This is a genomic window from Ruegeria atlantica (assembly GCF_013033965.1).
In the GTDB taxonomy this organism is placed as follows: Bacteria; Pseudomonadota; Alphaproteobacteria; order Rhodobacterales; family Rhodobacteraceae; genus Ruegeria; species Ruegeria atlantica_D.
On the sequence record NZ_WQFE01000001.1, the window covers coordinates 626,622 to 683,344 of the forward strand.

General features: G+C 56.3%; 54 protein-coding genes and 2 pseudogenes (2 of these 56 cut by a window edge). 19 read left to right on the forward strand and 37 right to left on the reverse strand.

The window, feature by feature from the left end; translation table 11 throughout:
• The 4 genes and pseudogenes from GOW16_RS03075 to GOW16_RS03090 form a co-directional block, all read left to right on the forward strand.
• Positions 1–81 carry the 3' portion of a heavy metal translocating P-type ATPase gene (locus GOW16_RS03075; RefSeq protein WP_170410076.1) on the forward strand. Its footprint begins 2,400 nt before the window's first position, so 81 of the gene's 2,481 nt are visible here — the last part of the coding sequence; its start codon lies beyond the left edge, outside the window; it ends in the stop codon at positions 79–81.
• Positions 78–467, forward strand: a complete 390-nt coding sequence (gene cueR, locus GOW16_RS03080) for a Cu(I)-responsive transcriptional regulator (RefSeq protein ID WP_170410078.1) — start codon at positions 78–80, stop codon at positions 465–467. Before GOW16_RS03075 ends, cueR begins: the two co-directional genes overlap by 4 nt.
• A 95-nt stretch (positions 468–562) precedes the next feature.
• Positions 563–1,438, forward strand: a pseudogene (locus tag GOW16_RS03085) (NAD(P)-dependent oxidoreductase); the annotation flags it as partial.
• Between the two features lie 15 nt (positions 1,439–1,453).
• On the forward strand, positions 1,454–4,519 hold the full coding sequence (locus tag GOW16_RS03090) for an aminotransferase class III-fold pyridoxal phosphate-dependent enzyme (RefSeq protein ID WP_170410082.1): 3,066 nt from the start codon (positions 1,454–1,456) through the stop codon (positions 4,517–4,519).
• Positions 4,520–4,568: 49 nt separating this feature from the next.
• On the opposite strand, the gene GOW16_RS03095 is transcribed toward GOW16_RS03090, so the two are convergent.
• Positions 4,569–5,045: a hypothetical protein gene (locus GOW16_RS03095; RefSeq protein ID WP_170410084.1), complete on the reverse strand. Its 477-nt coding sequence runs from the start codon at positions 5,043–5,045 to the stop codon at positions 4,569–4,571.
• Positions 5,042–5,209, reverse strand: a complete 168-nt coding sequence (gene hemP / locus GOW16_RS03100) for a hemin uptake protein HemP (protein ID WP_082637147.1) — start codon at positions 5,207–5,209, stop codon at positions 5,042–5,044. Before hemP ends, GOW16_RS03095 begins: the two co-directional genes overlap by 4 nt.
• Before the next feature lie 226 nt (positions 5,210–5,435).
• Here hemP and gph point away from each other — a divergent pair, with 226 nt between their 5' ends.
• Entirely contained in the window at positions 5,436–6,110 is a 675-nt protein-coding gene (gph, locus tag GOW16_RS03105) for a phosphoglycolate phosphatase (RefSeq protein ID WP_170410086.1), read from the forward strand.
• A 341-nt stretch (positions 6,111–6,451) separates the two neighbouring features.
• Here the strand turns inward: gph and GOW16_RS03110 are convergent, their stop codons facing one another.
• The 3 genes from GOW16_RS03110 to GOW16_RS03120 all read right to left on the reverse strand — a co-directional run bounded on the left by GOW16_RS03110 (position 6,452) and on the right by GOW16_RS03120 (position 7,748).
• Positions 6,452–6,598 carry a hypothetical protein gene (locus tag GOW16_RS03110; RefSeq protein WP_170410088.1) on the reverse strand — a complete coding sequence of 49 codons (147 nt, stop codon included), beginning with the start codon at positions 6,596–6,598 and terminating at the stop codon, positions 6,452–6,454.
• A gap of 140 nt (positions 6,599–6,738) precedes the next feature.
• Entirely contained in the window at positions 6,739–7,503 is a 765-nt protein-coding gene (locus GOW16_RS03115; RefSeq protein ID WP_170410090.1) for a DUF3299 domain-containing protein, read from the reverse strand.
• Between the two features lie 86 nt (positions 7,504–7,589).
• On the reverse strand, positions 7,590–7,748 hold the full coding sequence (locus GOW16_RS03120; RefSeq protein ID WP_217354470.1) for a hypothetical protein: 159 nt from the start codon (positions 7,746–7,748) through the stop codon (positions 7,590–7,592).
• Positions 7,749–7,932: 184 nt separating this feature from the next.
• On the opposite strand from GOW16_RS03120, the gene GOW16_RS03125 reads away from it, so the two are divergent.
• Positions 7,933–9,960, forward strand: a complete 2,028-nt coding sequence (locus GOW16_RS03125; protein ID WP_368039862.1) for an FAD-dependent oxidoreductase — start codon at positions 7,933–7,935, stop codon at positions 9,958–9,960.
• A 65-nt stretch (positions 9,961–10,025) separates the two neighbouring features.
• Here the strand turns inward: GOW16_RS03125 and GOW16_RS03130 are convergent, their stop codons facing one another.
• Complete coding sequence (locus GOW16_RS03130; protein WP_170410094.1) at positions 10,026–10,556, reverse strand: NUDIX domain-containing protein; 531 nt, start codon at positions 10,554–10,556, stop codon at positions 10,026–10,028.
• 150 nt (positions 10,557–10,706) lie between these two features.
• Complete coding sequence (locus GOW16_RS03135; protein WP_368039863.1) at positions 10,707–11,735, reverse strand: LacI family DNA-binding transcriptional regulator; 1,029 nt, start codon at positions 11,733–11,735, stop codon at positions 10,707–10,709.
• A 210-nt stretch (positions 11,736–11,945) separates the two neighbouring features.
• On the opposite strand from GOW16_RS03135, the gene GOW16_RS03140 reads away from it, so the two are divergent.
• The 4 genes from GOW16_RS03140 (at position 11,946) to GOW16_RS03155 (ending at position 17,818) form a co-directional block, all read left to right on the forward strand.
• Positions 11,946–14,165 carry a DUF1989 domain-containing protein gene (locus GOW16_RS03140; RefSeq protein WP_254429661.1) on the forward strand — a complete coding sequence of 740 codons (2,220 nt, stop codon included), beginning with the start codon at positions 11,946–11,948 and terminating at the stop codon, positions 14,163–14,165.
• 35 nt (positions 14,166–14,200) lie between these two features.
• Positions 14,201–15,172, forward strand: coding sequence for an ABC transporter substrate-binding protein (locus GOW16_RS03145; RefSeq protein ID WP_170410098.1), 972 nt, complete (start codon positions 14,201–14,203; stop codon positions 15,170–15,172).
• 68 nt (positions 15,173–15,240) lie between these two features.
• Positions 15,241–16,290: a quaternary amine ABC transporter ATP-binding protein gene (locus tag GOW16_RS03150; protein ID WP_170410100.1), complete on the forward strand. Its 1,050-nt coding sequence runs from the start codon at positions 15,241–15,243 to the stop codon at positions 16,288–16,290.
• 10 nt (positions 16,291–16,300) lie between these two features.
• Positions 16,301–17,818: an ABC transporter permease gene (locus GOW16_RS03155; RefSeq protein WP_170410102.1), complete on the forward strand. Its 1,518-nt coding sequence runs from the start codon at positions 16,301–16,303 to the stop codon at positions 17,816–17,818.
• Between the two features lie 100 nt (positions 17,819–17,918).
• On the opposite strand, the gene GOW16_RS03160 is transcribed toward GOW16_RS03155, so the two are convergent.
• Entirely contained in the window at positions 17,919–18,431 is a 513-nt protein-coding gene (locus GOW16_RS03160) for an Lrp/AsnC family transcriptional regulator (RefSeq protein WP_254429662.1), read from the reverse strand.
• 33 nt (positions 18,432–18,464) lie between these two features.
• Here GOW16_RS03160 and GOW16_RS03165 point away from each other — a divergent pair, with 33 nt between their 5' ends.
• Both GOW16_RS03165 and GOW16_RS03170 read left to right on the forward strand, forming a co-directional pair.
• Entirely contained in the window at positions 18,465–19,475 is a 1,011-nt protein-coding gene (locus GOW16_RS03165) for a pyridoxal-phosphate dependent enzyme (RefSeq protein ID WP_170410104.1), read from the forward strand.
• Positions 19,468–20,592 (forward strand): amidohydrolase, encoded by a 1,125-nt coding sequence (locus GOW16_RS03170; protein WP_170410106.1) that lies wholly within the window; start codon positions 19,468–19,470, stop codon positions 20,590–20,592. Before GOW16_RS03165 ends, GOW16_RS03170 begins: the two co-directional genes overlap by 8 nt.
• Positions 20,593–20,640: 48 nt before the next feature.
• Here the strand turns inward: GOW16_RS03170 and GOW16_RS03175 are convergent, their stop codons facing one another.
• The 7 genes from GOW16_RS03175 to GOW16_RS03205 all read right to left on the reverse strand — a co-directional run bounded on the left by GOW16_RS03175 (position 20,641) and on the right by GOW16_RS03205 (position 28,180).
• Positions 20,641–22,152 (reverse strand): mannitol dehydrogenase family protein, encoded by a 1,512-nt coding sequence (locus tag GOW16_RS03175; RefSeq protein ID WP_170410108.1) that lies wholly within the window; start codon positions 22,150–22,152, stop codon positions 20,641–20,643.
• Entirely contained in the window at positions 22,152–22,925 is a 774-nt protein-coding gene (locus GOW16_RS03180; RefSeq protein ID WP_170410110.1) for an L-iditol 2-dehydrogenase, read from the reverse strand. The genes GOW16_RS03175 and GOW16_RS03180 overlap by 1 nt, the downstream gene beginning before the upstream one ends.
• The gene (locus GOW16_RS03185; protein ID WP_170410112.1) at positions 22,922–23,926 is read right to left on the reverse strand and encodes an ABC transporter ATP-binding protein; all 1,005 of its coding nucleotides are present in this window, start codon (positions 23,924–23,926) and stop codon (positions 22,922–22,924) included. The genes GOW16_RS03180 and GOW16_RS03185 overlap by 4 nt, the downstream gene beginning before the upstream one ends.
• A 12-nt stretch (positions 23,927–23,938) precedes the next feature.
• The gene (locus GOW16_RS03190; RefSeq protein ID WP_170410114.1) at positions 23,939–24,769 is read right to left on the reverse strand and encodes a carbohydrate ABC transporter permease; all 831 of its coding nucleotides are present in this window, start codon (positions 24,767–24,769) and stop codon (positions 23,939–23,941) included.
• A 12-nt stretch (positions 24,770–24,781) separates the two neighbouring features.
• Complete coding sequence (locus GOW16_RS03195) at positions 24,782–25,648, reverse strand: carbohydrate ABC transporter permease (protein WP_170410116.1); 867 nt, start codon at positions 25,646–25,648, stop codon at positions 24,782–24,784.
• A 106-nt stretch (positions 25,649–25,754) separates the two neighbouring features.
• Positions 25,755–27,059, reverse strand: coding sequence for an ABC transporter substrate-binding protein (locus GOW16_RS03200; protein ID WP_170410118.1), 1,305 nt, complete (start codon positions 27,057–27,059; stop codon positions 25,755–25,757).
• A 95-nt stretch (positions 27,060–27,154) separates the two neighbouring features.
• The gene (locus GOW16_RS03205; RefSeq protein WP_170410120.1) at positions 27,155–28,180 is read right to left on the reverse strand and encodes a LacI family DNA-binding transcriptional regulator; all 1,026 of its coding nucleotides are present in this window, start codon (positions 28,178–28,180) and stop codon (positions 27,155–27,157) included.
• 122 nt (positions 28,181–28,302) lie between these two features.
• On the opposite strand from GOW16_RS03205, the gene xylB reads away from it, so the two are divergent.
• A complete protein-coding gene (gene xylB, locus GOW16_RS03210) occupies positions 28,303–29,739 on the forward strand; it encodes a xylulokinase (RefSeq protein ID WP_170410122.1) in 1,437 nt (478 codons plus the stop codon).
• A gap of 64 nt (positions 29,740–29,803) precedes the next feature.
• Here xylB and GOW16_RS03215 read toward each other — a convergent pair whose 3' ends face one another.
• From GOW16_RS03215 to GOW16_RS23040, 16 genes are all read right to left on the reverse strand, one after another.
• A complete protein-coding gene (locus GOW16_RS03215; protein WP_170410123.1) occupies positions 29,804–30,499 on the reverse strand; it encodes an RraA family protein in 696 nt (231 codons plus the stop codon).
• Positions 30,496–31,191 carry an alpha/beta fold hydrolase gene (locus GOW16_RS03220; protein WP_170410125.1) on the reverse strand — a complete coding sequence of 232 codons (696 nt, stop codon included), beginning with the start codon at positions 31,189–31,191 and terminating at the stop codon, positions 30,496–30,498. Before GOW16_RS03220 ends, GOW16_RS03215 begins: the two co-directional genes overlap by 4 nt.
• On the reverse strand, positions 31,188–32,312 hold the full coding sequence (locus GOW16_RS03225) for a cobalamin-independent methionine synthase II family protein (RefSeq protein WP_170410127.1): 1,125 nt from the start codon (positions 32,310–32,312) through the stop codon (positions 31,188–31,190). The genes GOW16_RS03220 and GOW16_RS03225 overlap by 4 nt, the downstream gene beginning before the upstream one ends.
• Before the next feature lie 10 nt (positions 32,313–32,322).
• Complete coding sequence (locus GOW16_RS03230) at positions 32,323–32,925, reverse strand: class I SAM-dependent DNA methyltransferase (protein WP_170410129.1); 603 nt, start codon at positions 32,923–32,925, stop codon at positions 32,323–32,325.
• On the reverse strand, positions 32,922–33,881 hold the full coding sequence (locus GOW16_RS03235; protein ID WP_170410131.1) for a cupin: 960 nt from the start codon (positions 33,879–33,881) through the stop codon (positions 32,922–32,924). Before GOW16_RS03235 ends, GOW16_RS03230 begins: the two co-directional genes overlap by 4 nt.
• 152 nt (positions 33,882–34,033) lie before the next feature.
• Positions 34,034–35,023: a nuclear transport factor 2 family protein gene (locus GOW16_RS03240; RefSeq protein ID WP_170410133.1), complete on the reverse strand. Its 990-nt coding sequence runs from the start codon at positions 35,021–35,023 to the stop codon at positions 34,034–34,036.
• Positions 35,020–36,063, reverse strand: coding sequence for a LacI family DNA-binding transcriptional regulator (locus tag GOW16_RS03245; protein ID WP_217354471.1), 1,044 nt, complete (start codon positions 36,061–36,063; stop codon positions 35,020–35,022). The genes GOW16_RS03240 and GOW16_RS03245 overlap by 4 nt, the downstream gene beginning before the upstream one ends.
• On the reverse strand, positions 36,063–36,827 hold the full coding sequence (locus GOW16_RS03250; protein ID WP_170410135.1) for an SDR family NAD(P)-dependent oxidoreductase: 765 nt from the start codon (positions 36,825–36,827) through the stop codon (positions 36,063–36,065). The genes GOW16_RS03245 and GOW16_RS03250 overlap by 1 nt, the downstream gene beginning before the upstream one ends.
• Positions 36,827–37,879 (reverse strand): ester cyclase, encoded by a 1,053-nt coding sequence (locus tag GOW16_RS03255; RefSeq protein WP_170410137.1) that lies wholly within the window; start codon positions 37,877–37,879, stop codon positions 36,827–36,829. Before GOW16_RS03255 ends, GOW16_RS03250 begins: the two co-directional genes overlap by 1 nt.
• The gene (gene hisD, locus GOW16_RS03260) at positions 37,876–39,207 is read right to left on the reverse strand and encodes a histidinol dehydrogenase (RefSeq protein WP_170410139.1); all 1,332 of its coding nucleotides are present in this window, start codon (positions 39,205–39,207) and stop codon (positions 37,876–37,878) included. The genes GOW16_RS03255 and hisD overlap by 4 nt, the downstream gene beginning before the upstream one ends.
• A gap of 10 nt (positions 39,208–39,217) precedes the next feature.
• Positions 39,218–39,748 (reverse strand): ester cyclase, encoded by a 531-nt coding sequence (locus GOW16_RS03265; RefSeq protein WP_170410141.1) that lies wholly within the window; start codon positions 39,746–39,748, stop codon positions 39,218–39,220.
• A gap of 127 nt (positions 39,749–39,875) precedes the next feature.
• Positions 39,876–41,030, reverse strand: a complete 1,155-nt coding sequence (locus GOW16_RS03270; protein ID WP_170410143.1) for a carbohydrate ABC transporter permease — start codon at positions 41,028–41,030, stop codon at positions 39,876–39,878.
• A gap of 1 nt (position 41,031) precedes the next feature.
• Complete coding sequence (locus GOW16_RS03275; protein WP_170410162.1) at positions 41,032–42,054, reverse strand: carbohydrate ABC transporter permease; 1,023 nt, start codon at positions 42,052–42,054, stop codon at positions 41,032–41,034.
• A gap of 66 nt (positions 42,055–42,120) precedes the next feature.
• Positions 42,121–43,332 carry an ABC transporter substrate-binding protein gene (locus GOW16_RS03280; RefSeq protein WP_170410173.1) on the reverse strand — a complete coding sequence of 404 codons (1,212 nt, stop codon included), beginning with the start codon at positions 43,330–43,332 and terminating at the stop codon, positions 42,121–42,123.
• Positions 43,333–43,380: 48 nt separating this feature from the next.
• A complete protein-coding gene (locus GOW16_RS03285) occupies positions 43,381–44,454 on the reverse strand; it encodes an ABC transporter ATP-binding protein (RefSeq protein WP_170410175.1) in 1,074 nt (357 codons plus the stop codon).
• 18 nt (positions 44,455–44,472) lie between these two features.
• Entirely contained in the window at positions 44,473–44,790 is a 318-nt protein-coding gene (locus tag GOW16_RS23040) for a hypothetical protein (RefSeq protein ID WP_368039869.1), read from the reverse strand.
• Between GOW16_RS23040 and GOW16_RS03290 the strand changes: the two genes are divergently transcribed.
• Together GOW16_RS03290 and GOW16_RS03295 are read left to right on the forward strand one after the other, a co-directional pair.
• On the forward strand, positions 44,728–45,621 hold the full coding sequence (locus GOW16_RS03290) for an ester cyclase (protein WP_368039868.1): 894 nt from the start codon (positions 44,728–44,730) through the stop codon (positions 45,619–45,621). The two genes, GOW16_RS23040 and GOW16_RS03290, sit on opposite strands and share 63 nt — an antisense overlap.
• The gene (locus GOW16_RS03295) at positions 45,618–46,493 is read left to right on the forward strand and encodes an amidohydrolase family protein (protein ID WP_170410179.1); all 876 of its coding nucleotides are present in this window, start codon (positions 45,618–45,620) and stop codon (positions 46,491–46,493) included. Before GOW16_RS03290 ends, GOW16_RS03295 begins: the two co-directional genes overlap by 4 nt.
• A 323-nt stretch (positions 46,494–46,816) precedes the next feature.
• Here GOW16_RS03295 and GOW16_RS03300 read toward each other — a convergent pair whose 3' ends face one another.
• Positions 46,817–47,182 carry a VOC family protein gene (locus GOW16_RS03300; RefSeq protein ID WP_170410183.1) on the reverse strand — a complete coding sequence of 122 codons (366 nt, stop codon included), beginning with the start codon at positions 47,180–47,182 and terminating at the stop codon, positions 46,817–46,819.
• A 411-nt stretch (positions 47,183–47,593) separates the two neighbouring features.
• On the opposite strand from GOW16_RS03300, the pseudogene GOW16_RS03305 reads away from it, so the two are divergent.
• The 3 genes and pseudogenes from GOW16_RS03305 to GOW16_RS03315 all read left to right on the forward strand — a co-directional run.
• Positions 47,594–48,002 (forward strand): annotated as a pseudogene (locus GOW16_RS03305) (IS5/IS1182 family transposase); the annotation flags it as partial.
• Between the two features lie 64 nt (positions 48,003–48,066).
• Positions 48,067–49,326, forward strand: coding sequence for a M20 family metallo-hydrolase (locus tag GOW16_RS03310; RefSeq protein ID WP_170410185.1), 1,260 nt, complete (start codon positions 48,067–48,069; stop codon positions 49,324–49,326).
• Between the two features lie 57 nt (positions 49,327–49,383).
• Positions 49,384–51,051, forward strand: coding sequence for an amidohydrolase (locus GOW16_RS03315; protein WP_170410187.1), 1,668 nt, complete (start codon positions 49,384–49,386; stop codon positions 51,049–51,051).
• A gap of 3 nt (positions 51,052–51,054) precedes the next feature.
• Here the strand turns inward: GOW16_RS03315 and GOW16_RS03320 are convergent, their stop codons facing one another.
• The 3 genes from GOW16_RS03320 to GOW16_RS03330 are packed head-to-tail and all read right to left on the reverse strand — an operon-like array spanning position 51,055 to position 54,061.
• The gene (locus GOW16_RS03320; protein WP_170410189.1) at positions 51,055–51,975 is read right to left on the reverse strand and encodes a helix-turn-helix transcriptional regulator; all 921 of its coding nucleotides are present in this window, start codon (positions 51,973–51,975) and stop codon (positions 51,055–51,057) included.
• Between the two features lie 23 nt (positions 51,976–51,998).
• Positions 51,999–53,048 (reverse strand): agmatine deiminase family protein, encoded by a 1,050-nt coding sequence (locus GOW16_RS03325; RefSeq protein WP_170410191.1) that lies wholly within the window; start codon positions 53,046–53,048, stop codon positions 51,999–52,001.
• The gene (locus GOW16_RS03330; RefSeq protein WP_217354472.1) at positions 53,045–54,061 is read right to left on the reverse strand and encodes an agmatine deiminase family protein; all 1,017 of its coding nucleotides are present in this window, start codon (positions 54,059–54,061) and stop codon (positions 53,045–53,047) included. Before GOW16_RS03330 ends, GOW16_RS03325 begins: the two co-directional genes overlap by 4 nt.
• A gap of 102 nt (positions 54,062–54,163) precedes the next feature.
• On the opposite strand from GOW16_RS03330, the gene GOW16_RS03335 reads away from it, so the two are divergent.
• Positions 54,164–55,081, forward strand: a complete 918-nt coding sequence (locus GOW16_RS03335; protein ID WP_170410193.1) for a LysR family transcriptional regulator — start codon at positions 54,164–54,166, stop codon at positions 55,079–55,081.
• Here GOW16_RS03335 and GOW16_RS03340 read toward each other — a convergent pair.
• Positions 55,027–56,046 (reverse strand): ABC transporter ATP-binding protein, encoded by a 1,020-nt coding sequence (locus tag GOW16_RS03340; protein WP_170410195.1) that lies wholly within the window; start codon positions 56,044–56,046, stop codon positions 55,027–55,029. The two genes, GOW16_RS03335 and GOW16_RS03340, sit on opposite strands and share 55 nt — an antisense overlap.
• Positions 56,043–56,723, reverse strand: partial view of an ABC transporter ATP-binding protein gene (locus tag GOW16_RS03345; protein ID WP_368039864.1) — the 3' portion only. It continues 327 nt past the right edge of the window; only the last 681 of its 1,008 coding nucleotides appear in the window; its start codon lies beyond the right edge, outside the window; its stop codon occupies positions 56,043–56,045. The genes GOW16_RS03340 and GOW16_RS03345 overlap by 4 nt, the downstream gene beginning before the upstream one ends.

Below are 56,723 nucleotides of genomic sequence, written 5' to 3' on the forward strand. Positions count from 1 at the left end.
AATGCGCTGCGCCTGCGACGCGTGCGGGCCGGCCTGCCTGACACCCCGCAAGACCATTCAACGCAAACGGTGACCTCATGAATATCGGCGATGTTTCAAATCAGACAGGTCTGCCTGCAAAGACAATCCGATACTACGAAGATATCGGTCTGGTGAAGCCCCTGCGTGATGACAACGGATACCGCAGATTCCGCAGTCAGGATGTGCACAAGCTGAACTTTCTGGGCCGCGCCCGCGCATTGGGTTTCACGATCGAGGATTGCCGAACCTTGATGGCGCTGTATGAGGATGAAACCCGTGCCAGTGCCGATGTCAAAAAGGTGGCCCGCGCGCATATGGCCCAAATCGAAGCTAAGATTGCCGATCTCAACGCGATGCGAGACACGCTTGGCCATCTGATCGATGCCTGTGCGGGAGATGACCGGCCCGATTGCCCGATCCTGCAGGATTTGGGCGGCAAGACGTGACGCGGGGTTGCCCTTTGGGCGCAGCTTTGCTTTGTCTCTGCTAAACACTCCGGCCTGCTGAAAAAAGACAGGCACCGGACAGCAGAGAGGATCACCAAATGGCAAAAGTCGCGTTTCTGGGTCTGGGCGTCATGGGCTATCCCATGGCCGGTCACCTGCAGGCCGCCGGGCACGATGTCACCGTATTTAATCGCACCGCAGAAAAGGCCGAAGCCTGGGTCGCCCAACACGGCGGTTCGATGGCTGCAACGCCGCGCGAAGCTGCAGAAGGTGCAGAATTCGTTATGGCCTGCGTCGGAAATGACGACGACCTGCGTATGGTTTGCATAGGTGAGAGTGGCGCATTTAGCGGCATGTCCGATGAGGCGATCTTTGTCGATCATACCACTGTATCCGCCAAGGTGACGCGCGAATTGTACGAAGCTGGGAAGGGTGCGGGCATCGCCTTTATTGACGCCCCGATCTCGGGCGGGCAAGCAGGGGCTGAAAATGCGGTCCTGTCGATCATGTGCGGCGGGGATCAGGCGGCGTATGACGCGGCTGAACCGATCATGCAGGTCTATTCCAAGATTTGCCGCCGCATCGGCGACAGCGGCGCAGGCCAGATGACAAAGATGTGCAACCAGATTGCTATTGCCGGTCTGGTCCAAGGCCTCAGTGAAGCGCTGCACTTTGCCGATAAAGCGGGCCTTGATGGTCGTTCGGTCGTTGAAGTGATCAGCCAGGGCGCTGCTGGCAGCTGGCAGATGGCGAACCGTTACGAGACGATGCTGGACGACCATTTTGACCATGGGTTTGCCGTGGACTGGATGCGCAAGGACCTTGGCATCTGTCTGGATACAGCCAATGAAACGGGGGCTTCGTTGCCTGTGACTGCTCTGGTCGATCAGTTCTACAAGGACGTTCAGAAATTGGGCGGCGGGCGATGGGACACGTCCTCGCTGTTCAAACGCCTGCGCGCGCTGGACTAAGGGGCCGTCGCACAGATGACCGATTTGACCGAATTCTGGGCCCGAGCCCTGCGCACCCATTGGGGGCTTGAGGCCAAGCTGACCCGGCTGGACGGCGAGTATGACCTCAACTTTCTGGTCAAGGCCACAAACGGTCAGGATTACGTGATGAAAGTCATGCGTGCGGGTTGCGATCCTGAGCTCATTGACCTTCAGATCAAGGCGCTGAAACACATCGCTGCCGAGGCTCCGGGCTTGCCCTTCCCCAATGTGCACCCTGACATCAGTGGTGCGCTTCTGCCGGAAATCTCAGGTCTGGATGGACAATCCCGACTAGCTTGGTTGCTCGAATGTCTGCCCGGCCAATGCTATGCCAAAGCCGCGCCGAAATCTGAAGAACTGATCCTAAAGCTAGGCCGCGTTCTGGGCGCAACCGACCGCGCGTTGGAACGATTTAGCCATGACGGGCTGCATCGCCCGGATTTCAAATGGGATCTGATGCGGGCAGGCTGGGTGGCGAATACATTGGGCGTCATTTCCGACCCCACACGACGCGCGCTGCTTTCCGAAGTATGTGCAGATTTTGACGCAGTTTCGGATCGTCTGGATAGCCTGCCGAAACAAGCCATTCACAACGATGCCAACGACTACAACATTCTTGTCGAGGGCGGTTTGGGTCAACGACAGACCATCTCTGGCCTGATCGATCTTGGTGACATGTGTGCCGCACCGCGTATCTGCGATCTGGCGATTGCCGGTGCGTATGTTGTTCTGGACCATCCAAAACCCGAACGGGCGCTGACGGCTTTGGTACGCGGTTATCATGCCGCCAATCGACTGCGCGCTGATGAGGTTGATCTGATCTGGCCACTGCTGCGCATGCGGCTGGCGGTGTCAGTTGTGAACTCGACCCTTATGGCAGCAGACAATCCGGACGATCCCTATGTGACCATTAGCCAGGCCCCAGCTTGGCGATTCCTTGAAAACGATGCGGTGAATGGCGGATTGATGCCCGCCCGGCTGCGCGCCGCTTGCGAGTTACCGGTCACCGACGGAGCTGAACGTATCCACGCCTATCTGTCCGAACATCGCGGTCAATTCGCCCAGATGTTCGAGCAGGATCTGAACGACGTTCCGATGGGATCTTTGTCTGTCGAAAACTCGACCTGGCCCCAGAACCCGTTCCATATGCCGTTGGACGAAGCCGCGCACGTCGGTGAGGAGTTCGGAAAGGGCCTCTGGCTGGGTTACTATAACGAACCCCGCCTGATCTACGCCGAGCCTGCGTTTCGTAAGGGGCCATGGAAAGCCTCGGACCGTCGGACAGTCCACCTGGCTGTGGACGTGTTCGCACCTGCAGGAACCGTGTTGCATTCCCCGATGAGCGGCCGGGTCGAAGCGGTCGAAAACCGGGACGCGCATCTGGACTATGGCGGCGTCGTGATCCTGCATCATGAGACACCCGAAGGCGATCCGTTCTATACGCTCTACGGTCATCTGGACCCCGAGGTCTGTGACCGACTGAAACCGGGCGATCCGGTGGCGCAGGGCGCGGCTTTTGCGCGATTGGGGGATGCTACGCAGAACGGCGGCTGGGCTCCGCATGTGCACTTTCAACTGGCCCTGACAACGGACGGCATGCAGAACGACTGGCCCGGTGTCGGCGATCCTGACGAAATGGAGTTGTGGCACGCCGTCTGTCCAAACCCTGCGGCCCTGCTGAACCTGCCCGGCGACAAGGTATTCTATCGTCCGACGCACAAGCAGGCGATCCTGCAAGGGCGGCACGACCATTTCGGCGGGAACCTGAGCCTGACCTATGACGATCCGGTCATGCTGGTACGCGGGTGGAAACACCATCTGTTCGACGAATGGGGCCGCCCCTATCTGGACGCCTACAACAACGTCCCCCACGTGGGCCACGCACATCCGCGCATTCAAGTCGTCGCGGCGGATCAGCTTAAGCGGATGAATTCGAACACCCGCTACCTGCACCCGGCGCAGACAGCTTTTGCCGACAAGATTCTGTCCAAGCTGCCGGACCATTTCGAAGTCTGCTTCTTCGTAAATTCAGGCACCGAAGCCAACGAGTTGGCCTTGCGAATGGCGCGCGCGCATACCGGCGCCAAGGGGATCGTGACGCCTGACCACGGCTATCACGGCAATACCAACGCGGCGGTGGCGATCTCTGCCTACAAGTTCAACAAAACCGGCGGAATTGGTCAGGCCGATTGGGTCGAGCTGGTCGAAGTCGCAGACGACTACCGTGGCTCGTTCAAACGCGACGATCCCGACCGGGCACAGAAATTCGCCGATCTAGTTGATCCGGCTATTGCAGCGTTGTTGGACAAGGGCCAAGGGCTGGCCGGGTTCATCGCTGAAACCTTCCCGTCGGTTGGCGGCCAGATCATCCCGCCCAAGGGTTATCTGCCCGCAGTCTACAACAAAATTCGTGCTGCTGGCGGTGTTTGCATTGCTGACGAGGTGCAAACGGGGCTTGGGCGATTGGGCGAACACTATTTTGGTTTTGAACACCAAGGCGCGCTGCCGGACATCGTGGTCATGGGCAAACCCATCGGCAACGGCCACCCTCTGGGCGTGCTGGTGACAACAAAAGCCATCGCCGACAGCTTCAACAACGGAATCGAGTTCTTCTCGACCTTCGGCGGCTCGACCCTGTCTTGCCGGATCGGCAAAGAGGTCCTGGACATCGTCGATGACGAAGGCCTGCAGGACAACGCCCGTGTCATGGGCGCGCGGCTGATGGACGGGCTTCGTCAAATCGAGGCTGACTTCGGCTGCGTCGGTGACGTGCGCGGCATGGGTTTGTTTCTGGGCGTGGAACTGATCAACCCGGACGGGTCCGAAGGCACCGAGATCTGCAGTTACGTCAAAAACCGGATGCGCGATCACCGCATCCTGATCGGCAGTGAAGGACCGAAAGACAATATCCTGAAAATCCGCCCGCCTTTGACGATTGAGGCTGAAGATGTCGACATGATCCTCTGGATGCTTCGGGATGTTCTGTCCGAGGTCGACGGATACACCCCTGCCCCACCTTGTGATCATGATCATCATCACGCGGGTTGCGGTTGCTGCTGAAAATCAAAGCCCAGGCTCAAGGAGCCGGGGCTTTGAACCTGCCTGCTGCCTAGTGCAGCACGGCCGAGGGGGTATGGTGTCCGGTTGTCGGCAATGGCACCGATGCAGTCATCCGGCGCAGCGCCATGCCAAGCTCTTCTGACAATGATGCCAATGCGGGGGCAAAATCTGGTCGGACAATTAATGTCGCCATCATCATCGCATCTTCACGAGCGCCTTCCGAAGCCGCGCCGATCATCTGCGCAAAGCAGTTCTCATCCGCACCCAGGCAAGAACAGCTCAGCCCGTGCCGCACTAAAGGACGGCGACCGTGATGGGCACACAAACCGCACAGACGGTCCAGTGTCATCATTGCGGCGCGCCCTTGATCCAGACCGAGGGCGATTTCGAAATCGCTGGCGGCATTCGCGCGCGCCTCGGGGCTTTCGCTCCACAGACGCAGATACATCACGGCACCGGCTTCGATCGGGCTAAGGTCGGACAGTCGCCCGACGGCGGCCCCACCGCGTGAAGAATGCGTGCTCATTTCGTCAGGATCAGCTTACCGGCGCGTGTGATACGCAGCGTATAAAGTTGGTCGCCCAATTCGATATGGGCCAGGTTGCCGCCCTTTGTCAGATCTTCGGCCTTATGTGCCGGAAGCATGGACACAGCGTAGGACTGGCTGGGATTCGGGTTCTGCACATTCATCATGACAACTCCAGTAGGTTCTCGGGCGAAGGGCCTTAATTTGTTCGCGCTTTCAACAATATGGCTGACCCGAACTGGGTTGGCTGAGGGGGTCTTATCGTTAATCTGATTAATTTAGTCAGGTATGTCAACCCAATTCCGTTGAAAGTGCGTCCGGAGTGTGATTGCGCAAGGATTCCATGCAGGTTAGGTCTGACTCACACTCAAATTAGCGGCAGGGAAACCGATGAGCGCGACAATCATGTTCGACCTTGATGGAACACTGGTGGATAGCCTTCCGGACATCGCAGCGGCGGCCAACCGGACTTTAGGGGATATTGGCGTCGCGCCCCTGCCGGAAAGCACGATCAAGCAATTCGTGGGCAATGGCTTGCAAAAACTGGTCGAACGCATGATCCGTCATCACGACCTGCCGATCGAGCGGCATGGCGAACTGACTAAGCTGACATTGGCCCATTACTCTGCCGCTTCCAGCAAGAAGACGATTCCCTACCCCGGCGTCCCGCAGGCGCTGACAGAACTGCGCGATATGGGCTGCGTTTTGGGCGTGTGTACCAATAAACCCGAATCTCCGGCGCGCCATATTCTGGAAGCACTGGATCTGGCGCATCACTTCGAAGCTGTGGTTGGCGGTGACACATTGCCCGTGCGCAAACCCGACCCGGCGCATCTGGAGGCGAGCTTCAACGCGGTCACACCCACAGGACCCCGCCTTTATGTCGGAGACAGCGAGGTGGATGCGGAAACGGCACGTCGCGCCAATGTGCCCTTCCTGTTGTTTTCTGAGGGGTATCGAAAAACACCAGTGGAAGAGATCCCTCACAGCTTTAGCTATGACGACACACATAAATTGCCTGAACTTGTTATAGAAGCATTGCAGGGTTTGGGGAAAACAGCCTGAAAATCGCCAGAGAAGGATTTGCAAAAGGCGGTTGAGGGGCCGGCCGAGGGGGTAAGTAGCCAGCCCCTCATCGGGGAAAAGTGGTATTGTCCGCAGAATCTCCTTGGATGATTCAAAGTTAACGAATCGGCCTGTTTTCAGGTATTGGGGGTTTCCCGTAGACGACGATAAACACTTGAAATTGTGTTTAATTTTTTTGCAGCATCACATGAAAAAACGGAAAATAACGTTTCACCGCGCAATTGCCCCTAAGAATCGTAAATCAAAAGCGCGGCTAGACGCTATTCCGAGCACCACCAACGCTCGAACACCGGCCGGCTTCCTCAGGAAATGCTCTGCGTTTATTGACCGATAAGTGTGACGCCGGATTGCACCGTGTTCTTACCCAAGGTCAGGTTCTGAAAGCCGTTATACGCTCCGCCATCCAGCCCCAGAATCTGCAGCGATACACACGCATAGCCGTGGCGATATTCGATTTTGGAAGTCAAAAACCTTTGGGCGCTACTGTGGAGCTGTCAAACCGTTGCCGGGTTCTAGTGCCGCCTAAACGGGTGAAGGTCCCGACAGCCCGTTCGCCACAACGCTGCTTGCGCAAACAAAAGACACAAGGGCGGCAATCAACAGCATGTCATTCGGACGCCTTAACGCCTCCGGTCTTGCGACTACCTGCTGCGCGAAGGCGATCCACAACGCCTTGCGTCCATTCAGGACCGTTACCGCGAGTCGCCAGCGTCTCGACGTTATCGGCATCCAACAGAAAGGTTGCGCGCATGGGCATCAAGCCATCCACAACCATCATACTTTGATCCGACGGATCAATGGTCAGTTTTCCGGTCAGCCGCACGGGCTCGTGGAAGTAGCTGGGGGTCCAGCCCCCGTTCAGCCGCACCCGTATCATCTGGTTCGGCGGCGGCGGAGGCATATGGCTGCACATTCCCCGTTCCGGCACCAGGTAGGCCACAGGCCTTCCATCCGCATCTTCCGGTGCCGGAATCGCGAACCCTGAGAGCGTGATTGTCTGACCGTCGATATGCGGGTTGCCTGCCGTTGCGGCCGTTGTGCGGCGGTCGATCACGGTTTGACGCTGATCCAGCAACCAGTCGATATCAATCCCATCCTCCCCGAGAGCGTCTTCCGTCTCGGTCAAAAGCTCCTGCCATTTGTGACGTTCCTCTGCGCTGCCGACATCCTGCTGCAGCCTGCTGCGCATTCGCACCACGAGAAGAACGTCGTCAAACTGTTCCGGCTTAAGGTCCCGGTATGGATCTTCGAAGATTTGAACCGACGGGTCCGGCAAATCAGACCAATCAAGCACAACGCCCGGAGCCGCCATCGCAGCAGGACCGGCCAAAGCCAGAGCAACCACCATGACAATCCGATACAAGGTTTTCATCTTCGCTCTCCGCCACATCGCCCGGTTCGGTGCATCCACCGTAAATCACTCCAACGTGTTTTTGTAGATGACACCGTCTTTCACTTTCAAGCGAATGGTTTCCGGGCTTTCTGGCCGCGCGTCTGCGCCAAACTTCTGATCCCGGTGCCCACGACTAAGAATTCCTCAAGCGGGTTGCAGTCGATCAGCACACTGGCATTCTCGATACGCTGTTCATACAAGCCATCAAACCATATGCCTGCCATCCAAACGAGTTTTCCGCACTAGTGCCCGTGGTCTGGTCGTCAATTTGCTGAACCGTGTCGGAAGCAGTCAAATCTCACACAAGCTTCCCAATTAGCATAACCTCAACAAAAAGCATCGCCGTGAGCCGGTGGCCTATGCCTAACGCAGCGTCCAAACTGGTGGTGTGACCGGAGGGAATTGATCGTGGCAGGTTTACTGGATCCATTTCAACTCAGACACCTGACGCTGCGCAATCGTATCGTCAGCACGTCCCATGCACCCAACTACGTCGAAGACGGCCACCCGCGCGAACGCTACAGACTGTATCACGAAGAGAAGGCCAAGGGCGGCGTAGCCCTGACCATGATTGGTGGATCAACCAACATCGCCCCTGACAGCCCATCGGTTTTCGGCCAGCTCTATGCCGGTGACGACAGCATCATCCCATGGTTCCGGAACCTGACGGATGGCGTTCACATGCATGGGGCAGCGGTCATGTGCCAGATCACCCATATGGGACGCCGAACCGCCTGGGATGACGGGCATTGGCTGCCGGTTCTGGCGCCGTCCGGCATCCGCGAACGCGCGCATCGTGCGTTTCCGAAGGTGATGGAGCAAGAGGATATTGATCGCGTGGTTGGCGATTTTGCGGCAGCGGCGCGACGCTGTCAGAAAGGCGGGTTTGATGGGGTCGAGCTGTTGTCCCACTCTCATCTTCTGGGTCAGTTTCTGTCACCGCTCACCAACAGGCGCAACGACGACTATGGGGGAACACTGGAAAACCGAATGCGCCTGACCATGCAGGTACTGGATGCTGTGCGCGCAACGGTCGGCCCCGACTTCATCCTGTCCATGCGCATCACCGGCGATGAGCTGACCGAAGGCGGGCTGACCGCCGAAGACTGTATCGCCGCCGCCCAGATGCTGGAAGACAGCGGCCATGTCGACCTGCTCAATATCCTTGCAGGAGCACCCTATAGTGATCTTGGCCTTGCCGAATGGGTGCGGCCTATGGGCCTGCCGGCCGCGCCCCATATCACCGTGGCCGGGCAGATCAGGGAAGCCATCAATCTGCCAATCCTGCACGCAGGAGGCATCGCCGATATTGCAACAGCCCGTCACGCCATCTCGGAAGGCCACGTCGACCTAGTGGGCATGACCCGCGCGCAAATGGCCGATCCCTATCTGGTCGCAAAGCTTACGCGCGGCCAAGAGGAACGTATCCGCCCCTGTGTTGGCCTTGGATATTGCGTGGATCGGGTCAATCAGGGCAAACCCGCCGTATGCGGGCACAACGCGGCCACCGGGCGGGAGCAAACCTTGCCCCATATCATCCAGGTCAGCGAAACGCGCCGGAAAGTGGTTGTCGTCGGTGGTGGCCCGGGCGGCTTGGAAGCTGCGCGAGTCAGCGCCTTGCGCGGACACGAAGTAGTTCTGTTCGAAGCCTCAGGCAGGTTGGGTGGGCAGCTTGTACTTGCCTGCAAGGGCAAGACCCGACGGCAGGTTTGGGGCGCAGCCGATTGGTTGATTTCCGAAGTGACCAATCTTGCCGTCGGCATTCGCCTGAACACTTTCGCCGAAGCCGCTGATATTCTCACCGAGGAACCGGATGTGGTCATTGTTGCGACGGGCGGCTGGCCCGGACCGTTGGATATTCCGGGCGGAGATCTGGCGTTATCAAGCTGGGACGTGCTGTCCGGAGAAGCGCGCGTCTCGGGCGATGTGCTGTTGTTTGACGAGGTCGGTGATCACCCCACCGCGGTTACGGCCGACATGCTGGCGGGCACGGGCCACCGCGTCGAACTTGTAACCCCGGACCGGGCGCTTCTGCATGATCTCGGCCCAACGACCTCTGCCGTCGCCCTGCGTGATCTGGCGAGCAACGGGGTCACGTTCAGCTGCCTTCATGAGCTCCACACACTGACCCGAGACGGAAACCGGGTGCGGGCCTATCTGCGCCATATTTTAACGGGTGAACTTACCGAGCGTCTTGTCGACCATGTGATCGTCGAGCATGGTTTAACTCCGATGGATGGGCTATTTCATGAACTCAAACCGCGCTCACGCAATCTTGGGCAAATCGATCACGACGCGCTGATCAATGGAGCGTTTCCGCTTAGGGACGAACAACAATCCGGCGCGTTCTACTTAGCTCGGATCGGTGACGCGGTCACAGGCCGCAACATGCACGCTGCCATTCTTGATGCCTTGCGTATTTGTCACTTGGTCTGAGTGTACCCCGCCGTCATCGCATCGATGTGAGGGAAGTGAGAAATCGGGCAAAGCGCGGCACATGGTCAATGATACAGCTTCTTCAAAAAACGTCCTAAGTTCGGATCCGCGCGTTCAAATGGAATATCTGAGTGGTGAAACCAGCGCACAGAGTGAAACTCCGATGTGTCATAAGTATAGTTTTGGTTTACTTGCCCCTTCAAAGCGAACCACAGCGACACATCAGTATGGCCCGAACTCCTGCCAACCGTCTCGGATACGGTCACAAAAAGCGGGGTTTCACCGATGAATTCTGCGGATACATCCAGTTCTTCCCGCAGCTCTCTCACAACGGTATCGCAAGGGTTTTCATCCAATTCAACATGCCCACCCGTTGGCAGCCAAAGTTCGGCGTTGATATGATCAACTAACAGCACGTGATTGCCATCGACGAGCAAAAAATAAGACACGAGATGTGGGTTGGGCGTCGCTGGTTTGGACACGCGAAACAGGTCCGCACCCGAGTCGATCCAGTCAAGCGCGAACCTGATATGATTTGCTTCAGTTTCATCCAGCGGTGTGACAGCAGATATCATTTGCCAGATCGCTGCTCTCATTGCCTCGCACCACCATTTGTTCACCTTATGTTCGAGGCAAGTGCTATTCCGCACTGATGTCAACAATGCTCTGCCACTGACCCGGAACGCAGAGCGACACCGTATCGAATAGAAGGTGCATGTTCGGTGTCGGTTAACCACTTCCAAGGCTTATGTATTGAAAACTGTATTCCGGATAGTTGAATTTCTCTTGATCAATCGTGCTTCAAGCTTTTCGGCCTCTGGTCTTTTTTGAGTAGAGATCCATCTCGCAAGCGCGCTTGCCGACCTTTCGCCCATTCGGGACACCGGAAGATGAACCGTAGTCAAAGACGGCACAGCAACGGCGGAGCTTGGCAAATCATCCAGACCCATCAAGGACACTTCGTCGGGAACCCTTAGCCCCTTGGATTGAAGGCCGAACAAAACCCCTAACGCCACGACGTCCGATAGACATAGGATAGCGTCCGGCTTGTTCGAATTGCTTACAATCTTCGCAGCAGCTTCCGCGCCGCCCCTGAGGCTGATTTCAGTTTCCACAGTCGTGAGTTCACGGTTTTTGTGAACGGAATGCAGTCCGGAGAGCCGGGCCAGTGTCCGATCATTGTTGTGAACCGGGCCATGCACGACGGCAATCCGCCGATGTCCAAGGTCGATGAGGTGCTGCAAGGCCAACTGTGCTGCAGCTTTGTTGTCGTACCCAATCGTCGGCAAAGGGTTGGTGTCATCAAAGTAGGACGTGATGATCGCAGGGATCATTGTGCGCTCGATCAGATCATAAAATTCAGCCCCGTGTGTTGCGCCGGTCACGATCAACCCTTCAGCCCCAATATCGACCAGCCCCTTCGCCTTTTTGGCTTCAACATCCAGGTCTGACTCGGTTGTAGCCACAATCAGTGAAAGCCCATCTTCTGACAGTCGGCGCTCAAGTGCGGCAAGAAACCTAGCAAAAATGGCGTTGTCCAAGGTGGGGATCAGCGCGCCTACAAAACGTGTGCGACCGGAATTGATAGCCCGGGCTGCCGCACTGGGCACGAACCGAAGTTCGGCAATCGCTTTTTGAACTCTTTCCAGAGTGTCCTTTTTCACCACCCCCGGCTCGTTCAGTACTCGGGACACCGTTGCGACTGATACGCCTGCTGCTTTTGCGACATCTCTGAGATTTGCACGTTTTTTCAGCGCCGGGTCTTTTTGTGTCACCTGATTTTACGTCCGTTTTGCTGGGGTCTGATGAAAGTGTTGACATATGTAACTAGTTTCATCAACCTTTGTAACTAGTTTCATAGCCGAGATTCTATAAACCACATGCAAGGTTCGACCGTCTTACACGAGTTCACGAATACCGGATTCGTAAGCCCTGGGCGCAGCTTTCCGGGTTTTCCGAAGGCTTCCGGTGTTCGGAGCTTTGTTTTGGCATCGCGCGACGCTGTGCGCGTGGAAATGGCCGCAAGTGATTTGCTGTCGCTGGAAGCATCTTCGCGCGACCATCCTCTGGAATTGGTTGCATTTCTCGATGGGCAATCTGCGCTTGGCCACCTGGGTTTGGAAGCAAACGGAACGGTTGATCAGAGCGAATTCGACAGCGAGCCGTTCACAGGTTGGATTGAGTCGAAGGGTGGAAATCCCAAGCAAAAAGCTCCGTGTTTCAGGCTCAAAACCTCAACCGAACCGCTGGTCCTTCGCACGGACGCACGCATTTCAGTTTGGGTGATCCGGCCAACTTCTATCTCGGGTTTGATTGAAGGAACAACTGCCGGCTGCGTCACGGCAATACACAAAACTGCGGCTTCCAGTGAACCTTTGCTGCCACCGCTTTTGGGCGACACTCGAGACGAATTCACTGTGCCGCGCGGCACTGGGGTCGCATACGAATTGAGAGCCGGTGAATTCGTTCAAATTATCGATGTGGAAGGCCAGCAGTGTTCGGATTTCATGGCGCTACGATCTGATGAGTTGGAACGTGGAGCCGAATGGATGATCGACTCGACTGCGACGCGGTCGATGGTGCGGCGGGCCTATCCTGGCCCTGGATTGCTGGACAAGTTCTACGATCGTGAAATGCGGCCCCTTCTAAATGTGATGCAGGATACTTGTGGGCGTCACGACACGTTCGGCCTGGCTTGCACCGCCCGCGGCTATGAAGAGCGCGGGTTTCCAGGTCATGTGAACTGTTCCGACAACATGTCCAACGCATTGGCCCCATACGGAGTTGCGCGTCGGTCAGCCTGGCCCGCCATCAATTTCTTCTGGAATACGTGGATCGATTCAACAACGCATCACATCCTGACCGCAGAATCCTATTCGCGCCCCGGTGACTATGTCGCTATGCGCGCGATGGAAGATCTGGTGTGTGTGTCGACCGCATGTCCGGACGACATCGATCCGATAAATGGCTGGAATCCGACTGACGTTCACGTCCGCATCTATCGCCCCGAAACGCCCATCCGGCGCGCCGTTGCCTATCGCGAAAAGGAAGACGCCCCGATGACGATCAGTCAGGAATCTGCATTTCATGACCGTCTGACCCCATTGACCAAACACTTTGCGCCGGCGCGCGACTTGTGGACGCCGGTCAGCTTTCCCGCTCACGGAACGCTGGGCGAATACTGGGCCTGCCGCGAGGCTGTGACAGTGCAGGACATGAGCGGGCTGCGCAAATACGACATTGTCGGCCCCGACGCCGAGAAACTGCTACAGCAGGCAACGACACGAAACGTCGCCAAATTGCCGGTATGGCGCGGGTCCTACACCCTTATGTGCGACGAAAGCGGATCCGTCATCGACGATGGCACCCTGTTCCGGCTTGCGCCTGAGATCTTCCGTTGGTGCTGTGGTTCTGAAGAAAGCGGTCGCACGTTGCAGGGGCTGGCAACGGATCTGGGACTACAGGTTCGGGTGCATGCTTTGCAGAACGCGATGCCCAACCTGGCTATTCAGGGTCCAAAATCGCGCGATCTGCTGCGCAAGATCGCCTTTACTCAGCCGCATGTGCCTTCGCTTGATAACCTGAAATGGTTTGGGGTTACAGTCGCCCGACTCAAAGACCGTGAGGGTGCGCCGTTCATGCTATCCCGTTCAGGTTATACCGGCGAATTGGGATACGAGGTCTTCTGCTCAAAATCTGACGCAGTCGCAATCTGGGACGCGGTGATGAAAGCAGGTGAAGAGTTTGGGGTCACCCCCATGGGTTCGGCCGCACTGGACATCATCAGGATCGAGGCCGGGCTGGCTGCGGCAAACGCCGAGTTTGCACCTGGCATTGATGCGTTCGAGGCCGGTCTGGGCTTTGCCGTCGATCTGACAAAGACCAGCTTTTTGGGCAAAGACGCGCTGGAAAGAAACGCGCGTGAGCCACGCCGCGTTCTCAAAGGGCTGTTGATTGGGTGTGATGACGTTCCCGCACACGGCACCCCGGTCTTTTCCGGCGAGCGGCAAGTGGGCGTGGTCACCTCGGCCACACGCTCTCCGATGCTTGAGCATGCGATCGCAATGGCGCGGTTATCGGTCGAGCACGCAGAGAACGGCACCCAATTGGAAATCGGGCAACTCGACGGGCGGATGAAGCGCCTGGGAGCTACGGTTTCGGACATTCCATTCATAGATCCGCAACGCAAGCGCGCGCGCGCCTAAGAGCGATAGTTACACCACGCAACGGGAGAATTGACATGAAAAGACTGACAACACTGACGGCGACAATGGCTCTGGCCTTGGGGGCTACGGCAGCTTTTGCCCAGGAAAAGGTCATGGTTGGCGAACCCAGTTGGCCGGGTGCTAAAATCATGAGCCGCGTCATCGGTCAGGTCATCGAAACGCGATTGGGCGGAGAAGTTGGTTACGCGCCGGGCGCAAATGCCGTGATCTTTGCGGCCATGGACGGCGGGCGTGGCGACATTGATGTGCACCCCGATGTCTGGTTGCCGAACCAATCTTCATTCACTGACGAGTATGTCGATCAGAAGGGCACCGTGGCCCTTTCTTCAGGCAACTACGAGGGCCGCGCGGGGATTTGTGTTCCGAATTACATGGTCGAAGATCACAACATCAAATCGATCTATGATCTGGCCACGCCAATGGCACAGGAATTGTTCGACTCAGATGGTGACGGAATGGGTGAAGTCTGGGTCGGCGCCTCCGGCTGGGCCTCGACCAACACTTTCAAGGTACGTGTGCGTGACTATGGCATCGAAACCTTCCTGACGCCCACCACCGAGGACGAGACAGTGTTCTATTCGCGTCTGAAGGACCAGATTGACCAGAAAAAAGGTGCCGCATTCTACTGCTACGCGCCGCACTATGTGCACGCGCTGTATGATGTCACCATTCTGGAAGAGCCCGAACACGACGCTGCCACCTATAAGATGGTGCAGCCGGATCAGGACGCGGATTGGTACAACAATTCACATGTCAGCACTGGTGAGCCGGTAAAAACCGTGACCGTTGCCCATTCAAAATCGCTGGAGCAGCGCAACCCGGCCGCAGCTTCATTCCTGAGCGGCATCAACATGGATGCAGACCAGCTCAGCGCCCTGACCTACGAAGTCGTGGTCAAAGGACGCGACACGGATGAGGTCGTAGCCGAGTGGATTGCCGCAAATGGCGATACGGTCGACGGCTGGCTTGGCCTGAAAACCAACTAAAGCCAAAAGACCCCCGGCGTCACGCTGCCGGGGGTGTAACCTGCAAGCTAGACCAAAGTGGGGCCAGTATGACGGCGGATATCGCAATTGATGCACGTGGCGTTTGGAAAGTGTTCGGAGCCAGAGCGCAGGACGCGTTGAAAGCCATTCATAGCGAGGGGCTGGGCAAGGCCGAGGTGCTGGAGCGCTTCAACTGTGTTGTCGGTGTCGCTGATGCCAGCTTTGAGATCGAGCGCGGCGAGCTGTTTTGCGTTATGGGTCTGTCCGGCTCGGGCAAATCGACCCTTGTGCGCCACGTGAACCGGCTGCTGGAACCCACCGACGGCCATATCTACCTGGATGGCGACGATGTCATGGGCCTGAATGCCGACGGCTTGCGTGACCTACGCAACCGTCGCGTCGCCATGGTTTTCCAGAACTTCGGCCTGATGCCGCACCGCACCGTGCGCGACAATGTTGCCATGCCCTTGGAAATTCGCGGCACCGGTAAGGCGCGGCGTTGGGAAGAGGCCGATCGCGTTCTTGAGCTGGTGGAATTGAACGGCTGGGAAGACAAGTACGCACATGAGTTGTCCGGCGGCATGCAACAACGGGTTGGTCTTGCGCGGGCCATCGCCGCAGATCCGGAAATCCTGCTGATGGACGAGCCGTTTTCAGCGCTCGATCCGCTGATCCGCAAACAGCTGCAGGATCAGTTCATGGATCTGAGTCACAAGCTGAACAAAACCACGATGTTTATCACGCATGACCTCGACGAGGCGATCCGCATCGGTCACCGCATTGCAATCATGAAAGATGGACGCATCGTTCAAATCGGCACACCGGAAGAGATCATCCTGAACCCTGCCGATGACTACGTTGCCGATTTCGTCGCTGGGATTTCCAAGCTCAACATGATCTTCGCCCATGCGGTGATGAAACCAGTCGACGAATTCGAAGCGCGTCACGGCGAAGTTCCGGGAGACGCCAAAGAGGCGCACCCGGACATGGATCTGTCAGACCTCATGAACCTTTGCGTCGACGGTCACGGCGTGGTGGCCGTAACGCAGGATGGCAAGACCGTAGGCGTGATCAACCGCGCGGGGCTCATCCGCGCCATTCAAGACAGCCAGGCATAAGGGGACCACAATGAAACACATTGATGCACAACAGGTCCAACCTGAAACCGCCGACCGATTGGAAGGTCTGATCGGCGACTTCGTCGGGCAGAGTCAGACCTATTACCAAAAGACCTTTGCCTACATGATGCAGGCGCCCGGCTACCGGTTCACCCTGAACAAGGCTGCGGCAATTCTTGGTCCGATCTGGTTTGGCGCGCGCGGTCTCTGGTCCTGGTTCCTGGGGTTTCTGGTTCTGGAAACGCTGGCATATATTCAAATCGGCTTGGGACTCTTTGGAGATCTTGGGCGGGAGTTTCGCGAGCGCGCAGATCAGATCGAGCAAACACTGGCATTGCGTCGCCAGCAAATCGAAGCCGCAGAACAATCCGGCGCGGCCTCGTTGGACTCACTAAAACGCGCAGCCGAGTCACTTGAGGGCGCACTGGCAGGCGCACAGGAAGCCGCCCAAGGCGCGGATTCGACCGGTATAACATATCTGTCCGTCGGAATTATCCTGCTGTTGGCTGTGAAACTTCTAGCGGCCTCGCTGGCCAACTGGACTCTTGAGGGTCAGTTTGCGCGGTGGCGGTCGGATTCCAGTGTCGCGCACGGATGGTCGGTGACCCGGATGGTTGTCGCCTCGGTGTTGACCCTGGTGGTCGTCGTATTGTCGACCATCAAGTTCGCGCAACCTGACGCACTGGCTGTTCTCAAAACTTTCCCTACAAACCGTGATTGGCGGCTGAATGTTGGAGATGGCGTACAGGCTGTTTTTGAATGGACCAAGACCGCCGGTCGGGGGTTCTTTGACGGGCTGACCTACGGCATGCGCACCCTGCTGGATTGGATCGAAGTGGTTCTGGTCGATACCCCATGGCCGGTTGTTGCGCTGGTGATCATTATGCTGGCGTATCTGTCCGCTGGTCCACGCGTGGCAATTTTTACGGGTGCAGCGCTGGCCTATCTCGGCCTGCTGGACTTCTGGGAAAAGGCAATGACAACCATCGCGCTGCTCGGAGCCGCTGCGCTGATCTCAATCACGTTGGGCATCCCACTTGGCATCTACTGTGCACGCCGTCCACGCGCGTTTGCCATCGTGCGGCCTATTTTGGACTTCATGCAATCAATGCCGTCGTTTGTTTACCTGATCCCGGTCGTTGCTTTCATCGGATCCGGCAAACCCGCCGGTGTCGTGGCAACAATGATTTTTGGCAGCCCGCCAGTGATCCGCTTTACCGTTCTGGGCTTGCAACAGGTGCCCGAGACAGTACGTGAGGCTGCGCTCGCCTTCGGCGCAACACCGCGTTATCTGCTGTGGAAGGTGGACTTGCCGCTGGCGCACAAAACGATCATGGCCGGAGTAAACCAAACCATTCTAATGTCACTGGCAATGGTCGTGGTCGCGTCACTGATTGGGGCAAAAGGTTTGGGCGAGGACGTGTTGGAAGCTCTTCAATATGCCGCAGCTGGACAAGGAATTCTGGCAGGTCTCGCAATTCTCTTTTGCGCGCTTATCCTCGATCGTATTGTGGCCGGAAAGAAATGAAGTAGCCCTGTTGGTCTGACGCATTGACAGCGTTTCGTTGCCTGTCTAACGGACGCTATCGCCAAGCCCGATCTTTGGGTATTGCTGCGAAGTGCAACCCCTAAACAGGAATGCCCAGGCCAACTTTCTTTCTCCCCATAATAACAGAGGTGCGAAATCGACGAACGTTTGAGTTGTCGAAGAACAATCGTTTCGTGAGCTCCTCAAAATCATCCATGTCCCTTGCGGTGCAGACCAGACAAAAGTCGGCTTCTCCGGTGATGTAATAGCACTGCTGCACCATGGGCTCAGATTGCGCCTGACGCGAGAATGCGTCGATCTGATCCTGACGCTCGCGTTCCAATTCAACCATGACAATGAAACTCATCGCGACACCCAGCTTTTTTGGATCAACGATTGCCACTTCCGAAACAATGGCGCCCGAAGTCCTCAATGCCTTCAATCGGCGCTGAACAGATGCCACCGACAAGCCCGTCTCTGACGCAAGGGCTTCGAGGCCCATCTTTGCGTCGGCCTGCATCAATTGAAGAAGGCTTCGGTCAAACTGATCGAGCTTCATGCATGCCCCTCTCAATTTGAGAAAATTTCCCATAATAATAGCAAAACTGACCATAATTGATCATCGTTCGCAGTTACAACTCTCGTTATGAAAAATTCAACGACGCTTGATGTAGCCAAGCCTCTGGCTCTGCTGGCTGCATGCCCCGCCTATAATCCAAGCCCGCTTGAGACACGCAGTCTCCAAGGGCAATCCATACTGATCAAGGACGAAACCAACCGGATGGGCTTGGGCGCTTTTAAAGCGCTTGGCGGCGTTTACGCTGTTGCCAGGCTGATCGAAGCACGTGTTGGTCATCCTTTGGAAGCCGGCGCTTTTCTGGATGAGCCCGTAAAGACCGTTGCACGGACCATGACCTTTGTTTGTGCCAGCGCAGGCAACCATGGCATGGCAGTGGCCGCCGGTGCGCGGCTTTTTGGTGCGAAGGCCCGCATTCACCTTGCCGACACGGTGCCAGAAGACTTTGCAGTTCGCCTTAGGGATAAGGGTGCTGAAGTTGTTCGATCCGGCGACGATTACGAGGCGAGTGTTGCAGCAGCCATTGGTGACGCCGAGGCCACTGGCGCAATCCACCTCGCCGATGGATCCTGGCCTGGATACACCGAACCTCCACGATTGGTGATGGAAGGCTATACCGTCATTGCCGAAGAAATGCGTACACAGCTGCAGAGTTCCGGGAAGTGGCCCAGCCACGTTTACTTACAGGCTGGCGTCGGTGGATTGGCTGCGGGGATCGCCTACATGATCCGGTCCAACTGGGCGGTTCAACCAAGGATCATAGTGGTAGAACCGGACGCAGCCCCCTGCCTTCGGGACAGCGCCCGTGCCGGACAGATCGTAACGGTCGAAGGCCCAGTGTCCAACATGGGGCGACTGGACTGCAAAACACCCTCTATGTTGGCTTTGGGCATTCTGGAACGATGTGCCGATGACTGGGTTACGATCAGTGACGCACAGGCTCTGGATGCCGTAGAACATGCGCGAGAGTTGGGTTTTGCGACGACGCCTTCCGGTGCAGCCGGGCTTGCAGCTTTTTTGGCCGATGAAGCCAAATTGCCATTGATTGTGTTCTCCGAAGGGAGCGTCCCCGATGCTTGATCTTGTCGCGTTTCGTCGTGATTTGCATACCCATCCTGAAACAGGCTTCGACCTTGACCGAACCGCGCGTCTGATCGCCACCGAGTTGGAACGCGCGGGACTTGAGGTCACGCGTGGAGTGGGCCGCACAGGCATTGTGGCCACCTTGCGCCGTGGTCCAGACGAAACCGCAATCGGCTTTCGTGCGGATATGGACGCACTGCCGATACACGAGGCCACCAACTTGCCGTATCGCTCAACAACGGAAGGCAAGTTTCATGGATGTGGCCATGATGGCCACAGCACCATGCTGCTAGGTGCTGCTCTGGCGCTCGCCACGGACCCATCTGTTAACCGCTCCATTCACTTCATTTTTCAGCCAGACGAAGAGAACGGAAACGGGGCAGCCGCGATGATCGCCGACGGTCTGTTCGAGCGGTTCCCGATGGCCGCAATCTTTGGCCTTCACAATATGCCCGGAATGGAGCTTAGTCATTTTGCCACGCAAGTTGGGCCATTCTGCGCCTTCGAGGATAACTTCGAGATACGCGTACGGGGCCAGGGTGGGCACGCGTCTATGCCAGAGAAAGGCGTAGATCCGATCATGACCGGGGCGGCAATTGTGCAGCAATTGCAGACGATCGTGTCTCGTTCGGTTCCAGCAAGCGAACATGCAGTGGTGTCCGTCACGGAATTCCTGACGGACGGTGCACGTAACATCCTGCCAAGCAATGTAACCTTGCGGGGGGATTGCCGGGGATTTTCCAAGGATGTGTCTGAAACAATCGAGCGCAGAATGCGCGCCATAGTGGCCGGCGTATGTGCAGCACAGGGCGCAGAAGCAAAGGTAGATTATTCGACTTCATTCCGACCACTTGTGAACGATGCCAGAGCCACTGAATTGATCGCGGGCACAGCTCGCGATGTTGGCAGTCTCGATGCAGAGTACGGTCGGGTGGGTTTCTCCGAAGATTTTGCAGAGTTTCTTGCGCATCGCCCGGGGGCCTTCATCCTGATGGGGAACGGGGTGGAGGGGAACAATTCAATGCCGCTTCATAACCCGTCCTATGATTTCAACGACGAAGCGATCAGGCACGGGATTGCATTCTGGACTGGTCTTGCTCGGCGCGAGTTTTGACGCCAGGCGACCCGCGGAATGAATGACCGGAAGGGCGTTAGAACAAGGTCAGTATGGCTTTGAATCCTGCGCCACGTAGTCTGCTATGGCTTCACGGCTGCCGCGTTGCCAAATCGCATGCAACCAAGAGGCAAAAGCGTCGGCAAAACGCGCGTCGCGACCAAAATCACCAAAGAACTGGCTTTGTTCGATCCATTGTTTTGGATCTGTTTTGGACGCAAGGGCGGTCTTCTGCAAATCCTCCCAAAGGGGATCATTTGGGGAAATTTCGGATCCATCTTCTCGAATGCCGGCGCACATCCGGCACCAGAGAGCTTCGGCAAGCGCCAGCCCGCTTAGGCAAGAGCCAGATGCCAGTGCATCGCGCAGCGACGGTAGCAAGAATGCCGGATGTCGTGACGATCCGTCAAATGCGACCCGGCGCGTTGTGTCGTGAATTGCCGCATTGGCAAAACGTGCCTCTACCAAGGACAGATACTCAGTCGCGGCGGTTCCGGGAACAGCATCGACATGAGGCAAAATTTCCTCGGCCTGAACCTTTCTGAAAAACGCCACTATGTCAGCATCCTGCATGCAGTCCGAAACTGTCGGGACGTTTAGAATTTCACCGGCATTTGCAAGCAATTGATGACCGCCGTTCAGAATGCGCAGTTTCATCGCTTCGTAACTGTGAATATCGTGGGTCAGCGTGACACCAACCTTGCCCAGCGGCGGGCGTCCCGCGCAAAAATCATCCTCGATCACCCATTGGCGAAAGTTCTCATGCGTGACCGGCGCACAATCGTCGACGCCAAGCGAGTGGCATTGCAAAATCACTTTTTCAGTTGTGGCGGGCACAATGCAGTCCACCATCGAGTTTGGAAACGCACTGTTCTGATCAATCCAATCAGCTAGATCAGGATCGGTCATTTTGGCCAAACCGACAATGCAACCACGCAAAATCGTACCGTTGCCCTGAAGGTTGTCGCAACTGAGCGCGGTAAAGGGTTTCGAACCGTCCGCGCGACGTTGCTTTAGCGCCGCGACAATCGCGCCAAAAGCTGTACGAGGATGGTCAGGATTGCTCGCATCGTGGCGAATGTCTTCGTGATCTGCGTTGAACGAACCGGTGTTGGCGTCCAGAAAATACCCGCCTTCGGTCACGGTCAGCGACACAATTCGGATCGCCGGGTCGGCCATTTTCCGGATCAGGGCCGCATTGTCATCTTCGATCGGCAGGTAGTCAATCATCGGACCGATCACTTCAGCGGATACCGTGTCGGGGTCCAGTTCGATCAGGGTTGTCAGGCAATCCTGAGCCATCATGCGTTTCCGCATATCAGAGTCGTAACGTCGCACACCGGCCCCAATGATCGCCCAGTCGTGTGCCAGCCCCTGCTGCATCAGTTGATGGATGTACCAGGCTTGGTGTGCACGGTGAAAATTGCCCAGCCCGATATGCACGATACCGGGTGTCAGGGCTTCGCGCCGGTACTGGGGGGTTTTGACATCCGCAGGAAGTTCCCTAAGGCGGTTGAGCCCTAGTTTCACCGGTGATTGTGCGCTTGCCAACGGGTTCATCAGCTCATCCAATTTCCACCATCGACATTGTAGGTTTGTGCAACAATGTATTCTGCCTCATCCGAAGCCAGAAACACCGCCATTCCGGTCAAATCCTCGGCGCGACCCATGCGACCGAAAGGCACCGCCGCAGCCACTTCGCGTTTCTTTTGCCCCGGAGGTTTGCCTTCGTGTTTTGCGAAGAACCTATCTACGCCGTCCCAGTGTTCACCATCAACCACGCCCGGAGCAATGGCGTTCACGTTGATCCCATGAGAGATCAAGTTCAGCCCGGCGGATTGCGTCAGAGATATGATTGCGGCTTTGCTGGCACAGTACACAGCGACCAAGGGCTCACCTCTTCGCCCCGCTTGCGAGGCCATATTTATGATCCGGCCCTTGGTTCCGTGCTCAATCATGTGTTTCGCCACGGCCTGCATCGTAAACAGCGCACCTGCAACGTTGATGTCAAAAACGCGATTGTAGTCGGCCCGCTCAATCTCAACGATTGGAGCAGCTGTGAAGATAGCAGCGTTATTGATCAGGATGTCGATGGGTCCAAAATGTGCTGCCGATTTCTTGACCGCCGCTTCGATGCTCTGCTGCTTTGTCACGTCCATCTCAACGGCCAAAGCGGCTTCGCCGATATCGGCCGCTGCGCCTTGCACTCTTGGGCCGTCAACATCTGCAATCGCCACGCACGCGCCTTCTGCGACGTAAGCCTTGGCAAACGCTAACCCGATGCCGCGCGCGGCGCCGGTGATTAGGGCGGTTTTGCCTGCCAGACGTGTCATTCGATCCGCAAGCCTTTGGCGTCAAACCGATGGATAACGTCAGCGCGCGGTGTCATGTGGATGCGGTCGCCATGACGGAACCCAACCTCGCCATCCGCGCGGACAGTGATCGTCTCGGCCAGCCCGGTATTCTGGACGTGGAAGAAAGTATCCGAGCCTAGATGTTCGGAAACGCTTACAACTCCGGACCATTTACCTTCAGTTTCCGAAACTGCAATGTGTTCTGGGCGAATACCGATGGTTTGCGCCCCGTGCTTTTCGGCCTCTGCGCCTTCGATGAAGTTCATCTTGGGTGAGCCGATAAAGCCGGCGACAAATAGGTTGCGTGGTGTGCGGTAAAGCTCCAGCGGGCTGCCGACCTGCTCGATCACTCCGGCTTGAAGCACGACGATCTTGTCGGCCATGGTCATCGCCTCAACCTGATCGTGAGTGACATAGATCATTGTGGTCGCGAGACGTTCATGCAGTTCGCTGATCTCCAGCCGCATGCCTACACGCAGCGCTGCGTCAAGGTTTGAAAGCGGTTCATCGAACAAAAATGCAGCCGGTTCACGTACAATCGCACGCCCGATGGCGACACGTTGGCGCTGGCCGCCGGACAACTGGCCTGGACGACGGTCCAGATAGTCGGTCAGGTTCAGAACGCCCGCCGCGCTTTCGACGCGCCGGTCGATCTCGGCCTGATCCAGTTTCGCCATGCGCAGTGGGAAAGCGATGTTCTTGCGAACAGTCATATGCGGATAAAGCGCGTAGGACTGGAATACCATCGCCAAGCCACGTTTGGCGGGTGGCACGTCTGTCGCATCTGCGCCATCAATGTCGATTGATCCAGAAGTTATATCCTCCAAACCGGCAATTAGACGCAGCAGCGTGGACTTTCCGCAGCCCGAGGGGCCGACGAACACGGTGAACTCGCCATCTTCGATGGTCAGATCCAGCGGCGGAATGACCTCAACATCACCGAAGCTTTTGGTCACGGACTTGAGTTGTATACGTCCCATAGGTCGTCTTCCTTATTTCACGGCGCCGAAGGTCAGGCCGCGGACAAGTTGTTTCTGGCTGAACCAGCCAAGGATCAGGATCGGTGCGATTGCCATGGTCGAGGCCGCGCTGAGCTTGGCAAAGAACAGGCCCTCGGGGCTGGAGTAACTGGCGATGAATGCCGTCAGAGGGGCCGCGTCGACGGCAGTCAGGTTGAGGGTCCAGAACGCTTCATTCCATGCAAGGATGAAGTTCAGCAAGACGGTCGATGCGATGCCAGGTATCGCCATCGGTGTCAGGACATAAAGGATTTCCTCTTTCAACGTCGCACCATCCATTCGCGCGGCTTCAAGGATCTCCCCCGGAATCTCGCGGAAATAGGTGTAGAGCATCCAGACGATGATCGGCAGGTTGATCAGCATCAGCACCACGACCAGCCCTCCGCGTGTGTCCAGCAGCCCCAAACGGATGAACAGCAGGTAGATCGGGTACAGCACGCCCACTGCAGGCAGCATTTTGGTGGACAGCATCCAAAGCAGGATGTCCTTGGTGCGCTTTGAGGGCACAAAGGCCATCGCCCAAGCGGCAGGCACCGCAATGATTACGCCCAGAATAGTTGATCCGCCTGCGATGATAACCGAATTCCACAGGAACCGCATGTAGTCCGAGCGTTCCTGCACGATGGCGTAATTCTCCAGCGTCCAGTCGAAGTTCAGGAACAGGGGTGGGCTGGCTATGGCCTGCGCCTCGGTCTTGAAGCTGGTCAGGATGGTCCAGAGGATCGGGAAAAAGATCACCAGTCCAACAGCCCATGCAAGGGCAGTGTTCAGCGATTTGCGGCGGGTTGTGACGGCGCGGGTCATGGTCGTTCCTCCTCACGCGTCCAGGTTCTTGCCGACGATGCGCATCAGGAAAATCGCAACGATATTGGCAAGGATGATGGCGTAGACACCCCCGGCTGATCCAAGGCCGACATTCTGGCTTTCCAGCACGCGCTGGAAGATCAGGTAGGTGAGGGTGCGGGTGCCGAACGCGCCGCCGGTAGTCACAAAGATTTCGGCGAAAATCGAGAGCAGAAAGATCGTCTGGATCAGGATCACGATCGTAATCGCGCGGCTCAGGTGCGGCAGGATGATGTGGTAAAAACGTTTCAGGACAGGGGCACCGTCCATTTCCGCGGCTTCCAGTTGTTCGCTGTCCAGAGACTGGATCGCGGTCAACAGGATCAGCGTTGCGAAAGGAAGCCACTGCCAAGAGACGATCATGATAATCGAGGTCATCGACGCTTCGGACAGCCACGAGATCGGTTCGGCCCCGAAAAAGCGCCACAGATGGGCAAGCAAGCCATTGACCGGGTCCATGAACATGTTTTTCCAGACCAGCGCTGAAACGGTCGGCATGACAAAGAACGGCGCGATCACGAGGATGCGGACGACGCCCTGCCCCCACATGGGCTGGTCCAGCAGCATCGCCAGCAGGACACCCAGAACCACTGTGATCACCAGAACGCCACCAACAATCATCAGCGTGGCCTGAACGGCAGGCCAGAACGAACTGGAGGATACGAACCGGACATAGTTGTCGAATCCGACCCAGCCCAGATCTCCGCCGCGCAATGGTAGATATTTTTTGAAGGAAAAATACAGCGTCATTGTCAGCGGCACGAGCATCCAGCCAAGCAGCAGGACAACTGCGGGTGCCATCATCAGGCGCGCAACGGATCGGGAATGTTGAGTTGCCATGACACAAGACCTCTCTGTTCAGGCGCGTATCAGCCTGCGAGAAAAACGTGGATTGTGGAAGTGTAAGGCGGGGGGCAGACCTCTGCCCGCCCGCGTTTGGAAGACGTCAGTATCCTGCCGCTTCCATTTCTTCAGCTGTGAAGGCCTGCGCTTTCTCCAACGCTTCCTCAACCGTTTGCTGTCCGGCATAGACCGCCGAGAATTCCTGGCTTACCTGTGTGGCGATGCCTGCAAATTCCGGGATTGCTGCAAACTGGATGCCAACATACGGAACGGGTTTCACCGTCGGATTGTTGGGGTCAGCAGACAGGATCGAATCCAGCGTCATCTTGGCGAACGGAACCTTTTGGTATTCCGGATTCTCATACAGAGACGTGCGTGCCCCCGGGGGAACATTTGCCCAGCCTTCGTTCTCTGCCACTAGTTCGATGTAATCCTTCGAAGTCGCCCATTCGATGAATTGCTTAGCGGCATCAGCCTGTTCGGTGCCAGCCGGAATAGCCAAAGCCCAGGCCCAGAGCCAATTGGAACGTTTATCAACACCTTCTGAATTTGGAGCCAGCGCGAAGCCGACCTTGTCCGCAACCGTCGAGTCGTCTGGGTTGGTCACAAACGAAGCAGCAACCGTGGCATCGATCCACATGCCGCATTTGCCCTGCTGGAACAGCGAGAGGTTTTCATTGAAGCCGTTGGTCGCATAACCGGCCGGACCGGACTCTGACATCATATCGACAAAAAAGGTCAGCGCTTCGTTCCATTCGGGCTGATCGAACTGCGGCTTCCAGTCTTCGTCGAACCAGCGCGCGCCAAACGAGTTGCCGGTAACAGTGATGAAAGCACCGCCCTCACCCCAACCGGCCTTGCCGCGCAGGCAGATGCCGTTGATGTCGTTGTCGCGATCCGTCATTGCGGCCGCGGCTTCGCGGATGAATTGCCATGTGGGTGCCTCGGGCATCTCCAAACCGGCCTTTTCCATCAGGTCCGTGCGATACATGATCATCGAGCTTTCGCCGTAGAAAGGTGCCGCATAGAGCGTACCCTCATGGCTCAGGCCGCCCCGCATCGCGGGCAGAATGTCATCGACATCGTATTCCGCCGACAATCCGTCCAGCGGTACCAGCCATCCATTTGCGCCCCAGATCGGAGTTTCGTACATGCCGATGGTCATGATGTCGAACTGGCCACCTTTGGTGGTGATGTCCGTGGTCACACGCTGGCGCAGAACGTTTTCCTCAAGCGTCACCCATTCCACATCGATGCCGGTCGCCTCAGTGAATTTATCGGAATAGCCCTGCATCCGGATCATGTCGCCATTGTTCACTGTGGCGATCGTGATGGTTTGCGCATGGGCTGCTGCCGCGGCGACGAAAGTCAGTGCAGTCGCCGCAAGAAGTGCGTTCTTCAAATACATCCTTGTCCTCCCTGAGCTTGGATGCCGTACAGAGAAGGTAGTTCGTAAATTATCGCGGCGTCAATAAAAACTTTACGCGCGTTAAATTTTAACGGTTATGCCGAATCCCTCAAAACCAGCCTTGCCGGGAACAACGTCTCTGTCCTCGTTTCAAATCTCCCTCCACTTTCAATGAGTTCGAACAGAGTTTCGACGCTGCGGCTTGCAACATTGTCATAGTCATGGGCCGCTGTTGTCAGGGATGGGCAGGTGAACTTTGCGAAGGGGTGATCGTCATTTGAGGCCACGCGCAGCGCGCAATCGTCGCGGCGGCCAACGCGAATCCCCTGTTCGTAACAGGCCGCAAGAAAGCCAATGGCCAGTCGATCATTGCTGCAGAGAACCGAACCGGTTCGCAAACCACGTTCCTCCAGAACTTTTAGTGCGCCCTTGTGGCCGATCTCTTCAAAGGCCCAACCTTTGCCGTCGACCTTGATGATGTGTGGCTCGAACCCGAGGCGCTCCATCACTTCGACATAGGCTTTCCTTCGTTTATTGGCGTTCGGATTCGCGGGTGTGCGCATTTCGAAGAACGAAGGTGGTTCGCCTGTGCGGGTCATGTATTCGACGGTTTGGGAGACAAAGCTGAAATTGTCGGAACCAACGAATGCGGCCCCTAAACCATCCAGATTACTGTCGAACAAAACTGTCGGTACATTGGCGCAGAACTTCTCGATCGCTGATCTGTCCGAGATGCGCCCTAAAGGTGCTAATAGAACCCCGGCGGGCTTCAAGGATTGCAGCCCGTCCAGAATTTCGTTTTCCAGCTTTTGCTCACCATGAGCGCTGAACAGGGACGGGCGATACCCAGCCGCGATACAGCTTTGTTCCAGGTAACGTGCGATTTCTGCAAAGAACGGATCGGCCAGGTAGGGCACGACGATGCCGATGTTCTTGGTCAGTTTCCGGTTCTGGTTCACCGCATAAATGTTGGGGCGATAATCGAACCGCTCCAACGCTTCTTCGATACGGGCCCGTGTTGTGGGGCGAACGCTGTCGGGATCGTGGAAGTACTTGGAAACTGTTGGGCGCGATATGCCGCTGAGGGCGGCAAACTCTTCCATATTCTTTATCTTGGTCATGCCAGTCTGCCTGCTGGTTTTGTCCGTCTTGATCTTATCATAGTTTTACATATTCTTTGCGCGCGCTAAAAAATCAATAGCCAGACAGGCCTCACGCGACCAACGTGTGGCAAGGAGTTCAAATGTATCTCGGGATCGATATCGGAACATCAGCGGTCAAACTTGTCTGTGCAGATAGCGATCGGATTCTTGCTACATCCTCGATGAACTTAGCCGCGTCCTCTCCACAGCTCGGCTGGTCCGAGCAGCATCCGGATCAGTGGTGGCAGGCGACACGCGAAGCATTGCTTCACCTTGCAGGGCACATCACGCTGTCCGAGGTGAAGGCGATAGGATTGTCCGGCCAGATGCACGGCGCTGTACTATTGGACCGCGATCGGCACCCTATCCGCCCCGCGATCCTGTGGAATGACAGCCGAGCAACGCATGAGTGCGATGTACTTCGCATGGCCCAACCGCAGATCGGGCAAATCGCGGGCGCCCTCCCTTTACCGGGCTTTACCGCTCCCAAGATTGCATGGCTAAAGCGGCATGAACCCGACGGCTATGCCCGAGTAGCCCATATTCTCTTGCCGAAAGACTATATCGGCTTGTGTCTGCACGGAGAACTGGCAACCGATACGTCGGATGCTGCCGGAACAATGTGGCTGGATCAGACCACGCGCAACTGGCACGCCGGAATTGCCGAGGCTACAGCTGTTTCGCCCGACTGGCTGCCGCGGGTTTTTGACGGCCACAATGTTGTTGGGGCGGTGACAGCGCAAGCTGCGGCTGAAACCGGGCTGAAACCCGGTGTGCCCGTTGCCGCCGGCGGCGGAGATGCCGCAACCGGTGCTGTGTCTCTGGGGGCGACTGAACCGGGGCGAGGGTTCATCTCTCTGGGGACGTCTGGGCAACTGTTCGCAGCGGATCGGACGTACAGGCCCAATCCTGAACGCTACGTACATGCGTATGCGCACACACTGCCGGGCCGATGGTATCAAATGGCCGCAATGCTGAACGGTGCGCGACCCATTTCATGGATCGGTGGACAACTGGGATTGTCCGCTGCCGAAGTTGTTGCGCTTGCTGAAACGGTCAGCGGCGATCGTATTCCGATTTTCCTGCCTTACCTGACGGGTGAGCGCAGCCCCCACGGGGACCCGCATATTCGCGCGTGCTTCTTTGGGCTTGAGGATTCGACAACGCGCGCTGATATCTGTCGTTCGGTTGTTGAAGCCATCGCCTTTTGCTTTGCTGACGCCGCGCAGAGTTTCGGCGACACCATCGACAATTTGTCAGAGCTGGCTGTCATCGGAGGTGGCAGCCGATCCGATCTGTTGTTGGGGTTGATCTCGACTGTCACCGGCAAACACATAGTTCGCTCTAGCAGCGCAGATTCCGGCCCCGCCTACGGCGCGGCGCGGCTGGCGGCCTGTGGGATTGGTGCGTTATCTGTTTCCGATCTTGCGGTCCAGCCTTCAACAACGGATCGTTTCGAGCCTGCTGATCCAGGGGCACTATCCGAGCGACTGAGCCGCTTTCGCAAGCTCTACAGCGCGGTGAGCGCGGTCGATTGAACCCCGACTAGTCTGATTCCGTCACCAGTTCTCGCCTATCGGATTGGCAGTCCGCCTCCTCCGATCAAACCCTTGCCTTTTCGAACGCAGCCCAGGCTGTCTCGAAGGCTTCGAAATCAAAGTTTGGTTGGCGGGCTGCGTCCAATACAATGTGTTCTGTCGACAAGAGCTTTTGGATTGCGGTCTCCAATTGATCAACAACATCGCCGGGCACAACCAAAGCACCATGACGGTCGGCATGGATCAAATCGCCTGGATTAACCACCATACCAAAAACTGAAACCGGGGTATCAATTTCGCGGACATGGACAAAACCGTGGCTTGGGCCGATGGAACCGGCGACAACCGGAAATCCCTCGGGCAAGTCGCCAAGATCTCGCATGACGCCATTGGTTACCACTCCGGAAATACCGAACCCCTTGTGAACGGATGTATTGATTTCGCCCCAATAGGCGCCGATGCAATCCGGATAATCCACATCCTCAATCACAACGACCGACGGACCCGGTGCCTCGGCCATGTATTTGTAGTAAGACATGCGTCGGGCCTTGATAACGTCGGGCGGCTCGGACGGCGGATTGACCGCAGCGATCTTGGCTGTCCGGGCATAACCCACAATCGCGGGTTCCTCTGGCGCTGAACACAGCATGGTTCCGCGCGTGAAATCATCAAACCCGCGTTTGCCTTGCGCCACTTCAATGGCATTGCAGACAGTGGGTGTATCAACCTTACGAAGCAGAGACAAAAGGGATGGCGTCATGTGTCCTCCAACCAGCGGATCAATGCCGCTGTAGTTTTTTGGGGTTGTTCCAAAGTCGGCAGATGCCCTGCGCCATCAATGATCTCCAGCGCGCTGTTTGGCAGCAGATCGTGCATTAGCTGGTGACGCTCAACGGGGCAAAGCCTGTCTTCTCGACCGCACAGAACCAGAGCCTTTCCGGTAAATGCCTTCAGGGTATTGGTTTGATCCGGGCGGTCCATCAGCGCTTGCGACTGAAGTAAGAAAACATCCGGGCCCAAGTCGGTGGCCATTGCCATGCACAGATCCAGGATAGCGCCCTGATTGGGTCCGTCTGCCAGATAACTGGGCTTCATCTCGTCCCGCATTACAGACCTCAGCTTACCCTCGCGGACGGCCGCCATTTGGGGCGCACGACGGGCTTTTACCTCTGGCATTTCAGCCCGTGGGTTTGTGTCGAGCAAGGCTAGCTGCGAGACACGTTCCGGGGCCTGGCGCAAAACCTCCATTGCCACGATACCTCCCATCGACAACCCGGCCAGAGCGAACTCGTGTGGTGCATTTTTCAGAAGGTCATCTGCCATGGCCTGCACGCTGTCGTGTACGGAAAGCGGGAAAGTCATCACCGGCCTACTCCCCGACAAGGCATTGATCTGCGGGCCAAAGAGGCGGGCATCACACATCATGCCGGGCAAGAAGATCAGAGGTGTCATGCCGAGGCCAACTTTGCCCCTTCAGACAACGTCGACAACTTGGCGTATGCGATCTGCGGGTCAACAGCGCCAAAGCCCGCAAAGGTACCAAAACCGCAATCACTGCCTGCTATCACCCGATCCGCGCCGACGATTCCTGAAAAACGCTCGATCCGCTGTGCAACGAGTTCGGGATGTTCGACGAAATTCGTGGTGGTGTCGACAACGCCAGGCACCAGAATTTTATCGTCTGGAATCTCGGCCTTGCGGTCTCGGAACACTGTCCACTCGTGGGCGTGGCGCGGGTTGGAAGTCTCGAACAGGACATACCGTGATTTGGTCGCCATAAGGGTATTAAAAACCTTGTCCATTGCGATGTCACAGCAATGCGGACCTTCGTAGTTACCCCAACAGATATGCACCCGCACGCGATCCTGTGGGACGTTCTGAAGCGCGTGGTTCAGGGCCTCGACATGCATATCAGCAATTTTGACGAACTCGTCGTCCGTGAGGTCGGTGAACAGCATATGGCGCGACAAGGCCAGATCCGGGCAATCCAGTTGCAGGTCCAATCCAGCGGCCACAATGGTTTCGTATTCCTCTTTCATGGCGTCTGCCAAAGCTGCCAGATAAGCCTCACGCGTGGGATAGAAATCATTCTGCAGAAACAATGAGATCACGCCCGGTGAGGCTGCATTCATGAAACCGCGTTCGGCCCCGTTCTGTGTCATCGCCGCCTTGAGGTTGACGATGTCCTTTTCCAATTCCCCCTGCCCTTTCGAACGCACCTCGCCGGTGCACATGGGGCGTGCATATTGTGGTGTGCCGCCGTCATTGGCCAGACGTTGCAGGAAACCCGGAAACATCTTCAGGTCCGCTGGTGCGTTACGAGGACTGTCACCAGAAAAACCGGTGTAGCGATCCTTGACGTATGTTGCATACGAGATCTTGGATGTCTCTCCGTCACTGACAATATCGATACCCGCTTCAACTTGTTTACGCACTGTCTCGGCCACGGCGGCGGCCATGCAGGCATCAAAGGCACCTGAATCGTAGGGTTCGCTGTTTTCACGGGCGAAGATGAAGTCCACGACGTCCTGTGTTCGGGGCAGAGACCCAACATGTGTGGTTTTTATGGTCATTAGGATCTCCCTACAGCTTTCGCGCCATCAGCACGGTATGGCTTTGTGTCTCTGGGTCTTCGGCCAAAAACCCGGTCAGTTGCAGCCCGTTCTCTTCAAGGCACACGGCGTATCCGGCCGGGGACAGCGAGGCATGATAGACATGCTCTGATCCCACTGTGCCGCTCACCTCACTGGCGCGCGGGCCCACAGTCAGCATAAGCATCCCACCTGTATCCAGATGACGTGCCATGCGGGTGATACAGGCCTTTTGCTCATCTGCCGTCAGATGAAAAAAGCTGTTCCACGCGATGATGCCTTCGAACTGCTGACCCAGCTCGAAATCCCGCATGTCAGCGTGCCGCCAGTCCCCGTCTGGCCAACGGTCCCTGGCAATGGCCAGCATCGCCTCAGAAAAATCCACCCCCGTGACAACAAATCCTTCGGCCATGAACCAACGCGCAATCGGATCACCGGTGCCACAGCCCAAATCCAACACGTGATCGCCCGGGTTGAGGCTGGCCGTGAAGCGCGCCAGCCAGCGCGCCTCGAACAGGGCCTTAGAGCGGCGCTTGTCATACTCCGTGGCTTGCCGCTCATAAACGGCGTGTGTGTCGTTGGGATCAGCGTTCATCCTGTCCAGGTTACTCCTGCCGGGTCATCGGTTGCGGTAATCCGGTACAAGCCCGCCCACCCTGTCATCGAGGGTTGAACGCTATAGGATTCACCCGGCAAAACCAAAGCGGTGTCACCAACCGACAATGTGGTTTCATAATCGTTGACGGAGATACGCCAATGGCCACTTGCAGGCATTAAGACCACTGGTTTGTCGGCAGTTTTGACCTCGGTCTCACAAGACCCTCGGCTCAGGAAGTCAACTTCGAACCCGGGTTTGTCCTTGATCAACCCATTCTCACCGATCACCTGTGTGGGTTTGTTGGCCGACAGCGCCATCAGATCCCAATAACGGGCAACATATTTGCCGACGACATCCTCAACCGGAACCTCGGGGTAGGCTTTCAGTTGCTCTTCGGTCAACAATGGCATCGGGCGCACATTGTGCGGCAACTCCTGACCTTTTTTGCGATCATAAAGAACGCCGTTATCGCCTAGCATCAGACCATGCGCCTGCGCGTCTTCGATAACCTGAGGTGCCCATGTGACGCCGCCACCGGCGTCGTCCCCGCCCAGGATCGCCATAATCATCCCATAGTCCTGGCCGACATTCTCGAACCCACGGAAAATGCCGGTGGGGATGTTGAAGATATCACCTTCTTCGGCGATGAACTCGCCTGCCGTGCCATAGCGGCCCCAGAAAAACCGCCAGCGCCCCTTGGCGACAAAAAAGACCTCGGCCGTCGTGTGGCTGTGCAGCGAGTTTCGGCATTTCGGCGGCTGGCCAGCAGCACCAATGTTGAATCCGATCTTGTCCGTGATGTGAACGTGTTGATCGGGCGATTCCGACACGCCCCCGCCGATGATCGTAAAGTTCTCTTTCTGATCGCTGCCTGGTGTGTGTGCGTCGATAAAGGCCGTTTTACAGGGCTTCAACTCGCCATATCGGACGATGCGTTGTTGAATGGTGCTCATGAACTTGTCTCCTTGGATCTGTGGGAATGATGGGATCAGTCCCCACCCCCTGGAGGTCGGTTGTTCAGACGCCGCGCACGCAACGACGCACGATGCGCGTGAAATCGCCTTGCCACACGACTGGCATTGAGAGATGAAATCCGCTCAGGCACTTAGCTTTCCCCGCCCTGCAGCAGGATCTGTTTCCAGACCGAGGTTTCATCAAACAACGTGTATTCCCGCCGCAGGCCCGGCTGACCGCTGATCACCGCTCCAAACTCAGCATGGCTGATCCCCAAAACATAGACCTGTGCTCCGGTCGGGGCGCCAAAAACACCCCATCCGTCATGCTTGCCCCACAAACTCCAGCGAAGTGCAGCGCGTGGCGGCATACTCGGATCTTCCCGCCCAATCTGATGTTCGATCCTGAATTCTGCATTGGGGAAACTGGCGCGTAACCCCATCCAGAAACGATCGACCGCATCCCAGCCGTGACCAGTAACCCCGCCTACGTATTCCGACTGAACAGCGCGGTCATATTCCGCTTCGACTGCGCCCAAATCAGCATTCATGATCCGGGTCAGAATGTCGGCATAGCGCTGTCCCCATTCATTGTCATTACCACGGCCTTTATACGGCCCGGGTTGATCATTTTCCGGAGTCAGGGGGCGGATGCAGTTATCCGGACCGCCTTCGCGCGCAATCAGGTCAGCAGCATACTCCCTGGGTTCCCAGCCCATCTGCCGCACAATCGCGCCCTGATCCCGGATCAACCATTCGTCGTTGATCTGGTTGTTAATGGCGTGACAGTCGGCCAGAATCCGGTAACGCAGCTTGGTCCCGGTCGGTTTGCCATAAACGCCCTCGGCCAGATGCGTCGCGGTTGATAGGATCCGATGAGAGCTCAGCATCCCATCTTCCGGTGTTCCAGACCAGATCACATCCTCGCCCAGCAACTGCCGATCCGGAAACTCGGCCAGCGTTGCCATGGTCGCGCCGATTACATTCTGATTGCCCAGAACCACCGACCCGGGTGAACGCACGGCGATATCTTTGCTGTAATAGTCGTGCAGTGTGGCGATGCCGCGATCTTCCCAAATCTCTTTGGTGATACCGATAATATAGTCGGGAAAATCCCGGAACTTCGGGTCGAAGCCTTTCATGTGTTCGTCCTTTGCGGCGTCCAGCCTTTGGGCAGCCGGGCCGACGTGCGCACGATCAGTGGCCCATCAATCGCGACCTTGCGCGCTGCGGCAGCTGCCGGGTTTTCTATGTGGTTCAGCAACGCGTCAACGGTTTCGGCAACCATCAGGTTGGCCCGCTGACGAATGGTGGTGAGGTTATAGGCAAGCCAGCCCGCCTGCGGGACATCGTCATATCCGACTACGGATACATCCTCGGGTATACGCATGCCCAGCTCGAAGCGAATGACGTCCATGACAGCCAGCGCCATGTGATCATTGGCGACGAACACCGCGTCAGGTCGTTTTTCCGGTTCAACATCAAACATGCGGCGTGCCGCCAGACGCGCGTCTTCGGTCAGGAATTCACCTATTTCATACGCGTACAAATCCTGACCCGCATCACTGAGTGCGGCGCGAAACCCAGCCTCGCGGTCTCGCTGGGTTGAGGCACCCTGCCAACCGGCAATGTAGGCGATGCGACGGTGGCCTGCGGCAATGAAGAACTCGGCAACCTTGCGACCGCCGACGTAATTGTCGGACGTCACCGAGGTGATCCCATCGATATCCTGGCTGCGGTTGAACAACACCACCGGCACGCCCGCCTGCTGGCATCGAGTCGCTATATCCGACGACATCGCGACCGAGGCCAGAATGACACCATCCACCTGATAATCGAGAATTTCTTCCATCACGTCGTCAATGTTTCCAGCGGTTCTGGAGGCCATGAAGATCAGGACGTGATAGCCCTGCTCCTGCAGCTCATTCGACAGCTTCTCAAGCGCTTCGGGGTAGAAATAGTTGTCCAGGTAGGCAACGACCAGACCGATGATGCGGCTTTTGCCCGACACCATCGCGCGCGCCAGAACATTGGGGCGATAACCAAGCTTTGTCGCGGCCTTGCGCACCTTTTCTTCAGTCTTTTTGCTGACCGAGGCACCCGGCGTGAAGACACGGCTCACCGCAGATTGGCTGACCCCGGCAAGCTGGGCGACCTGAAGGGAAGTTACTTTCTCAGCCATCAGTCCGCCGTCCAACCTCCGTCAATCAGCATCGACGTACCGGTGACCAGTGCCGAGGCGTCCGAGGCGAGGTAGCGCACAGCGCCCATGATGTCCTCGACCTCACCAACGCGATCCAGCTTGATCTTCTCCATGATCCACGCGGAGCGTTCGGGGTTGTCGAAAGTGGATTGGGTCAACGGCGTTCGAATGAAGGTCGGGCAGACCGTGTTGATCCGAATGCCCTGTTTACCCCATTCGATGGCCATGGATTTGACCATACCTTCGAGCCCATGCTTGGTTGCACAATAAAGCGCCCTGTCGACACCGCCCACATGGCCCATTTGACTGGAGATATGAATTATGGACCCCGGCTTGCCAGCATCGATCAAGGCACGCGCAGCGTAGGCGGAAAGGAAGTAGGCGGAACGCAAATTGACGCCTGTAACGACATCGAAGTCTTCGGGTGTCGTTTCAATTGCGGGGCTATGACGTGCGATTCCGGCCGAATTCACAACGACCTCGAAGTTTTGCGTTTCGAAAAGCTGTTTCAGCTTTCCCAGATCGCCCTGGTCCAGCACAAGCGCCTCGGCTGACCAGCCCTGCCCCTGCAAAGCAGCCACCGTATCATTCAACCGGTCCTCGCCTCTGGCGGCGCAGACGACATGCGCGCCTGCTTCGGCCAAAGCCACTGCACAGCCCTGCCCGATACCCGAAGAGGCTCCGGTCACAAGGGCGGTTTTTCCGCTCAGGGAAAATGAAGGGGTGCGCGGCAATTCGGTCATCAGCTCATTCCATCCGGTATTTCAATGCGGCCCAGGTTGCGGGCTTTATTGAATTCCCGCAGACGGGCAAAGACGTCAACGCCAAGCTGGCGGTAGGCGTCCAGAAGATCGACCAATACCCAGTTTTCTCGGATACGGCCATTCTCCAAACGCCAGAAATCGAGGCTGCGCATGGTGATCTTCTTGCCCGCAGGCGCGATGCCCATCCAACCGTCATCTGTAACGGTTTGGATCATGTTGGGCCAACCGGTCACAGCCGCGTATTCCCCGTCACCAAAGAAATGATAGGTGATGTCGTCTACATATTTCCCGCGATCCGGCATACCGTTGAGAAACGGGATCTGATGCCAATTGCGAAAGCCCGCAATACCACGTCCGGTGCCAATGCCCGAAGGACCGTACCAGTTCATACGCGGGTGCCAGAACCGTTCCATCTCCATCACCTCGGGGCCACCTTCGGATGGGTGCTTTTTCAGATGATCGAGCATGTCGATGATGTGCTGACACGTCTGTTTGCCCTTAGTTTCATCATAAGGACCAGGGACAAACCCGTCCTGAGTGGCAGGTCCGGGGATGTGCCATTCACGGCCCAGGCTTGGTGCCATCGGCCAGGCGTTCGCCTGCATCATAACTTCGGGAATGTCCCATAGCGCCTGCATCTCGACAATCTTTCCGTTTTCAAAACGATAGAATTCATGAAATCGCATCGTGACCTGATGACCCGTCGGCGGGATGTCCATCCACGAGCCGGTGAAGGTACCGGTGTAGTACCCACCGCAGCCGACCCAATCAGAACCGAATTCATCCGATCCGGACATGACGATGTAGTCGCGGCGTTCCAGATCGGGCCAGGCAGCCAGCAAGTCCTTGTAGGCACAGTCGTAGAAAGCGTCGCTGCCGACGCTGTCACCAAAAGGATGACACAGGTGAAAAACGGCATCGGGCACCGTCACCTCGGCCAGCGACTGGCGCACGCCAACTTCGGAAAAATCATACATCGCGGCCCTGAGCAGAGCGATCAGGGCCTTGTGCTGTGTATGCCTGTCACTCATTCAGCAGCATCCCGGTACGGGGCGGGCTTACCGTACGGCACGTTGATGCCGCCATAACGGCGCACGCGAACGTTGCACTGTTCGGCGTGCCCAACAAAGCCCTCCAGCATACACAGACGCGAGCCGTATTCGCCGATCAGCGTTGCCGCCTCATCGGTCAAAACTTTCTGATAGCTGTGAGTTTTCAGGTACTTCCCAACCCAAAGACCGCCCGTGTAACGCCCGGCTTTCTTGGTGGGCAGGGTGTGGTTGGTGCCGATCACCTTGTCGCCATTTGATACATTGGTCCGTGGTCCAAGGAACAACGCGCCGTAGCAGGTCATATTTTCAAGGAACCAGTCATCGCGGTCCGTCATCACCTGCACATGTTCCGAGGCAATATCATCGGCGACTTGCAACATCTCATCATAAGTATCGCAGACAATCACCTCGCCATATTCGTCCCACGACACTTTCGCAGTGCCCGCGGTCGGCAGAATGCCCAGCAAACGATCGACCTCGAGCAATGTACTCTCTGCCAGTTTGCGCGAGTTGGTCAGCAAAACGCAGGGGCTGTTATACCCGTGTTCGGCCTGCCCCAGCAGGTCAGTCGCGCACAGCTCCGCGTCTGCTGCGGTTTCGTCCGCAATGACCATCGTCTCTGTCGGCCCTGCAAACAGATCGATACCTACACGGCCGAACAGTTGCCGCTTGGCCTCGGCCACGAAAGCGTTTCCAGGGCCGACCAGCATGTGCACCGGGTCGATGGTTTCAGTGCCCAGCGCCATCGCGCCAATCGCTTGAATACCGCCCATAACATAGATCTCATGTGCCCCCCCCAGATGCATTGCGGCAATCACCGCCGGGTTCGGTTTACCCTTGAACGGGGGCGTACAGGCGATGATCCGAGGCACTCCAGCCACCGAGGCTGTCGCCACCGACATATGGGCCGAGGCCACCATCGGAAACTTGCCACCTGGGACGTAACAACCCACTGACTGCACAGGGATATTCTTGTGCCCCAGGATGACGCCCGGCAGGGTCTCGACCTCGATATCCAGCATCGAGTCGCGCTGCGCCTGGGCAAAGTTGCGCACCTGTTCCTGCGCGAATTTGATATCGGCCAGTTCGCGGTCGGTCAGTTGCCCGATCAGGTCATCGATTTCCTGCTGCGACAAGCGGAAAGAGGGCGGCGAGTAATTGTCGAACTTCTCGCTCAGGTCTCGCACAGCGGCATCGCCTCGGGTTTCGATATCCTTCAGCGTGGCTTCAACCACGGCTCGGGTTTTGGCATCATCTTCCGCCCGGTCGGCGTCAGACTTACCGCGTTTGAGATACTCAATCGCCATTTTCCAATCCTCAGTTTTCGGGCCGGGGCGGAAGTTTTTCCCCCCGGTCAAATGCTTCCCAGCCTTCGCCGTTGAAGAGGTCCACGCCCAATTGCGCCGCAACATGCGCAAAATCTACATTCACCCAGTTGTCGACGATCTTGCCGTCAACAACTTTCCAGAAATCCATGTAGCGGATCTCGACCCGCTTTCCGGTTGGCGCGATGCCCAGAAACTCACCCGAATGGGTCGCTTCCTGACGGCCGAAGGCAGCCGCCCATTCACCCATGTACAGGCGTGCCTCATCAATGCAGGTCTTGTCCGAGAACGCCGCCTGAAACGGGCGCTGCCAGTTGTCCTGAAATTCTTTCAGGCCGGTCTTGGTGCCGCAGCCTTGATTGCCCATCCAGCGGAAGCCTTGGGTGAAGAATTCTCCGATATCGTCAATGCGGTGGTCGTTAAGGCCGTCGACCATGGTTTCGATCACGCGGCGCGTGTCTTCGGTTTTACTCATGTCCGTGTCGCGGGTTAGAACCGCTTGTTCGGGACGGGAACCTTTCATCTTTCTATCCTTTCAGGGTGCCGGGGTACGAGATGGGGAAATGAAACCCCTAGACTCAGAAAGTCCCTCGGCATCCTGTTCAGCGCCGGGTGGCGCGACATGGCGTTATGGCGCGAGTTACTGCTCATCAGCCTTTGACCGCCCCGGCTGTCAGTCCGCTCACAATCTGGCGCTGGAAGATCAGAACAAGGAAGATCAGCGGCGCAGTGATCGACACGGCTGCGGCAACCGCGACCACTTGGTCGGTTGTTGTCGTCTCGCGGTTGAACATGCCGACGATGGCGGGAACCATGGTCTGGTTCTGCGCATCCAGCAGCAGTGCAGTGACAAGAAAGTCGTTATAGGCCAGCAGGAAGCTGAACAGGCCAGTGGTGATCACCCCCGGCCACATGACCGGCATGATCACGCGCCGGAAGGCCTGGAAGTGGCTGCAACCATCAACGCGGGCGGCTTCGTCCAGCTCTGCCGGGATATTCTGGAAGAACGAACGCAGCATCCAGATCGTGAATGGTTGATTGATTGCGACCAGAACGGCGATCACCGCAAATGGCTTGCCGTAAAGTGTCGGTGCATTTTCACCCAGGATCGGGGCCAGCCATTCAGCCGAGTTGATGAACACCGGCAAATAACCAGCCACCAGCACCGAATGCGGCAGCGCCCGGAACACCAAAGCGACAATCAGGATCCAAAAAGCTAAAGTTGATCCAGACCGTGCCAGACCATATCCCGCCAACGTGCCGACGGTCAGCGACACGGTCACCACACCTGTTGTCACGATCAGTGAGTTCTTGAAGTTGTTTGAAAAGCCCCGGTCAATCCAGACGGTCTTGTAGTGTTCGGTGGTCAGGCCAAGCACGTCCTGACCCAAGGGGCCGAACCACGGGTTCAGCACGTTTAAAACGGCAGGCAGGACGACAAAGAACGCAAGCAGAAATCCAACCAGGACAACCAGCGCACCGATCACCCAGCCAAACCATTCTTGCTCGGGCCTTGTGTAAGACTTCACCATCGACGGCAGTTTCTTTGTGGCGATCACAACGGTTGCCCAAATCACCGCAATGCCCAGAATGATATCCAGCAGCGACAAACCTTTGCCAACGCCCAGTGTGGCGGGCCCAAAAATCACGTTTAGCGCGTTGCTGTCGAAGGCATCGACGGGTGACTTGAAGCTCATCACCACGATCCAGAAGATCGGGAACGCCGCGATCAGGCACCACAGCGCGAGGAAGATATTTGAAGTCAACCGCAGGCCGAAAGGCTGGCGAAGCGCACGCGAGGACATATCAGTGACCTCCTTTATGATCACGCCATGTGCGGCGCAGTGGTAGGATAAGTAGGATCACAACACCGATCATGGTCAGCATTGAGTTGGCCGAGGCCCGACTGATCGACCGGTTGCCCGCCTGATCCGGCGTCAGGTAGTCGAAGGTCAGCCATTGCAGCGAGATCACATAGCCTTGGCTCGAGAAACCTACGATCTCTTCGAAGACGCGGTAGCTGTCCATCAGGTGGATCATCGATACAAAGATGATTAGCGGCATCAGATGCGGGATGACGATGTATTTCAGCCGCTGCCAACGGGTCGCCCCGTCAATCACAGCACTTTCAAGACTATCCTGATTGACCGTTTGCAGACCGGCATAGAAAATGATCGCTGCAAAGGGGGCGACGTGCCAGACGCGATAGAGCATCATCAGAATTTCGATGGTCCATGCCTGGGCAAACAGGGCTATGTCACGGTTCAGCCACCATTCCATCATCGCGGTGAGAATTCCGTCACCTCGAAATAGCCAGTTGATCGACAGAACACCAATCACCGGGGTGATGATAAAAGGCAATAGAGAGACGAATATCACCGGACCGCGGATCGATCGCGCGGCATTGTTGATCAGGATCGCAATCCCAAGCCCGCAACCGACCACAAGTGGCAGAGTTATCAGCGTAAATGTCAGTGTAAACCGAAGGGCTTTCCAGAAGTTGATAGTCGACAGCACGTGCCAACTGCCATCGCTTATGGCACGCCAAGCACGCTCAGGCTCCAGAACGTTGCGATAGCTTTGCAACCCCACATACTGGGTTTGCGTGATGATCTCACCATGCTCATCCAGCTTTGGCTGCGACACCTTTTCGGTCACACAGCTCTGGGTCAGGAAGCCGGGGGTACAGGTTTCTTTTTCAACCGTCTCATAAATCGGCTGGGTGACATAGAAACTCTGCTTGAACACGCTGACCAGCGGGAACGCGATGAAGAGAAGCATCATAAAGACAGAGGGACCGACAAAAGCGGCAAATGTCCGGAAATTCATGGCTCTGCCTTTCTAATGGTTCTCGAGGGAAAGGGATGGGAGGACCGGAGCCCTCCCAAGAGAGGATCAGTTGCTGATCAGACCCGCTTCTTTCGCGGCAGTGACGTAGTCTGCCTCGATATCGGCCAGCGTCGTCTGCGCGTCTTTGGCACCGGTCAGGTAGTCGGCCAGTCCGTTACCCAACGAGGTGTGCATGATGCCCATAGGACCGGAAGCCGGGTAAGCCTTGGCACCGCCTTCAGCGGACGCTGCAGCACCTGCAGCCAAAGGACCTGCCGAATAGGCCGTGCTCAGCCATACGGCGACATCGTTGTTCGCACTGACCATATCGGTGTCCATGCCCTCAAGTGCGACGCGGAAGGCAGCATCAGCCTCTTCGTCGCTCATGTTCGAAGCCAGAACAATACCGTCCCACCAGATTGTGGTCGCCGGAACCGCTGATCCCATTGGAGCCGCGGCCATGGTCACCTTGCCCACCACCTGGCTTTCAGCTTCGTCGTTCATCGCGGCCGCACGGCTCGCCCACAGGTTCGCCATGGCAATCTTGCCCTGCTGGAACTGCTGCTGAACATATGTCGAGTCGGAAACCAGATATTCCGGGTCCATATACTCGGTCATGGCTTTCAGGGTTTCCAGCGCCGCCACGCCCTGCTCGTTGTTGATTGCAGGCATGTTGCCGTCACCAAAGAACGATCCGCCCTCGCCGAGGTACATGTTGATGAATTCCTGACCAAGGTTCCAACCGGTCTTGAACGTCCCGCCAATGGGATAGTCCATGACGCCGGCTTCCTTGATCTTGGCAGCTGCGGAAAGAACATCGTCATATGTTTTGGGCTCTTCGATGCCCAATTCAGCCAGAACATCGTCGCGATACATCAGGTGCTGCGCATTCACCATCATCGCGATGGCCATGGTCTTGCCATCGACTTTGATCAACTGATTGGGCAGCAAATCCTGACCGTACTTCTCGACCAGATCGTCTAGCGGACGGATCGTACCGGCGTTGAGCAAAGGCACCAGAGTTGCGTTCGAAACACCGCCGATCTGATAAAGCGCCGGATCAGCCGCAAATGCCTCAGGTTGCTTTTCGCGGAATTCCTGGTCCAGCGAGGCACTGAAATTGCCGCATTCCGCCATCGCATCGGTGACCGCTTTCCAGGCTTCAAACCCGGCGGACAGCGACTTCAATGGCACGTCGTTTTCGAAGGCGCATTCCGCCCATGCGCCGGTGGCGGCGATGGACATGGCACCTGCCATAAGGATCGTCTTGAGTTTCATGCGTTTCTCCCTGTCAGGATCGGTCCGTCGTCGACGTCCGGACCGGTGTTAAGCCCGTTTGGGCTGTTCGTGGGGTTGTTCCCCAATCCGCGCACCGCTTTCAGCTTCAAAGAGGTGACAGATTTCTTTTGGCACCGAGAACGAGACCGTCTCGCCAATCTCGGCGCGGAAGGCTTTATCGGCTTTGACCGATACCAGTGCACCGCCGACCCGGACCGAGATCATGGTCGCGTCGCCCAGCAATTCCAGCGTGTAAATGGGTGCTGTGATCTGACCCTGCCCTTCGGCAAGGCTGGCGTCTTCTGCGCGGAATCCCAGTGTCATTGGGCCGTCCGGAGCATCGACTGGAATTTCGACATGCTCGGCTCGGAACACGCCACCCGAAACCTCGCCATCCATCAAATTCATCGCGGGTGAACCGATGAAGCTGGCCACGAAAGTATTCGCCGGCATGTCGTAGATTTCCGTGGGGCTACCCACCTGCTGAACCACGCCCTGTTTCATCACCACAACGCGGTCGGCCAAGGTCATGGCCTCAATCTGGTCATGGGTCACATAGATGGTGGTGACTGCCAACTCATGGCTCAGGTTCTTAATCTGCGCCCGGGTTGAAACCCGCAGCTTGGCATCCAGGTTCGACAGAGGCTCGTCCATCAGGAACACGTTGGGTTCGCGCACGATCGCACGAGCCAGTGCCACGCGCTGTCGTTGACCGCCCGACAGTTCAGCGGGCTTACGATGCAGGAAATCGTCCAGCTCGACCATCGCGCTGGCGCGGCGCACCTTTTCGTCATGGGTCGACGGGTCGATCCCTCGTACTTTCAAAGGAAACCGGATGTTTTCGTAAACGTTCATATTCGGGTAAAGCGCGTAGCTTTGGAACACCATCGCAACATCGCGGTCCTTGGGTTCCAGATCGTTGACCACGTTGCCATCGACCAGGATTTCACCCTCAGTCACATCCTCAAGGCCAGCAATCATGCGCATAGTGGTGGTCTTGCCGCAGCCCGAGGGTCCCAGCAGCACCAGAAACTCGCGATCTGCAATCGTCAGGTCGAAATTGTGGACCCCAACGAATGAGCCCCACCGCTTGCCGACGTTCCGCAATTGAATTTCCGCCATGGTGCCCCCTGCAAGGAATCATTTTGCATACGTTTGCAAAACTGTAATTCCCAAATAACAAATCAGGCAAGACTTTTTTGCATACGTATGCAAAACTACCCCAAGCACCCGACTCACTTTGGCCTCGCGCCGCTCGTAAAACAACTGACCACAATGGCAAATATCGTGACCTTTCAGACAGAAAAAAAACTTGTCTCCGCGTTTCACTCCGCGTTGGATTCCGCGACGCAGCAGGAAGTCCCGGAAGTTATAAGCCGCTTCTGCACCGCAGAACTGAAGTGGCGCGGCTTCCATCCATTCAATGAAATCAATGGCGCCGAGCAGGTTGCCCGGCAATTCTGGGAACCCTTAAAAAGCAGCCTGACTAACATCCAGAACCGTGTAGATGTCCTGTTTGCCGGGCAAAACTCACTACGGGAAGCCTCTGACGTTTGGGTCGTATCCATGGGGCATCTGATGGGGCTGTTTGACCGACCCTGGCTAGGCATCCGCCCAACTGGCAAGCTGGCATTCCTGCACTATTGTGCATTTCACAAAGTCGCGGGGGGCAAGATTGTCGAAACCGCGATGTACTTCGACATACCGCACCTGATGGTTCAAGCCGGACAGAACCCGTTTCCCCCTCAAACAGCGGCGCATCTGGTGCAACCTGGACCAATGCCGCATGATGGCCTGCTACTGACCGAGCAACCCATTGAAGAAGGCCAGAAGACGCTGGCGGTCATCAATGCGATGATCTCGGATCTAGGCCAATGGGACAGTGGATTGTCGCTTGAGGATGAATTGGCCCGGACATGGCATCAGGACATGATCTGGTGGGGACCCGAAGGGATCGGCGCGACATACACGATAGAACGCTATGCCAAACAACACTCCGGACCGTTTCGTGCAGCTTTCTCAGACCGATCAAAAACAAATCACATCTGCCGCCTGGCCGAGGGGCACTATGGTGGTTTCTTTGGCTGGCCAAACTTCACGGCCACCCCATCTGGCGGATTCATGGGCATGCCTGCCACTGGAAAACCCGGCGAATTCAGGGTGATCGATATCTATCGCCGCGCAGGCGACAAACTGGCCGAGAACTGGATCTTCATCGACCTGTTGCATTTCTGGAAAGGGCAAGGTGTCGATATTCTGGAACGCACCACGGGGATCGAAACACCATGAGAATAGATGCGCATCACCACCTGTGGGACCTCACTGCAGTTAACTACCCCTGGCTCATGGAAAAAGGCGTCGCGCGCTTTTTTGGCGACCCTTCGCCTATACAACGCAACTATTTGCTGCAGGAATTTCGCGCAGACGCCGAAGCCGAGGGTTTCGGCGCCTCGGTGCATATTCAGGTCGGCGCGGCCGACCCCTGGACCGAAGCACAATGGGTGCAGTCCATAGCCGATCAGTTCCCCGACTGGCCGTTGGTGCAAGTGGCGTTTTGCGATCTGACCGCTGACGATCTGGACACGCAGCTCGACCGGCTTCAAACCTTGCCTTCGGTGCGCGGCATTCGCCAGATCATTGGTCGGGCTCCGGGTGAGGATGCAATCACAGGCACAAACGCACTGCTTGAAGATCCAAAGTTTTTGGCTGGCCTTAAACAACTGGGCGCGCGCGGCCTTTCTTTTGATCTGCAACTGCTGCCCGCGCTTATGGAGCAAACCGCAAATGTAATGTCCCGAGCTCCGGAAACCCAAGTTGCTCTTTGCCATGCAGGATCCCCCCATGACCGAACGGCGCAAGGATTGCAGAACTGGGCGGATGCGTTAAAGGGGTTGTCAAACCTCCCGCAGGTCTACTGCAAGCTCTCCGGCCTTGGGATGTTTGATCATGGCTGGAGCGCAGAGAGTGTCTCGCCAATCGTTTCAACCTGCTTGTCACAATTTGGCGCTGATCGCTGCATGTTCGGATCGAATTTTCCGGTCGATAGCCTCACGTCAACTTACAAAGACCTAGTGTCCCGACAACAAGAACTCATTCCGTGCCCGCTTCAAGACGCTGTGTTCCATGACACATCAAAGCGCTTCTACCGTTTTGACCGGTGAGAAACATATGCACCAGTATCCTCGGACGTCACTTCCAATTGACCGCTTTGTCTACGCAGCAAGTTGCGGCGTCCCACCCCGCCCGCCGATTACAGGATCAAAGGGGTGTTTTATTCCCATGGACATGCAACGAGAGCACTATGGAATGTCATGAAATCTGTGGCTCGATCGACCGACAGAACCGCATGAATTTGGGAATCGCGACTTTCAAATCTGACTCAATCAAAGGTGGCCCAACCCCATACAAACAGCCGTTTTTATCGAAAGACTAACTCATATCCTTGAGCTCGGCCCACAGCGCGTATTTTGAATATTGCGCGCAACTAGCCCGGCTGGAACAACTCGACAACATTTCCTGATGGATCCTCGCAGAGTATTTGCTTGCCACCTGGTCCCGTGGTGATGTCGTTACGAAAGATTGCGCCCTGCTCGCGAAGTGAAGCGACCAAGGCCTTGATATCGTCGACAACCAATACACACCTGTTCCACCCACCAGGCTCGGGTTTTGCCCCGTCTGGCATAGGTTTGGACGCTGAGGCGACCGGGCCAGCCAACCAGAGTTCAAGGTCATCTCGCCTTATGATGGCCATCGCCGGTCCGTATTGCTCGATTAACTCAAACCCCAGTTGTTCGCAGTAAAAGACCAACGCCTGATCAACGTCTGACACAATGTATCGAAAATGAGCCATCGGCATCCTCCGTATAGTCGCGAACTATACCACAATCGGCGGCTTTGTTCCGGGGGCAGCGAACTCGACCGACACAGACCTGGGAAGAACAGTGTTCTTATTGTTCGCGCATCACAGTAGGGTGTTATGTGAACAACCTTAGGGCGGTAGCATTACTTTCCAGGGTTCTCGCCGCTCGAGTGTACAGAATCACAGATACCATGCCGAATAATGCGTCGAATGCAGGCGATGTGATTTGTGACCCGGTCGTTCTGATCCGCGTCTGGACCAACTACTAAGTTTGGGTCAGGTTCGTGCGACGTTTAACAACATTGTGGAAGTTCACCCTTCGACAACCGAGCACATGGAGAAAGCGCTGCCTTCCTCCTCGGGCAACCCTTTTAAACAGGGCGGCGTCCTCGGCTGCGCCTGCGGGCCACCCCGCGTGCGGTTCGGGGGTATCTGGACACGCTCGACGAGGCAGCCTTCGGCGCTGCGACACCCCTAAAGCTCAATTTCACGTCCTATTCCGATCCGGCAAGCCGAGGTCGGGTCGACCAAGACAATGCTGGATCGGGTGAAGGTAAAGCTCGATCTGCATCCTGAGAAGTTGATTGCAGACACTGCCTATGGCTCTGGTCCCATGTTCGACTGGTTGGTGGATCGCGAGATCGTACCGAATATCCCAGTCATTGACGAAGCCGGGCGTACGGATGGCACGTGGTTTCGTGCAGACTTCGAATGGGACCCAGAAAACAACCAGTACGTCTGCCCTGAGGGCGAAACGCCGAAGCAATTCCGCCGCAACTACCCCTCATGGGGGATTGTTGGGCCTCGGACAAAAGCAAAGAATGAAGGCGGTCACACCCGATTTCAGACCGCATAATCACGAATAGATGGTGAAGATGACGAAAGTTTCGATCAATCCCCAACGCTTGTGGTCCCGATTGATGGACATGTCCGAAATTGGTGAGATTCCGAACAATGGAAGTTGCAGGCTTGCCTTGTCACAGGACGATGTTGATGGCCGGGAACTGTTTCTTGCATGGTGTGAATCCCGCGGGTACCCGGCAATGTTCGACAAGATCGGAAACTTGTTCATTCGCCGCAATGGAACTGATCCCGATGCGCTCCCCCTCGCCATCGGATCGCATCTGGACACACAACCAAATGGCGGCCGGTTCGATGGCATTCTTGGTGTTCTCGCGGGCCTGGAGGTTCTTGAGACATTGGATGATTTCAAGATCAAAACTCGTGCACCGATAGACCTTGTCGTCTGGACCAACGAAGAAGGAGCCCGGTTTCAGCCTGCGATGATGGGTTCTGGCGTGTATTGCGGTGTTCTTGATCTGCCGAGTGTTCTTGCAACCACAGATGATCAAGACATCTCGGTCGCTGAAGAAACGACACACCATGGGTATGACAAAGGGTGTCCCCCGGGATTTCAACAGATTGAACGGTACGTCGAGCTGCATATCGAGCAAGGTCCAATTCTGGAAATGGAAGACAAGGCAATCGGGGTTGTCACCGGGGGGCAAGGTATCCGTTGGTACGACGTCAATCTAACTGGTGAGGAAACTCATGCAGGGCCAGTGCCCATGCGTAGTCGCCGCGATCCCGTACCCGCGTTAGCGCCTGTTGTCGAACTGGTCTATCGGATCGGGCAGAAGGATGAAAACGCGCGCGCAACTATTGGCAAAGTCGAGACACATCCAGGGTCGATCAATGTTGTGCCGGGGCAAGTATGTCTGAGCGTTGATCTGCGGCACCCAAATGAAGCTGACTTGGCGGCTATGCAAGAGGCATTTCTCAATGGGATCTCTGACATTGCGTCAGAACATCCGGAGCTAGAGGTGAAAGCAAAATGTCGTTGGCATTCTCCCGTGGTTCAGTTCGATCCAGAAATGGTGAGCAGGGTCCGCGAGGCAGCCAAACAACGAAACTTGCCTTCCATGGAAATTGTTTCCGGGGCAGGACATGATGCCTTCAATCTGGCGCAGATCGTACCCACAACCATGATCTTCGTTCCCTGCCGTAACGGGATCAGTCACAATGAACTGGAGTATACCAAGCCAGAACATGCCGCCGCAGGAGCTAATGTCCTGCTGGATATGGCGTTGCGCTTTGCCACAGCGAACCATGGCGCCCTGCAATTGCAGGAGTAAGGAGTAGAATCTTTACACGTAAACCTTGACGACACCGCAATACTGAAGAGATCCCCAATGACCCGAGCTTTCGTCCTCGCAACCACATTGCTCTCCCCATTGGCAGCGGGAAACGCGTTTTCGCAGCCCTTGGTTCTCACGGGTGCCGATGTCTACACCGTTAACGAAAATCGCGATTGGGCTGAGGCGGTCGGAATCGACGAAAACGGAATCATTGTCGCCGTTGGTTCAGAAGCTGAGGTTATTGCTGCTGTCGGATCTGACGCGTCGATCATCGACCTCGAAGGTCGCATGGTTTTGCCTGGTTTTCAGGACGCCCATCTTCATGCGATTGAGGCGGGTGTAAACGCAGCTCTTTGCGAATTCGAACCATTTGACAATCTGAACGGGTACCGGGACAGCGTCTTGCAATGCGCCGAGAATGATAGCACGGGCCTGTGGGTTCGCGCTTCGGGCGTTAACATACCGAACCTGTTGGATCTGCACCCAAACCCAGTTGAATTTCTGGACGAGTTGCTGCCGGACCGTCCCATATTGATCCTGGACGACATCGGTCACGGAGCTTGGGCAAATTCTGTAGCTCTGAAGGCGGCGGGGTACGACGTGTCTGGTGACAAGGCGAACGGCAATATCATTCTACGTAACGATCAAGGCACGCCAAACGGTGTGGTGCTGGAAAATGCACCGCATAACTTGCGCACCTTGGCATTCCTGCCAACCGAGGATCATCTGAACTTTGCCTACGATAGCCTGCTTGCGGCGGCAAATGACCTGAACCGGAACGGAATCACAACGGTTAGCGACGCTGGAGGGTATTGGCCGCAGGGGCATCACCGTGTTTGGGATTGGGCTGAAGAGGCGGGAGAGCTGACGGTACGTGCGTCAAATGCTTTCTACGTTTATCCGGACCGCCCCCTTGAAGAGCAGCTTTCCGAGCTAAAGGGGTTGTTTCACAACGACCCCGACCGTTTGGTTCGGTTCAATCAGGCAAAGTTTTATGTTGATGGGATTCTGAGCCAAGGAACCGGAGCTCTACTTGAGCCGTATGAGAACGACGCCGGACCTGAGCTTGGCTACCTCTACTTCCCAGGGGAATACTTGAATGAGATCGCTCATGAATTCAGCGCGGCAGGGTTTCAACTGCATTTTCATGTAACAGGCGATAACGGCGCACGGTTGGCGTTAGATGCCATCGCCCATGCGAACCAAGACTCAGGGCCGCACCGACTGACGCATCTTTATTTGGTAGACCCGGCAGACTATCCGCGATTTGCAGAACTGAATGCCATTGCTGATTTCCAAATCCCACCAAGCGCACTTGAAGATGATTACATCGACTTCATCGGCGAATTTATCGGTGACAGGACAGATCGACTATTGCCTGCAGGAGATTTGTTGAACGCCGGAGCCACCGTCACCATGAGCAGTGATTGGGATGCAGACGAGCTTAACCCGCTGATTAAAATCTCTGCGGTCGTCAGTCGTGAAACGAATGGCTTTCCAGACGTTGAAACAGCGATTGAAGCGATGACCATCAATCCGGCTTACTTGCTGCAGCATGATGACAAAACAGGGTCAATCGAAGTAGGTAAATACGCCGATCTGGTTGTGATCAGCGAGAACATCCTGGAGTTACCGGTCAGCCAGATACCCTCTGCCGAGATCGAAGCCACGTTGCTTCAGGGTGAGCCTGTTTTTGACGCCAATGGTCTATTTGCAGAATAGACTTCAATCGTAGTACGGATCGCTCAACTTACGATCGAGGTAAACAAGCGGGTCTTTCGTTGCATTTGCAGGCGTTCGAGAAAGCGCCTCGAGAAACAGGGAAAACAACTCGCCCTGTGAGGCTATGCCCAGCTTTGCGTGAATACGCTTACGGTGGACCTTGACTGTCTCGGGGCTGTTGCCCAGTTCGCGCGCAATGGACTTGGACGAGTGGCCCTTGAGAATAAGGCGAACAATCTCTGCTTCACGTTCGCTAAGAATTGATGTGGCAAAGCGCTCGAAGGACTTGTTGAGGTGCTGCCCGATGCGTCCGTGACCAATGACGGTTTCCGGATCCAGTCGCGGCCAATGCCTTCGGCAAAGGGCACCGACGCAAGGCAGCAGTTTTTCCAGCGCCAATCGGGCCTGTGGTGATAACTGAAAACCCTCTTCTCGGCTTCCCAGTGAAAGAACTAGGCACGCGCCCTGATCGAAGCGGATAAAGAGGCCGGTTTCATCGAACAACCCGGTGCCTGAATAGAACGTCTGGTAGTATTCTGAGGTCAGAAAATCATCTGGTGCGCAGTCATTCAAAGCCATGACTCCGTCACCGAAACCCTGCCGAAACAGGTTGTAAAACGGGTCGAACAGGTAAGCAAAATCAAGGTATGGCTTGATTGTTGCACCACAGTATTGATCGTCGAGGTTGTCGAATAATTCGACCGGCGAGTGTGAGGGAAAGAACGCAGTCACAAAAGTGCTGTCATAGCCCGAGTTGGACTGGCACAGAGCCGCAAGCGCGCCAAGAAACCCTTCGTGCCCAACCTTTTCTATGACCGTGGCCAAACCCGCTAGGGTTTCGGTCGTTTGAGCCCGATCAATTCCTGACACGGAATTCGCTGGCGGAGTTCCAATAGCATCATTGTTGATCTTTAGACTAAGCATATCCAACCTCCGTTTTTTGACCGTCAAGCGGGCTGCTGTTGGGTCATGCAGTGAATGCCACCACCGTTCCAACAGATGTCCCGGATATCGACCTGAACGATCTGGCGATCGGGAAAGGCCTTCCTGAAGGTTTCGACAGCCGCATCGTCTGTCTCGGGGGTGCCAAAGCTGGGCAGAACCACACCGCTGTTTGCAATGTAACAATTCACATATGATGTAGCGGTGAACTCGCTCTCGTGATGATAGAGGTAAGCCTCGTTCAGCAGCGTAATTTCGATTTCATTGCCGCCTGCATCGGTTTGCCCACGCAACGCTTTCAGGTTTTCCCGACAAACCCTTTGATGAGGATTTTCGTTGTCAGGGTTGTCCTCAAACAGAACATGACCCGGCCGCGTAAAGGTCAGAACACCGTCGATGTGACCATCCGTGATCCATTCGTTTTCATCGCCGGGCAACCAGATAACTTTGCGGGCGCCGATCGCGTGAAACAGCTCGCGTTCGACATCTGCCTTGGTCATTCCCGGGTTGCGGTTAGAGTTGAGAAAACAGGTTTCCGTGGTGATCACAGTTCCGCGCCCATCGCTGATCAAACCGCCCCCTTCGCCACATAGGGGCGACTGAAAGCATGGAAGCCCAAGATGGGATACCAGCTTTTCACCAATGTCCCTGTCGCCGGGCTCAAGTGGGAACTTGCTGCCCCAGTTGTTAAACAGCAAGTTAGACCCGACGGTCTGACCATTTGCATTCTGCACAAACAAAGGCCCGGTATCCCGGAACCACAGGTCATCCTGATCCAGCGCAATCACATCGATGTGCCCTGGCAGTTTCCGACGTGCCAGTTTGAAAGCATGGGGTGCTGCGATCACGCGCACTTGCTCAAATTGGGAGATCGCACTCGCAATCGCGACAAACGAATCCTGAACCTTTGCAATGTCTCTCCCCCAAGTGTCGGGATGATCGTCGTGGACCCAAGCCATCCAGCATGCGGCATGACGTGCGGTTTCGGCCGGCATCACAAAACCCAACTCCCCGGGTGTACTGCTGGTCAGGGTCTGGCGCAGTTCCTTATTCATGACTTTGGCTCCTGTTGCGTGATGCAATGAATGCCGCCACCACCGATGGCGATCGATGGGATTTCGACTTGGGCAACTCGGCGGCCTGGCAGGTATTGCTCAAACACTTCACGGACCAAGTCATCTTCTGGCAGGCCGTATTTCGGCATCACCACACCAGCGTTGCAGATGTAGGAATTCACGTATGAACGGCAGAACTTTTCGTTATCCGTTGCAAAATCCGCCGCATCCGGAACACGTATCAGTGACAGCGGGCGTCCTTTGGCGTCGGTCTGGTTCTCAAGTGCCGAAATGTTGGCGGCATTGATGTCATGCCACTCGTGATCCACAGGTCCTTCGCCTTCTACCAGAACCACACCCGGCGCCAGAAAGGCGGCGATGCCATCGACGTGCCCGTCGGTTTCCGTTTCTTCAACGTTTCCCGGGAGCCAGATAACCTTGTCGCCACCCAGCATCTCTTTCAACTCGGTTTCAATATCGGTCCGTGTCCAGTCGGGGTTGCGGTTCAAGTTCGGGAAACAGCTCTCGGTGGTGAGAATTGTTCCTTCACCATCGACACTGACCCCGCCGCCTTCAGCGATCAGGTCTGACACGAACTTACGCACTCCGGACTTTTCGAGGATCGTTGATGAGACTGTATCGTCACCCGCAAACGGCGCGTATTTGCCACCCCAAGCGTTGAAGCGGAATGAGGTTCCGGCCTTGTTGCCCTCTCCGTCGACGAGGAAGCAGGGGCCTGCATCACGTGCCCAACTGTCGTTGATCGGGTGCTCCAACAGTTCAATATCACTGCCCAACAGATCACGCGCGACAGCGATGTCTTCACGCCGAACCAGCATGGTCAATGGCTCAAACTGGCGAATGGCGTGGGCCACATCAGTGTAGTTTCGGCGCGTTTCCGAGATGTCGTCCCAAACCTCAGCGCGTGATGGCCACATCATCCACGTCCGTTCATGATCTGCCCATTCTGCTGGCATGTGAAATCCGGCTTGCTTTGGTGTTTGCCGCTGCACGTGTGGCTCCGATCTTCAATAGCTGTGTCTTGTTTGGAGTCTATTCATTAGATACAGTGATGGACAAACGCGTAATTCTTGGGAAAATCATTAGTACAACTCATGAATAATCCCTACCGCCTCCTCCCACCGCTTGGATCGCTTGTAGGATTTGAAGCTGCGGCGCGCCTGGGAAGCTTTTCACAAGCCGCGGATGAGCTACACGTGACCCAGTCCGCGATTTCGCATCAGATTCGCACGTTGGAAACGCATCTGGAGCAACCTCTGTTTCACCGCGTCGGGCGTGGCATCGAACTTACTGATGCCGGTAGAGATCTGTATCGAACGAGTTTGGAAGCGCTAGAAACTGTGCGTCAGGGCGTTCAGCGGCTTGATGCGTACTCAAAGCCAGGAACAGTTGTCGTGCAGATTTTGCCGGTTGTTGCAGCCAGTTGGTTCATGCCGAGATTGGCTGAACTCAAATCATCAAATCCGGAAGTAGAACCATGGCTGTACACAGGCGAGCTGACAGCCGAATTGGTCGATACGGAATATGATATCTCATTTCGTTACGAACCGCCGCAAATTCCAGATGAAATCGGGACCCAATTTCTCTCAGAGCGGCGTGTTCCACTTTGCGCCCCAAGCCTATTGGAGGCGTTTCATAGCAGCCCTGAAACCGCCCCCCTTATTCATGATGAAGAGCCGGATGATTGGCAAACCTGGTACATTCGTGCCGGGCTATCGCGTGAAAACTACTCGGCGGGTTTGAATTTCTCCGATCCCGTTTATGCACTGGATGCTGCCGCGCAAGGTCTCGGCGTCTATCTGGGAAACCCTGATCTGGCAGCGCCGTGGTTGGAAAAGGGGCAATTGTGTCAGGCAGGTGAACACTTACTGGAAACCGGCCGGATCATGTACATCGTCACCCAGGATCGTGATCTGCAACGGCCCGCTGTACGGGCCTTGTGGGACTGGCTGGTGGCTCACGCCCCTTCGGCAGACACGGCCACATCTTCGGGAAAGAAACAAGCTGACTGACGATCTTCGGCTTGTTCAACCAGTTTTGGAATCTCCGAACGACATCGCGCAGGACGCCCTTTTTGCTCATATAGCCAGCAGCGCGTGTGAAACGGGCAACCGCACGGTATGGCATCGTGCGAAGGCACATCACCCTTCAAAACAATTGGCTTTGAGCGCGCTTTGTTTTTGGCCTTAACGCGTGGCACCGCCGACATCAGCGCGGCTGTGTAAGGGTGCCTTGGATTGGCAGACAGAGCTTTGGATGGACCAGTTTCCACAATCTCACCCAAATACATGACGGCGATACGTTGGCAAAGGTGGCGTACGACTGAAAGGTCGTGGCTGATGAACAGCATCGCCATGTTTTCCTGAGTGCGTAGTTCATCCAGAAGATTCAGGATTTGGGCCTGAACTGATACATCAAGCGCGCTGACTGGCTCATCTGCCACAATGATCGACGGGCTGTTCGCAATGGCCCGTGCGATCGCGATGCGCTGCCGTTGACCACCGCTGAAATGTTGAGGAAACCGCGCCGCGTGTTGAGGGTTCAAACCAACCCGCTCAAGCAATGCTTGAACAAGGTCCATTTCGTTGCTTCGTTCTGCCGTTTTCTGAATGCGAAACGGTTCGGCCAACGTGTATCCAACGGTCTTTCGAGGATGCAGCGAGGAATAGGGATCCTGAAACACCATCTGCACCTGGCGCGCCAATTTGCGTCGGTCAGAAGGCTTGGTGGCGTCAAGTGCCTCACCGTTCACCACCAATGACCCACTCGACTGCTCGACAAGGCCAACGATCGCTTTTCCCAAAGTCGTTTTCCCACTGCCAGACTCGCCGATCAAGCCGAGCACTTCTCCGGGGTTTACGGACAGAGTGATGTTATTGAGGGCTCGGAATGTGGAAGGTGCTTCAAAAACCCCTCTTGGCGCAGATGACGCGAACTCGACTGACAGGTTCTCTATATTGAGTGCTGGGTTAGTCATGCGGTCTTCCTCTGAGGTGTCGTCCCGCTGCGCAAGTAGCAAGCCACCAGATGGTCACTCTTATCAATCATGACTTGTGGCGGCGTCGCCTCGGTACAGTTACCTACGGCCTCACTGCATCGATCTCGGAAAGCACAGCCCGAAGGGCGTTCCCAAATGGAGGGAGGCGCGCCTGGGATAGGAGTTAGCCGGTCCTGATCTGCATCCAGTGAAGGATGCGCACTGAGAAGGCCAATCGTGTATGGGTGTTGAGGGGACTCAAGCACCTGTTCGGTAGGCCCGCGTTCCACGTCCCGACCCGAATAAAGCACAATAACTTCGTCGCTCATTTGCGAAACGACGCCCAGATCATGAGTAATCAAGACGACCGCCATATCGAGGTCCCGAGAGAGAGCCTTAAGCAAATCGAGGATTTGCGCCTGAATGGTCAGGTCCAGAGCAGTCGTCGGTTCATCTGCAATCAGCAACCGGGGTTTGAATACAATCGCCATCGCGATCATCACACGCTGTCGTTGACCACCGCTAAGTTGATGTGGATAGCGCTTAAGCATTCCCTCCGGGTCGGGCATTCCTACTTGGGACAACACCTCGATGGCGCGAGACCATGCCTCTTTTGCGGGTTGCTTGCGGTGGGCCTGAACACATTCGATTATCTGGTCACCGATCCGCAAGACCGG

What these genes read in the sequence shown, in the direction of transcription:
- cueR (WP_170410078.1), top strand. Translation starts at nt 78, where the DNA reads ATGAATATCGGCGATGTTTCAAATCAGACAGGTCTGCCTGCAAAGACA.
- GOW16_RS03090 (WP_170410082.1), top strand. Translation starts at nt 1,454, where the DNA reads ATGACCGATTTGACCGAATTCTGGGCCCGAGCCCTGCGCACCCATTGG.
- GOW16_RS03095 (WP_170410084.1), bottom strand. Translation starts at nt 5,045, where the DNA reads ATGAGCACGCATTCTTCACGCGGTGGGGCCGCCGTCGGGCGACTGTCC.
- hemP (WP_082637147.1), bottom strand. Translation starts at nt 5,209, where the DNA reads ATGAATGTGCAGAACCCGAATCCCAGCCAGTCCTACGCTGTGTCCATG.
- gph (WP_170410086.1), top strand. Translation starts at nt 5,436, where the DNA reads ATGAGCGCGACAATCATGTTCGACCTTGATGGAACACTGGTGGATAGC.
- GOW16_RS03115 (WP_170410090.1), bottom strand. Translation starts at nt 7,503, where the DNA reads ATGAAAACCTTGTATCGGATTGTCATGGTGGTTGCTCTGGCTTTGGCC.
- GOW16_RS03120 (WP_217354470.1), bottom strand. Translation starts at nt 7,748, where the DNA reads ATGGCAGGCATATGGTTTGATGGCTTGTATGAACAGCGTATCGAGAAT.
- GOW16_RS03130 (WP_170410094.1), bottom strand. Translation starts at nt 10,556, where the DNA reads ATGAGAGCAGCGATCTGGCAAATGATATCTGCTGTCACACCGCTGGAT.
- GOW16_RS03145 (WP_170410098.1), top strand. Translation starts at nt 14,201, where the DNA reads ATGAAAAGACTGACAACACTGACGGCGACAATGGCTCTGGCCTTGGGG.
- GOW16_RS03150 (WP_170410100.1), top strand. Translation starts at nt 15,241, where the DNA reads ATGACGGCGGATATCGCAATTGATGCACGTGGCGTTTGGAAAGTGTTC.
- GOW16_RS03155 (WP_170410102.1), top strand. Translation starts at nt 16,301, where the DNA reads ATGAAACACATTGATGCACAACAGGTCCAACCTGAAACCGCCGACCGA.
- GOW16_RS03160 (WP_254429662.1), bottom strand. Translation starts at nt 18,431, where the DNA reads ATGGTCAGTTTTGCTATTATTATGGGAAATTTTCTCAAATTGAGAGGG.
- GOW16_RS03165 (WP_170410104.1), top strand. Translation starts at nt 18,465, where the DNA reads ATGAAAAATTCAACGACGCTTGATGTAGCCAAGCCTCTGGCTCTGCTG.
- GOW16_RS03170 (WP_170410106.1), top strand. Translation starts at nt 19,468, where the DNA reads ATGCTTGATCTTGTCGCGTTTCGTCGTGATTTGCATACCCATCCTGAA.
- GOW16_RS03175 (WP_170410108.1), bottom strand. Translation starts at nt 22,152, where the DNA reads ATGAACCCGTTGGCAAGCGCACAATCACCGGTGAAACTAGGGCTCAAC.
- GOW16_RS03180 (WP_170410110.1), bottom strand. Translation starts at nt 22,925, where the DNA reads ATGACACGTCTGGCAGGCAAAACCGCCCTAATCACCGGCGCCGCGCGC.
- GOW16_RS03185 (WP_170410112.1), bottom strand. Translation starts at nt 23,926, where the DNA reads ATGGGACGTATACAACTCAAGTCCGTGACCAAAAGCTTCGGTGATGTT.
- GOW16_RS03190 (WP_170410114.1), bottom strand. Translation starts at nt 24,769, where the DNA reads ATGACCCGCGCCGTCACAACCCGCCGCAAATCGCTGAACACTGCCCTT.
- GOW16_RS03195 (WP_170410116.1), bottom strand. Translation starts at nt 25,648, where the DNA reads ATGGCAACTCAACATTCCCGATCCGTTGCGCGCCTGATGATGGCACCC.
- GOW16_RS03200 (WP_170410118.1), bottom strand. Translation starts at nt 27,059, where the DNA reads ATGTATTTGAAGAACGCACTTCTTGCGGCGACTGCACTGACTTTCGTC.
- GOW16_RS03205 (WP_170410120.1), bottom strand. Translation starts at nt 28,180, where the DNA reads ATGACCAAGATAAAGAATATGGAAGAGTTTGCCGCCCTCAGCGGCATA.
- xylB (WP_170410122.1), top strand. Translation starts at nt 28,303, where the DNA reads ATGTATCTCGGGATCGATATCGGAACATCAGCGGTCAAACTTGTCTGT.
- GOW16_RS03215 (WP_170410123.1), bottom strand. Translation starts at nt 30,499, where the DNA reads ATGACGCCATCCCTTTTGTCTCTGCTTCGTAAGGTTGATACACCCACT.
- GOW16_RS03220 (WP_170410125.1), bottom strand. Translation starts at nt 31,191, where the DNA reads ATGACACCTCTGATCTTCTTGCCCGGCATGATGTGTGATGCCCGCCTC.
- GOW16_RS03225 (WP_170410127.1), bottom strand. Translation starts at nt 32,312, where the DNA reads ATGACCATAAAAACCACACATGTTGGGTCTCTGCCCCGAACACAGGAC.
- GOW16_RS03230 (WP_170410129.1), bottom strand. Translation starts at nt 32,925, where the DNA reads ATGAACGCTGATCCCAACGACACACACGCCGTTTATGAGCGGCAAGCC.
- GOW16_RS03235 (WP_170410131.1), bottom strand. Translation starts at nt 33,881, where the DNA reads ATGAGCACCATTCAACAACGCATCGTCCGATATGGCGAGTTGAAGCCC.
- GOW16_RS03240 (WP_170410133.1), bottom strand. Translation starts at nt 35,023, where the DNA reads ATGAAAGGCTTCGACCCGAAGTTCCGGGATTTTCCCGACTATATTATC.
- GOW16_RS03245 (WP_217354471.1), bottom strand. Translation starts at nt 36,063, where the DNA reads ATGGCTGAGAAAGTAACTTCCCTTCAGGTCGCCCAGCTTGCCGGGGTC.
- GOW16_RS03250 (WP_170410135.1), bottom strand. Translation starts at nt 36,827, where the DNA reads ATGACCGAATTGCCGCGCACCCCTTCATTTTCCCTGAGCGGAAAAACC.
- GOW16_RS03255 (WP_170410137.1), bottom strand. Translation starts at nt 37,879, where the DNA reads ATGAGTGACAGGCATACACAGCACAAGGCCCTGATCGCTCTGCTCAGG.
- hisD (WP_170410139.1), bottom strand. Translation starts at nt 39,207, where the DNA reads ATGGCGATTGAGTATCTCAAACGCGGTAAGTCTGACGCCGACCGGGCG.
- GOW16_RS03265 (WP_170410141.1), bottom strand. Translation starts at nt 39,748, where the DNA reads ATGAAAGGTTCCCGTCCCGAACAAGCGGTTCTAACCCGCGACACGGAC.
- GOW16_RS03270 (WP_170410143.1), bottom strand. Translation starts at nt 41,030, where the DNA reads ATGTCCTCGCGTGCGCTTCGCCAGCCTTTCGGCCTGCGGTTGACTTCA.
- GOW16_RS03275 (WP_170410162.1), bottom strand. Translation starts at nt 42,054, where the DNA reads ATGAATTTCCGGACATTTGCCGCTTTTGTCGGTCCCTCTGTCTTTATG.
- GOW16_RS03280 (WP_170410173.1), bottom strand. Translation starts at nt 43,332, where the DNA reads ATGAAACTCAAGACGATCCTTATGGCAGGTGCCATGTCCATCGCCGCC.
- GOW16_RS03285 (WP_170410175.1), bottom strand. Translation starts at nt 44,454, where the DNA reads ATGGCGGAAATTCAATTGCGGAACGTCGGCAAGCGGTGGGGCTCATTC.
- GOW16_RS03295 (WP_170410179.1), top strand. Translation starts at nt 45,618, where the DNA reads ATGAGAATAGATGCGCATCACCACCTGTGGGACCTCACTGCAGTTAAC.
- GOW16_RS03300 (WP_170410183.1), bottom strand. Translation starts at nt 47,182, where the DNA reads ATGGCTCATTTTCGATACATTGTGTCAGACGTTGATCAGGCGTTGGTC.
- GOW16_RS03310 (WP_170410185.1), top strand. Translation starts at nt 48,067, where the DNA reads ATGACGAAAGTTTCGATCAATCCCCAACGCTTGTGGTCCCGATTGATG.
- GOW16_RS03315 (WP_170410187.1), top strand. Translation starts at nt 49,384, where the DNA reads ATGACCCGAGCTTTCGTCCTCGCAACCACATTGCTCTCCCCATTGGCA.
- GOW16_RS03320 (WP_170410189.1), bottom strand. Translation starts at nt 51,975, where the DNA reads ATGCTTAGTCTAAAGATCAACAATGATGCTATTGGAACTCCGCCAGCG.
- GOW16_RS03325 (WP_170410191.1), bottom strand. Translation starts at nt 53,048, where the DNA reads ATGAATAAGGAACTGCGCCAGACCCTGACCAGCAGTACACCCGGGGAG.
- GOW16_RS03335 (WP_170410193.1), top strand. Translation starts at nt 54,164, where the DNA reads ATGAATAATCCCTACCGCCTCCTCCCACCGCTTGGATCGCTTGTAGGA.
- GOW16_RS03340 (WP_170410195.1), bottom strand. Translation starts at nt 56,046, where the DNA reads ATGACTAACCCAGCACTCAATATAGAGAACCTGTCAGTCGAGTTCGCG.